Origin of the sequence: Kitasatospora paranensis (assembly GCF_039544005.1) — a bacterium.
Classification (GTDB): Bacteria; Actinomycetota; Actinomycetes; order Streptomycetales; family Streptomycetaceae; genus Kitasatospora; species Kitasatospora paranensis.
The window spans coordinates 3,747,194-3,804,864 of the sequence record NZ_BAABKV010000001.1 but is presented as its reverse complement, the minus strand read 5'-3'; the positions used below and the strand labels follow the sequence as shown (position 1 = coordinate 3,804,864).

Annotated in this window: 44 protein-coding genes, 3 tRNA genes and 9 pseudogenes (1 of these 56 cut by a window edge); 35 read left to right on the top strand and 21 right to left on the bottom strand. The window is 72.2% G+C overall.

The annotated features are described in order from the left end of the window. The 3 genes and pseudogenes from ctaD to ABEB13_RS18250 form a co-directional block, all read left to right on the top strand. A protein-coding gene (gene ctaD / locus ABEB13_RS18260; RefSeq protein WP_345706349.1) for an aa3-type cytochrome oxidase subunit I crosses the window boundary here: on the top strand, positions 1-1,659 show its 3' portion. 57 nt of this gene lie to the left of the window's left edge; 1,659 of the gene's 1,716 nt are visible here — the last part of the coding sequence; the start codon falls outside the window, past its left edge; it ends in the stop codon at positions 1,657-1,659. Positions 1,660-1,791: 132 nt separating this feature from the next. Continuing rightward, a complete protein-coding gene (locus ABEB13_RS18255; protein ID WP_345706348.1) occupies positions 1,792-2,220 on the top strand; it encodes a YciI family protein in 429 nt (142 codons plus the stop codon). Between the two features lie 183 nt (positions 2,221-2,403). Beyond that, positions 2,404-2,628 (top strand): annotated as a pseudogene (locus ABEB13_RS18250) (RNA polymerase subunit sigma-24); the annotation flags it as partial. A gap of 41 nt (positions 2,629-2,669) precedes the next feature. Here the strand turns inward: ABEB13_RS18250 and ABEB13_RS18245 are convergent. After that, the gene (locus ABEB13_RS18245) at positions 2,670-3,908 is read right to left on the bottom strand and encodes a cation:proton antiporter (protein ID WP_345706347.1); all 1,239 of its coding nucleotides are present in this window, start codon (positions 3,906-3,908) and stop codon (positions 2,670-2,672) included. 48 nt (positions 3,909-3,956) lie between these two features. Next, positions 3,957-4,442, bottom strand: coding sequence for a cation:proton antiporter regulatory subunit (locus tag ABEB13_RS18240; protein WP_345706346.1), 486 nt, complete (start codon positions 4,440-4,442; stop codon positions 3,957-3,959). A gap of 149 nt (positions 4,443-4,591) precedes the next feature. Between ABEB13_RS18240 and ABEB13_RS18235 the strand changes: the two genes are divergently transcribed. The 3 genes and pseudogenes from ABEB13_RS18235 to ABEB13_RS18225 form a co-directional block, all read left to right on the top strand. After that, positions 4,592-4,993 carry a YccF domain-containing protein gene (locus tag ABEB13_RS18235; protein ID WP_345706344.1) on the top strand — a complete coding sequence of 134 codons (402 nt, stop codon included), beginning with the start codon at positions 4,592-4,594 and terminating at the stop codon, positions 4,991-4,993. A 180-nt stretch (positions 4,994-5,173) separates the two neighbouring features. Next, a complete protein-coding gene (locus tag ABEB13_RS18230; protein ID WP_345706343.1) occupies positions 5,174-5,956 on the top strand; it encodes an alpha/beta fold hydrolase in 783 nt (260 codons plus the stop codon). A 134-nt stretch (positions 5,957-6,090) separates the two neighbouring features. After that, positions 6,091-6,576 (top strand): annotated as a pseudogene (locus tag ABEB13_RS18225) (YbaK/EbsC family protein); the annotation flags it as partial. Positions 6,577-6,612: 36 nt separating this feature from the next. Here ABEB13_RS18225 and mug read toward each other — a convergent pair. After that, positions 6,613-7,205, bottom strand: a pseudogene (gene mug / locus ABEB13_RS18220) (G/U mismatch-specific DNA glycosylase). 98 nt (positions 7,206-7,303) lie between these two features. Between mug and ABEB13_RS18215 the strand changes: the two are divergent. Further along, a complete protein-coding gene (locus ABEB13_RS18215) occupies positions 7,304-7,780 on the top strand; it encodes a hypothetical protein (RefSeq protein ID WP_100889722.1) in 477 nt (158 codons plus the stop codon). 263 nt (positions 7,781-8,043) lie between these two features. Continuing rightward, a complete protein-coding gene (locus ABEB13_RS18210) occupies positions 8,044-8,541 on the top strand; it encodes a hypothetical protein (protein WP_345706342.1) in 498 nt (165 codons plus the stop codon). Between the two features lie 81 nt (positions 8,542-8,622). Here the strand turns inward: ABEB13_RS18210 and ABEB13_RS18205 are convergent, their stop codons facing one another. After that, positions 8,623-9,111: a YajQ family cyclic di-GMP-binding protein gene (locus ABEB13_RS18205; RefSeq protein WP_345706341.1), complete on the bottom strand. Its 489-nt coding sequence runs from the start codon at positions 9,109-9,111 to the stop codon at positions 8,623-8,625. A gap of 210 nt (positions 9,112-9,321) precedes the next feature. Here ABEB13_RS18205 and ABEB13_RS18200 point away from each other — a divergent pair. Further along, positions 9,322-9,402: transfer RNA gene (locus ABEB13_RS18200), tRNA-Tyr, on the top strand. Between the two features lie 151 nt (positions 9,403-9,553). On the opposite strand, the gene ABEB13_RS18195 is transcribed toward ABEB13_RS18200, so the two are convergent. The 11 genes from ABEB13_RS18195 to ABEB13_RS18145 all read right to left on the bottom strand — a co-directional run bounded on the left by ABEB13_RS18195 (position 9,554) and on the right by ABEB13_RS18145 (position 17,240). After that, positions 9,554-10,969, bottom strand: a complete 1,416-nt coding sequence (locus ABEB13_RS18195; protein WP_345706340.1) for a tyrosine-type recombinase/integrase — start codon at positions 10,967-10,969, stop codon at positions 9,554-9,556. Then, positions 10,969-11,157: a helix-turn-helix transcriptional regulator gene (locus tag ABEB13_RS18190; RefSeq protein WP_345706339.1), complete on the bottom strand. Its 189-nt coding sequence runs from the start codon at positions 11,155-11,157 to the stop codon at positions 10,969-10,971. Before ABEB13_RS18190 ends, ABEB13_RS18195 begins: the two co-directional genes overlap by 1 nt. After that, on the bottom strand, positions 11,150-12,577 hold the full coding sequence (locus ABEB13_RS18185; RefSeq protein WP_345706338.1) for a replication initiator: 1,428 nt from the start codon (positions 12,575-12,577) through the stop codon (positions 11,150-11,152). Before ABEB13_RS18185 ends, ABEB13_RS18190 begins: the two co-directional genes overlap by 8 nt. Then, the gene (locus ABEB13_RS18180) at positions 12,574-12,768 is read right to left on the bottom strand and encodes a hypothetical protein (RefSeq protein ID WP_345706337.1); all 195 of its coding nucleotides are present in this window, start codon (positions 12,766-12,768) and stop codon (positions 12,574-12,576) included. Before ABEB13_RS18180 ends, ABEB13_RS18185 begins: the two co-directional genes overlap by 4 nt. Before the next feature lie 15 nt (positions 12,769-12,783). Then, positions 12,784-12,972, bottom strand: coding sequence for a mobile element transfer protein (locus ABEB13_RS18175; protein ID WP_345706336.1), 189 nt, complete (start codon positions 12,970-12,972; stop codon positions 12,784-12,786). 13 nt (positions 12,973-12,985) lie between these two features. Then, complete coding sequence (locus ABEB13_RS18170; protein ID WP_345706335.1) at positions 12,986-13,621, bottom strand: DUF2637 domain-containing protein; 636 nt, start codon at positions 13,619-13,621, stop codon at positions 12,986-12,988. A 74-nt stretch (positions 13,622-13,695) separates the two neighbouring features. Next, positions 13,696-15,048, bottom strand: a complete 1,353-nt coding sequence (locus tag ABEB13_RS18165) for an FtsK/SpoIIIE domain-containing protein (RefSeq protein ID WP_345706334.1) — start codon at positions 15,046-15,048, stop codon at positions 13,696-13,698. A 1-nt stretch (position 15,049) separates the two neighbouring features. Beyond that, positions 15,050-15,400, bottom strand: coding sequence for an SCO3933 family regulatory protein (locus tag ABEB13_RS18160; RefSeq protein WP_345706333.1), 351 nt, complete (start codon positions 15,398-15,400; stop codon positions 15,050-15,052). A 322-nt stretch (positions 15,401-15,722) separates the two neighbouring features. After that, complete coding sequence (locus ABEB13_RS18155) at positions 15,723-16,202, bottom strand: hypothetical protein (protein ID WP_345706332.1); 480 nt, start codon at positions 16,200-16,202, stop codon at positions 15,723-15,725. Then, the gene (locus ABEB13_RS18150) at positions 16,181-16,936 is read right to left on the bottom strand and encodes a helix-turn-helix domain-containing protein (RefSeq protein WP_345706331.1); all 756 of its coding nucleotides are present in this window, start codon (positions 16,934-16,936) and stop codon (positions 16,181-16,183) included. The genes ABEB13_RS18155 and ABEB13_RS18150 overlap by 22 nt, the downstream gene beginning before the upstream one ends. After that, positions 16,926-17,240 carry a putative quinol monooxygenase gene (locus tag ABEB13_RS18145; protein ID WP_345706330.1) on the bottom strand — a complete coding sequence of 105 codons (315 nt, stop codon included), beginning with the start codon at positions 17,238-17,240 and terminating at the stop codon, positions 16,926-16,928. Before ABEB13_RS18145 ends, ABEB13_RS18150 begins: the two co-directional genes overlap by 11 nt. 202 nt (positions 17,241-17,442) lie before the next feature. Between ABEB13_RS18145 and ABEB13_RS18140 the strand changes: the two genes are divergently transcribed. Continuing rightward, the gene (locus ABEB13_RS18140; RefSeq protein WP_345706329.1) at positions 17,443-17,772 is read left to right on the top strand and encodes an ATP-binding protein; all 330 of its coding nucleotides are present in this window, start codon (positions 17,443-17,445) and stop codon (positions 17,770-17,772) included. Between the two features lie 83 nt (positions 17,773-17,855). After that, positions 17,856-18,233: a hypothetical protein gene (locus ABEB13_RS18135; protein ID WP_345706328.1), complete on the top strand. Its 378-nt coding sequence runs from the start codon at positions 17,856-17,858 to the stop codon at positions 18,231-18,233. 573 nt (positions 18,234-18,806) lie between these two features. Here ABEB13_RS18135 and ABEB13_RS18130 read toward each other — a convergent pair. The 3 genes from ABEB13_RS18130 to ABEB13_RS18120 are packed head-to-tail and all read right to left on the bottom strand — an operon-like array spanning position 18,807 to position 24,610. Continuing rightward, positions 18,807-21,881, bottom strand: coding sequence for a type I restriction endonuclease subunit R (locus ABEB13_RS18130; protein ID WP_345706327.1), 3,075 nt, complete (start codon positions 21,879-21,881; stop codon positions 18,807-18,809). A gap of 1 nt (position 21,882) precedes the next feature. Beyond that, complete coding sequence (locus tag ABEB13_RS18125; protein WP_345706326.1) at positions 21,883-23,091, bottom strand: restriction endonuclease subunit S domain-containing protein; 1,209 nt, start codon at positions 23,089-23,091, stop codon at positions 21,883-21,885. A 7-nt stretch (positions 23,092-23,098) separates the two neighbouring features. Continuing rightward, positions 23,099-24,610: a type I restriction-modification system subunit M gene (locus tag ABEB13_RS18120; protein WP_345706325.1), complete on the bottom strand. Its 1,512-nt coding sequence runs from the start codon at positions 24,608-24,610 to the stop codon at positions 23,099-23,101. A 630-nt stretch (positions 24,611-25,240) separates the two neighbouring features. Between ABEB13_RS18120 and ABEB13_RS18115 the strand changes: the two genes are divergently transcribed. Beyond that, positions 25,241-25,726 carry a hypothetical protein gene (locus ABEB13_RS18115; RefSeq protein WP_345706324.1) on the top strand — a complete coding sequence of 162 codons (486 nt, stop codon included), beginning with the start codon at positions 25,241-25,243 and terminating at the stop codon, positions 25,724-25,726. Then, entirely contained in the window at positions 25,723-25,953 is a 231-nt protein-coding gene (locus tag ABEB13_RS18110) for a hypothetical protein (protein ID WP_345706323.1), read from the top strand. The genes ABEB13_RS18115 and ABEB13_RS18110 overlap by 4 nt, the downstream gene beginning before the upstream one ends. 48 nt (positions 25,954-26,001) lie before the next feature. On the opposite strand, the pseudogene ABEB13_RS18105 reads toward ABEB13_RS18110, so the two are convergent. Beyond that, positions 26,002-27,248: pseudogene (locus tag ABEB13_RS18105) on the bottom strand (amidohydrolase family protein). Between the two features lie 313 nt (positions 27,249-27,561). Here ABEB13_RS18105 and ABEB13_RS18100 point away from each other — a divergent pair. The 21 genes and pseudogenes from ABEB13_RS18100 to ABEB13_RS18000 all read left to right on the top strand — a co-directional run bounded on the left by ABEB13_RS18100 (position 27,562) and on the right by ABEB13_RS18000 (position 54,635). Next, a tRNA-Thr gene (locus ABEB13_RS18100) sits at positions 27,562-27,634 on the top strand. A gap of 40 nt (positions 27,635-27,674) precedes the next feature. Then, positions 27,675-27,747 (top strand) — tRNA-Met (locus tag ABEB13_RS18095). An 85-nt stretch (positions 27,748-27,832) separates the two neighbouring features. Next, positions 27,833-27,997 (top strand): 50S ribosomal protein L33, encoded by a 165-nt coding sequence (gene rpmG / locus ABEB13_RS18090; protein WP_006604855.1) that lies wholly within the window; start codon positions 27,833-27,835, stop codon positions 27,995-27,997. Positions 27,998-28,083: 86 nt separating this feature from the next. Next, positions 28,084-28,533, top strand: a pseudogene (locus ABEB13_RS18085) (FAS1-like dehydratase domain-containing protein); the annotation flags it as partial. A gap of 13 nt (positions 28,534-28,546) precedes the next feature. Next, positions 28,547-28,969, top strand: a complete 423-nt coding sequence (locus tag ABEB13_RS18080; protein WP_100892780.1) for a MaoC family dehydratase — start codon at positions 28,547-28,549, stop codon at positions 28,967-28,969. 757 nt (positions 28,970-29,726) lie between these two features. Then, entirely contained in the window at positions 29,727-29,999 is a 273-nt protein-coding gene (locus ABEB13_RS18075) for an acyl carrier protein (protein ID WP_345706322.1), read from the top strand. Next, on the top strand, positions 29,983-30,819 hold the full coding sequence (locus ABEB13_RS18070) for a thioesterase domain-containing protein (protein ID WP_345706321.1): 837 nt from the start codon (positions 29,983-29,985) through the stop codon (positions 30,817-30,819). Before ABEB13_RS18075 ends, ABEB13_RS18070 begins: the two co-directional genes overlap by 17 nt. 137 nt (positions 30,820-30,956) lie before the next feature. After that, positions 30,957-35,750 (top strand): beta-ketoacyl synthase N-terminal-like domain-containing protein, encoded by a 4,794-nt coding sequence (locus ABEB13_RS18065; RefSeq protein ID WP_345706320.1) that lies wholly within the window; start codon positions 30,957-30,959, stop codon positions 35,748-35,750. Beyond that, positions 35,720-37,567, top strand: a complete 1,848-nt coding sequence (locus ABEB13_RS18060) for an SDR family NAD(P)-dependent oxidoreductase (RefSeq protein ID WP_345706319.1) — start codon at positions 35,720-35,722, stop codon at positions 37,565-37,567. The genes ABEB13_RS18065 and ABEB13_RS18060 overlap by 31 nt, the downstream gene beginning before the upstream one ends. An 82-nt stretch (positions 37,568-37,649) precedes the next feature. Further along, positions 37,650-38,765, top strand: a pseudogene (locus ABEB13_RS18055) (beta-ketoacyl [acyl carrier protein] synthase domain-containing protein); the annotation flags it as partial. 190 nt (positions 38,766-38,955) lie between these two features. Beyond that, complete coding sequence (locus ABEB13_RS18050; protein WP_345706318.1) at positions 38,956-45,030, top strand: beta-ketoacyl synthase N-terminal-like domain-containing protein; 6,075 nt, start codon at positions 38,956-38,958, stop codon at positions 45,028-45,030. Positions 45,031-45,059: 29 nt separating this feature from the next. Beyond that, positions 45,060-45,206 (top strand): annotated as a pseudogene (locus ABEB13_RS18045) (hypothetical protein); the annotation flags it as partial. Further along, a pseudogene (locus ABEB13_RS18040) lies at positions 45,158-46,180 on the top strand (nitronate monooxygenase); the annotation flags it as partial. The pseudogenes ABEB13_RS18045 and ABEB13_RS18040, both read left to right, overlap by 49 nt. 86 nt (positions 46,181-46,266) lie before the next feature. Next, positions 46,267-46,392: pseudogene (locus ABEB13_RS18035) on the top strand (PfaD family polyunsaturated fatty acid/polyketide biosynthesis protein); the annotation flags it as partial. 81 nt (positions 46,393-46,473) lie between these two features. After that, positions 46,474-46,689 (top strand): hypothetical protein, encoded by a 216-nt coding sequence (locus tag ABEB13_RS18030; protein ID WP_345710010.1) that lies wholly within the window; start codon positions 46,474-46,476, stop codon positions 46,687-46,689. Then, positions 46,686-48,398: an acyl-CoA dehydrogenase family protein gene (locus ABEB13_RS18025; RefSeq protein ID WP_345706317.1), complete on the top strand. Its 1,713-nt coding sequence runs from the start codon at positions 46,686-46,688 to the stop codon at positions 48,396-48,398. Before ABEB13_RS18030 ends, ABEB13_RS18025 begins: the two co-directional genes overlap by 4 nt. A gap of 191 nt (positions 48,399-48,589) precedes the next feature. Then, positions 48,590-50,221: an acyl-CoA dehydrogenase family protein gene (locus ABEB13_RS18020; protein ID WP_345706316.1), complete on the top strand. Its 1,632-nt coding sequence runs from the start codon at positions 48,590-48,592 to the stop codon at positions 50,219-50,221. 32 nt (positions 50,222-50,253) lie between these two features. Next, on the top strand, positions 50,254-51,156 hold the full coding sequence (locus ABEB13_RS18015) for a 4'-phosphopantetheinyl transferase family protein (RefSeq protein WP_345706315.1): 903 nt from the start codon (positions 50,254-50,256) through the stop codon (positions 51,154-51,156). 18 nt (positions 51,157-51,174) lie between these two features. Continuing rightward, the gene (locus ABEB13_RS18010; RefSeq protein ID WP_345706314.1) at positions 51,175-52,470 is read left to right on the top strand and encodes an NAD(P)/FAD-dependent oxidoreductase; all 1,296 of its coding nucleotides are present in this window, start codon (positions 51,175-51,177) and stop codon (positions 52,468-52,470) included. A gap of 152 nt (positions 52,471-52,622) precedes the next feature. Further along, positions 52,623-53,087 (top strand): DUF3291 domain-containing protein, encoded by a 465-nt coding sequence (locus tag ABEB13_RS18005; RefSeq protein ID WP_345706313.1) that lies wholly within the window; start codon positions 52,623-52,625, stop codon positions 53,085-53,087. A 78-nt stretch (positions 53,088-53,165) separates the two neighbouring features. After that, on the top strand, positions 53,166-54,635 hold the full coding sequence (locus tag ABEB13_RS18000; protein WP_345706312.1) for an MFS transporter: 1,470 nt from the start codon (positions 53,166-53,168) through the stop codon (positions 54,633-54,635). A gap of 75 nt (positions 54,636-54,710) precedes the next feature. On the opposite strand, the gene ABEB13_RS17995 is transcribed toward ABEB13_RS18000, so the two are convergent. Then, positions 54,711-55,346, bottom strand: a complete 636-nt coding sequence (locus ABEB13_RS17995; RefSeq protein WP_345706311.1) for a MerR family transcriptional regulator — start codon at positions 55,344-55,346, stop codon at positions 54,711-54,713. A gap of 178 nt (positions 55,347-55,524) precedes the next feature. Here ABEB13_RS17995 and ABEB13_RS17990 point away from each other — a divergent pair, with 178 nt between their 5' ends. Continuing rightward, positions 55,525-56,565, top strand: a complete 1,041-nt coding sequence (locus tag ABEB13_RS17990; protein WP_345706310.1) for a UDP-N-acetylmuramate dehydrogenase — start codon at positions 55,525-55,527, stop codon at positions 56,563-56,565. 16 nt (positions 56,566-56,581) lie between these two features. Here the strand turns inward: ABEB13_RS17990 and ABEB13_RS17985 are convergent, their stop codons facing one another. Next, complete coding sequence (locus ABEB13_RS17985; RefSeq protein ID WP_345706309.1) at positions 56,582-57,610, bottom strand: adenosine deaminase; 1,029 nt, start codon at positions 57,608-57,610, stop codon at positions 56,582-56,584. Positions 57,611-57,671 lie beyond the last annotated feature (61 nt).

The following is a 57,671-nucleotide window of genomic DNA, read 5'->3' as shown; positions in this document are numbered from 1 at the left end:
CCCCGACCGGGGCTCGCCCGCCGTCCCCGCCGCGGCCGCGCCCTCGTGGTCTGGCTCACCACCACCGATCACAAGCAGATCGGCACGCTGTACATGACCACGGCGTTCGCGTTCTTCCTGGTGGGCGGCGTGATGGCGCTGGTGATGCGGGCCGAGCTGGCCCGGCCCGGCACCCAGATCGTCTCCAACGAGCAGTACAACCAGCTGTTCACCATGCACGGCACGATCATGCTGCTGATGTTCGCCACCCCGCTGTTCGCCGGGTTCACCAACTGGATCATGCCGCTGCAGATCGGCGCCCCCGACGTCGCCTTCCCCCGGCTGAACGCCCTGGCGTACTGGTTCTACCTGTTCGGGTCGCTGATCGTGATGGGCAGCTTCCTCACCCCGGACGGAGCCGCCGACTTCGGCTGGTTCGCCTACACCCCGCTCTCCGGGGAGATCCACTCGCCCGGCATCGGCGGCGACATGTGGATCATGGGTCTGGCCTTCTCCGGCTTCGGCACGATCCTCGGCGCGGTCAACTTCATCACCACCATCGTCTGCCTGCGCGCGCCCGGCATGACGATGTTCCGGATGTCGATCTTCGTCTGGAACGTCCTCTTCACCAGCATCCTGGTGCTCTTCGCCTTCCCCGTCCTGGCCGCCGCGCTGCTCGCCCTGGAGGCCGACCGCAAGTTCGGCGCCCACGTCTTCGACCCCGCCAACGGCGGAGCGATGCTGTGGCAGCACCTGTTCTGGTTCTTCGGCCACCCCGAGGTCTACATCATCGCGCTGCCGTTCTTCGGCATCGTCACCGAGATCATCCCGGTCTTCAGCCGCAAACCGATCTTCGGCTACAGCGGCCTGATCGCCGCCACCATCGCCATCACCGGCCTCTCGGTCACCGTCTGGGCGCACCACATGTTCGTCACCGGCCAGGTGCTGCTGCCGTTCTTCTCCTTCATGACCCTGCTGATCGCCGTCCCCACCGGGGTGAAGTTCTTCAACTGGATCGGCACCATGTGGCGCGGCAGCCTGAGCTTCGAGACCCCGATGCTGTGGAGCGTCGGCTTCCTGGTCACCTTCCTCTTCGGTGGCCTCACCGGCGTGCTGCTGGCCTCCCCGCCGATCGACTTCCACGTCTCCGACTCGTACTTCGTCGTCGCCCACTTCCACTACGTGGTCTTCGGCACCGTCGTCTTCGCGATGTTCGCCGGCTTCCACTTCTGGTGGCCGAAGATGACCGGCAAGATGCTCGACGAGCGCCTCGGCAAGATCTGCTTCTGGACGCTGTTCTTCGGCTTCCACACCACCTTCCTCGTCCAGCACTGGCTCGGCGCCGAGGGCATGCCCCGCCGCTACGCCGACTACCTGGCCTCGGACGGCTTCACCACCCTGAACACCGTCTCCACCATCGGCTCCTTCGTACTCGGCCTGTCCGTCCTGCCGTTCCTCTACAACGTCTGGAAGACCGCCAAGTACGGCGAGAAGGTCGAGGTCGACGACCCGTGGGGCTACGGCCGCTCGCTGGAGTGGGCGACCTCCTGCCCGCCGCCGCGGCACAACTTCGAGGGCCTGCCGCGCATCCGCTCCGAATCCCCGGCCTTCGACCTGCACCACCCCGACATCGCCGCCTACGACCGGCTGGTGAACGCGGTGGAGCCCACCGAGCGGTAGGTCGCGGGCGTCCGCCGAAAGAACGTCCTGCGGCCGTGTCGATCCGGGGCGGCCCCGTTCGACGCGTCGACAGGAGCCGGAGGGACCGGCGCCGGCCCGCACACGGCGGGCCAGAACGAGGAGACAGCCGTCATGCGCTTCATGCTGATCGTCCAGGCGAACGAGGACTCCGAGGCCGGCGTGATGCCGACCCCGGAGGCCTTCGACGCCATGAGCCGCTACAACGAGGAGCTGATCAAGGCGGGCGTGCTGCTCGCCGCCGAGGGCCTCCACCCCAGCTCCAACGGCGCCCGGCTCACCTACCGCGGCGGGCGGCCCACCGTCACCGACGGCCCGTTCACCGAGTCCAAGGAGCTCATCGCCGGGTTCTGGGTGATCGACGTCGGCTCCCGCGAGGAGGCCCTGGAGTGGGCCGGCCGCGCCCCGTTCGAGGACGGCGCCGTGCTGGAGCTCCGCAAGGTCTTCGAGGCCGCCGACTTCCCGCCGGACGTGCTCACCGCCGAGCACCTGGCCGCGCAGCAGGCCTGGCGCGACGAACGCCGCAGGCCGATCACCGGCTGACGGTCCGTCCGCTGGCCAACGGCCGCCCGCACCTGCTGTGATGGGGTGCTGTGACGGCCACCGACATCCACCGAACGATCGAGGCGGTCTGGCGGATCGAGTCGGCGCGGATCATCGCGGGCCTGGCCCGCCTGCTCCGCGGCATCGGACTCGCCGAGGAGACCGCCCGGGACGCGCTGGTTCGGACCGGAGACCGGGCTGGTGCTCGTCGACCGGCTCGCCGCGGAGCCCTCGCTCGACTCCTACCACCTGCTCCCGAGCGTCCGCGGCGACCTGCTGGCCCGGCTCGGTCGCTACCGCGAGGCGGCGGCCGAGTTCGAACGGGCGGCCGGGCTCACCCGCAACGCCCGTGAGCGCGACCTGCTGCTCGCCCGGTCGGCGGAGAGCCTGCGGGCCGCGGAGGCCTGAGCGCGAGTGTTCCCGGGCCGCCCGGGCGCAGCTCCGGGCCGTCAGGACGGGGTGTCGGCCGCCGCCCGCTCCACCGGTGCCTCCGGCCGCCCGGTGTCCGACAGCGGCGCCGGCACCGCGACGGGGTCTGCCGGCGCAGGGCGCTGCCGACGTGGGGACCAGCCGCCCGACCACAGCCGGGCGAAACGTTCCGCCACGGGCTCGGTCCAGCGGGCCGCGAGCGGCCCGACCACCACCAGGATCAGCACGTACGCGGTGGCCAGCGGGCCGAGGTCCGGCTCGATCCCGGCGGTGACGGCCAGCCCCGCGATCACGATGGAGAACTCGCCACGGGCGACCAGCGCACCGCCGGCCCGCCAGCGGCCGCGGACGGCGATCCCGGCCCGCCGGGCGGCCCAGTAGCCCGTGGCGATCTTGGTGAGGGCGGTCGCCGCGGCCAGCGCCAGGGCCGGCAGCAGCACCGGCGGAATGCTGGTCGGGTCGGTGCTCAGCCCGAAGAAGACGAAGAACACCGCGGCGAACAGGTCGCGCAGCGGGCTGAGCAGCGTGTGCGCGCCCTCCGCGGCCTCGCCGGACAGCGCGATGCCGACCAGGAAGGCGCCGACCGCCGCCGACACCTGCAGTTGCTGGGCGACCCCGGCCACCAGCAGGGTCAGGCCCAGGACGACCAGCAGCAGCTTCTCCGGGTCGTCGTGCGACACGAACCGCGAGATCAGCCGCCCGTAGCGGAGCGCGACGAACAGCACCGCCCCGGCGGTGGCCAGCGCGATCGCCAGGGTCACACTGCCCGCGAGCAGGCCGGCGCCGGCCAGCAGGGCGGTGAGGATCGGCAGGTAGACCGCCATCGCCAGGTCTTCCAGCACCAGGATGCTGAGGATGACCGGAGTCTCCCGGTTGCCGAGCCGTCCGAGGTCGCCCAGCACCTTCGCGATGACCCCGGAGGAGGAGATCCAGGTGACCCCGGCCAGCACCACCGCGGCGACCGGACCCCAGCCGAGCAGCAGCCCCATGGCCGCGCCCGGCAGCGCGTTGAACGCGAAGTCCACGGCGCCGGCCGGGTACTGGGCCTTCAGATTGGTCACCAGGTCTGCCGCGGTGTACTCCAGGCCGAGCATCAGCAGCAGCAGGACGACGCCGATCTCGGCGCCGGTCGCGACGAACTCCTCGCTGGCGCTGAGCGGCAGCAGCCCGCCGTGCCCGAACGCGAGACCGCCGAGCAGGTAGAGCGGGATCGGGGAGAAGCCGTACCGGCCGGCCAGGCGGCCGAGCAGGCCCAGCACCAGGATGACCGAGCCGAGTTCGATGAAGAGGAGGCGGTGTGCATCCGATCACTCCCGTCCCAGGATCGCGGCGGCGGCGTCGACGCCCTCCCGGGTGCCGATGACGATCAGGGTGTCGCCGCCGGCGAGCCGGAAGTCCGGGGCGGGCGAGGGCAGGGCGCCGGTGCGGCGCAGCACGGCGACGACGGAGACGCCGGTGGCGGTGCGCATCCGGGTGTCCCCGAGCAGCCGGCCGTTCCAGTACGAGCTCCCGCCGAGCGGGATCCGCTCGGCGACCAGCCCGAGGTCGGTGGTGTGCAGGACGCCTGGGCTGTGGTGAGCGGGCGTCAGTGCGTCGGTGAGGGCCTCGGACTCGGCGGCGGTCAGGTGCAGGGCGTGCGCGCAGGCGTCGGGGTCGTCCGCCCGGTAGACGTTGAGGCTGCGTGAGCCGTCGCGGTGGGCGATGACCGACAGATGGCGCTGTTCTCGCGTCGTCAGGTCGTACTGGACGCCCACACCCGGCAGGTTCGTCGTCCGGACCCGGGGGATCGGCATGTCGGTTGTCCTCTCGTCGCGCGGAAGGGCCACCTGGACATGGTAATGAATTGGTAAAGTCCGGTCGCCACCGCCTCCCGCCGGCCCGTTTCCGGCCGGGTCCGGCACGAGCGGTTGCGCGGCCGACCCCGCGTGGGAGGCTGGAGGGTATGAAGGTGATCAACCTTGTGCTCAACGTCATCTGGCTGATCTTCTGCGGGCTCTGGATGGCGATCGCGTACGCGATCGCGGGGATCATCTGCTTCGTGCTGATCATCACCATCCCGTTCGGGATCGCCGCGTTCCGGCTGGCCGGGTTCATGCTCTGGCCGTTCGGCCGGACGACGGTGGAGAAGCCCGACGCCGGGGCGGCGTCCTGCGTCGGCAATGTGATCTGGCTGGTCTTCGCCGGGTGGTGGCTGGCGCTCGCCCACATCGCGACGAGCATCCCGCTGTTCATCTCGATCATCGGGATCCCGTTCGGCTGGGCCAATCTGAAGATGGTCCCGATCTCGCTGATGCCGCTCGGTCGCGAGGTCGTCCCCTCGGACGAGGGATTCGGCGGCCACTGAGCCGCCGGCCCCGAGCCCGCCGCCCCGAGCCCGCCCGCGCCTCCGTTGCCCGCCCGATCCGGGCCCGCGTCGGCCGCGCGGGCCCGCGGCCTGTCGTGATCTGACGGACCGGCACCTTAGGCTCGTGGTCCGCGGGCGGCCGCACGGTCGCGACGGACGGCGAGACGGGGGCGACAGGCTGTGCGTACGGCAGTGGTGACACCGGAGGGCGACCGGATGCGCTGGGTGGAGTTCCCGGGGCGGGAACCGGCCCGGGTGTACGTGCACGGGCTCGGCGCCACCTCGGCGGCGTACTTCGCGGAGGCGGCCGTCCATCCGCTGCTGGCCGGGCGCCGCTCCCTGCTCGTCGACCTGCTCGGGCACGGCATCAGTGACCGGCCGACCGGCTTCGACTACACCCTGGAGTCGCACGCCGACGCCTTGGCCGAGGTCCTCACCGCCGCCGGGGTCACCGGCGCGGAGCTCGTCGCCCACAGCATGGGCGGGTCGGTGGCCGTCGTGCTGGCCGACCGCCACCCCCACCTGGTCTCCCGGCTGCTGCTGGTCGACGCCAATCTCGACCCCGTCCCCTTCCGGCCCGGCCACGCCGGAGGCAGCGGCATCGCCGCCTACGCGGAGGACGACTTCGTGGCGGGCGGCTGGCAGGAGGTCGCCGACCGGGTCGGCCCGCACTGGTGGGCCACCATGCGGCTGGCCGGCCGCGAGGCGCTGCACCGCAGCGCCGTCCAGCTGGCCCGCGGCACCGACCCCACCATGCGGCAGATCCTGCTGGGCCTCGACGTCCCGCGCACCTACCTGCTGCCGGCGGCCGGCGGCCCGCTCGCGGGGGCGGACGAGCTCGCCGCCGCCGGAGTCCGTGTGGTGGCCGTCCCGGCCTGCGGGCACAACATCATGCTGGACAACCCCGAGGGCTTCGCCCGGGCCGCCGCCGAGGCGCTCGCGGCCCCGGCCGTGTCCTCGTAGCCCCGCCCCGAGCGGCGGTGCGGGGGTAAGTCGTTGGACGGGCGACGGCCTCCGGTCGCAGGCTGGGGACCGACCGCACCGACCGCACCGACCGCACCGACCGCACCGACCGCACCGAGCCCGCGAGGAGTCCGATGAACACCGCTCCGGCCGCCGACCCGCCCGCCCCGTTCGCCGACCTGCCCGCGCGCAGCCGCCCGGTCGCCGAGGCGCTCGCCGCGGCCGGGGTGGCCCCGGACATCCGGGTCCTGCCCGACTCCGCGCGGACGGCGGCGGAGGCCGCCGCAGCCCTGGGCTGCGCGGTCGGCGCGATCGCCAACAGCCTGGTGTTCCGGTGCGACGGCGAGCCGCTGCTGGTGATGACCAGCGGGGCGCACCGGGTCGACACGGCCTTCCTCGCCGAGCGTCTCGGGGCCGTCCTGATCGACCGGGCGCCGGCCGCCACGGTGCGGTCCGCGACCGGGCAGGCGATCGGCGGGGTCGCGCCGGTCGGCCACCCCGCACCGCTGCGCACGGTGGTGGACACCTCCCTCGCCGAGCACCCCGTGATCTGGGCCGCGGCGGGCCATCCGCACACCGTCTTCCCGCTGACCTACCCCGAACTCGTCCGGCTCACCGGGGTGAGCCCGCCCCGGTCGTCCCGGACTGATCCGGCGTCAGCCCTGCGCGGGGTGCGCCGGATCGGCGTCGTCGCCCAGGGACTCCACGGCCTCGCGCAGGGCGCGGAACTCGGCGGCGATCGCGTCCAGCGTGTAGTGCGCGTTGAGTCCGCTGGGGTTGGGCAGCACCCACAGCGCGGTGGTGCCGAGCGGCTCCGGCTGCCGGCCGACCACGGCGCGCGGCTGCCCGAACGCGGCCCGGTAGGCGCCGATCCCGAGGACGGCCAGCGCGCGCGGGCGCAGCCGTGCCACCCGCTCCCGCAGCGCCGCCCCGCCCTCGCGGTACTCCTCCGCAGTGAGTTCGTCCGCCCGGGCGGTGGTCCGCGCGACGACGTTGGTGATGCCGAGGCCGAGGGAGGGCAGCAGGGCCTGCTCCGAGGATGCAGCTGCCGCGGGGTGAAGCCGGAGCGGTACAGCGCGGGCCAGAACCGGTTCCCGGGGCGGGCGAAGTGCTGCCCGGTCGCGCCCGACCACAGCCCCGGGTTGATGCCGCAGAACAGCACCCGCAGGTCGGGGCCCGCGACGTCGGGGATGGTGCCGCCGTGCGCGGCGGCCAGTTCGTCGGCGGTCGGCCGGTGGGGAGTCGTCACCGCACCAGTCTGCGGGATCCCGCCACGGCCCGGGGGCGATGGACAGTCAGTTCGATTGTTCGCCTGACCCGGGTGGAAGATCGGCGCAGAATGACGGAATGTCGTACGAACTCAACGCCCTGGTCGCCGCTGCGGAACTGCTCGACGTGGTGGCGGCCGAAGTTCCGGTCGCGCGGGTCGCTCGGCTGACACAGGGCCTGGGGCTGATCCCGGTGACGGATCACCTCCACCGCGTCCTGGACGTGCCGGGGGACCGTACCGAGCCGGGGTTCAGCCGCTTCCCTGCGAGCCTCGGCCGCAGACTGGAGGCGTGGTCCCAGGCGGGCCCGATCGGCTACGTCGAGGCGGACTTCTTCGGCGGCTCCGGGACCCAGCACGCGGCCGTCTGGCTGCACGGCCGGCTCGACCTCGGGCCGCTGCACATCGTGGAGCAGGAGCCCCGGCCGGCCGACGGCACCCCGATCTCACAGGTCCTGCGCCGACTGGGCGCCGTGGTCGAGGACGGCCGGTTCGACGAGTTCGACGCCGTCGGGCTCGGCCGCCACCGGCAGTCGGCGGACTGGCTGACCGGCTGAGCCGCCGACGGGCCGGTCCGCGGGCCGGTCCGCGAGCCGGCGGTGGTGGACGCCGTCCGGCGGCGGTGGAGCCGTCCGGACGGCCGTGCCCGGTGGGCTGACCGGGTGTCGGGTCCGACCGGGGTCGACGGTGCGTCGACTGACGGTGCGCCGGGCGGGGTGATCACCGTTCGGCCTACGACCGGTGGCCGCGTCCGTCCGGGTGTCCCAACGTGGCGTTCAGGCGAAAAGCCTGATCGTCAGTTGAGAGGAACCGCCTCACCATGCGTCCCACCTGGACGGCCACCGCGCTGACCGCAGCCCTCGGAGTCACCGCGCTCACCCTGGCGTCCGCCGCTCCTGCATCCGCCGTCGACCCCGACGTGGTGCTCCTGCATCTGTCCCGACCCGCCGCCGTCGCGGCCGCGCGTCCGGCCGCTGCTCCCGCCGTGCCGGATCCCGCGGCGCTGCCGACACTCCCCGGCGCGCCGGTCGTCCCGCCCCTGCCCGCCCTCCCGTCGATCCCGTCCCTCCCGTCCCTCCCGTCCCTCCCGTCCGTCCCCCTGCCGTCCGCCCCCAGCCTGCCGGTCGCCGGCGCACTGGACGGGGTGCTCGGTCTCCTCGACGGCGTCCTCGCGCTGGCCGCCCCGCCGTCCGGGACGCCCGATCCGGCGGCCCTCCAGCAGAAGATCGACGAACTGGTCGCCGCCGTGAAGGCGATCCTCGCGGGGCTGCCGGTCCAGGTGCCCGGCCTCCGAACGCCGACCGCCCCGGGAAGCTGAGTCCGGCCGAACGCCGTCGGGGCCCCGGACCACGAGTGGTCCGGGGCCCCGACGGCGCCGCTCCCGGGGAGCGGCGGCAGATCAGCGGTAGTTCACGAACTGGATCGCGAAGTCCAGGTCCTTGCCCTTGAGCAGCGCCTGCACGGTCTGCAGGTCGTCGCGGCTCTTGGAGGTGACCCGGAGCTCCTCGCCCTGGACCTGCGCCTTGACGCCCTTCGGGCCCTCGTCGCGGATGATCTTGGCGACCTTCTTGGCGTCGTCGGTGGAGATGCCCTCCCTGACGTCCGCGAAGATCTTGTACTCCTTGCCCGAGAGCTGGGGCTCGGCGGCGTCCAGCGCCTTCAGCGACAGGCCGCGCTTGATGAACTTGCTCTGCAGGACGTCCAGGATCGCCTTGACCCGCTCCTCGCCGTTGGCCCGCATCTCGATCTTGGTGTCCGACCGGCTGATCTCGGCGCCGACGTTCTTGAAGTCGAAGCGGGAGGCGAGCTCGCGGGAGGTCTGGTTGATCGCGTTGTCGACCTCCTGCCACTCGACCTTCGAGACGATGTCGAAACTGGAGTCGGCCATGGGTGTTGGTCTCCTTGGGTACTGGCTGCACGGTCACGTCCCGGCCGGCGGCAAGGACGCCGCCCCAGCCTATCCAGCGCCGCCGCGCCCCGCCCCCGACAGGCGCAGGGACCCGTTGTTCGCCGGGTCGGCGGCCGAGTGGCGAAGCACCCCGTCGATCAGGTATTGTTTACCGCGTCGAACAGGGCAGCGCCCCGGGAGACGGATCCTGGCTGGTTGCCCGAGCGGCCAAAGGGAGCAGACTGTAAATCTGCCGCGCAAGCTACGCAGGTTCGAACCCTGCACCAGCCACAGGATTGAAAACAGCCCCTGATCTGCGGAAACGCAGATCAGGGGCTGTTTCGTTGTGCCGGTCGCCAGAGCGATCGAGATGCGCACTATGTGTGACTTGTCTCACCTTGTCTCGCCTGAATCCCAGGTCTGACCAGCGCGTACGGACCAGTCACGGACCAGGATCCGGGCCCGGGTCCGCCGGTGGGACGGCCCGTGGGACGGCGCGGGAGCTCCGGGCGAGCCGCTGCGAGATCAGCTCGTTCGCGTAGTCCTCGGTGCCGTGCAGACACTTCGCGTAGACCCGCAGCATCACCGCGACGCTGTGCCCAGCCCTACGGGCGACCTCGGTGGGGTCGACCCCGGAGTTCAGGCCGAGCGAGATCCCGGCGTGTCGCAGGTCGTAGGGACGCCTGCCGAGCGGCGTTGCGCAGTCGGCGGGGGACAGGACCTCCGTCCGGGCTCGCTTCCAGACCACGCCGTAGCCACTCTCCTGCACCATGCCGTCCCGGGAGGTCCGGAACAACCGGCCGTCGGGAGCGACGCCGTACGCGTCGATGTGCGCCCGAAGGATCGCGACCAGCTCGGGCGGGATCGGGACAGGCCGAGTCGCCTTGGCGGCACGGTGCTTCAGGCCGCGCTTGTCGTGAGGCGTCCCGTCGTCCGTCCAGGACGAACCGACCCGGGGACGCGTCTCGTCCAGGATCAGCCGACCCCAGCCCTGCGCCGGCAGATGGCACCGCTCGATCTTCAGGTTCACCACCTCCGCCGGCCGCATCCAGGCGTAATAGATGCAGCCGAAGAAGCCCACCAGCCGGGCCCCGCGCCGCCCCTGACGCCCGACAGCGGCCATGAGGAGCGCCGCCTGCTCCGGATTCACCACGACCCCCGGATCCAGCTCGTCTTCGACCTCCGGAGGCTGCCACTGGACCAGCGGGAGCGGGTTGACCACGAGCAGCCCCTCCTCCACCGCGTAGCCGAAGATGTGGTTGACGATCCGGCGCTTGCGCAGGGTCACCGTGGCGGCCGCGGGCTTGCCGTCGAGCTTCACGGCCAGGGCGTCGAGCAGCCGGCGGACCGTCTTTGGCTCCTCGAAGGCCGAGACCAGCACGGAGTTCTTCGCCACCCAGGCGAGCGCCCGTTCGATCTCTGGCGGCGCCTCCTTCGACCACTGGTTGACGTTGAAACCCCAGCTGTAGAGCGCCCGCCGTACGACCCGCCTGTCCGGCATGCCCGCCTTGGACTTCACCAGCTCGAACGTCACCGTCGCCAAGGCGTCCGCCCAGGTGGTGCGGGTCTTGGCGGGCGCCCCGCTCCAGCGCTTCTCGACGTAGTTCCGGGCGAGCTGGTACCAGGTGACCTGCTTCTCCTTGCGGAGCTCGGAGAGAGGGAGCCCCCGGTCGACGTCGAACGGCTCACCGGCGCGGGCAGCGGTGATGAGCTCGGCCTTGCGGCCGTCCGCCTGAGTCTTGGTGAGGAACGACTCGGAGAACTCACGGCCGGCCACCGACCACCGGACCATGAACGGCTTGCGTCGGTCCGGCCGGTGCCGGTGCTCCCAGAACTGCACCTTGTAGGAGGTGGCCATCAGGCAGCGGCCTCCTCAAGACCGGCCCACCAGGCGTCCAGGTCCGCACGGCTCACCCGGATCTGACCGTTCGGCAGCCGAGTGCACCTGGGCGCCTTGCCCCGAGCCCGCATCCGGTAGAACGCGGCGCGGGACATGCCGATCTCGGTCAGGACCTCGGGCAGCTTGAGCTTCTTCGGGTCAGCCACGAGTGGGTTCTCCTTCCGTCCCGGGTGCGGGTTGTAGGGTCTCGGCGAGCCAGGCCTCTCCGCGGGTCAGACCCGTGCCGGCGAAGGCCCAGTGGGAGAGGACGAGGGTGGTCTCCTCAGTGGTCGGTGCGTCCGTGCCGTGGAGGTCTCCGAGGACCTGGGCCCGGCGCCAGGCGGCGCGGGCGTCGCGGAGGGAACCGAGCGTGGTTGAGTACCGCCGCGTCTTGGTGGAGAAGTGACCGCGGAAGCCGAGCATGTGGGCCCAGGCCCGGAGCCGGAGGTCGGCCAGGTCGGTACGGCTGCCGAGGGCCCAGCACGTGCGGATCATGCGGCGGGCGTGCTCGGGGATGTCGAGTCCTGCCAGGGATCGGGCCAGACCCGTGCCCTGGCAGGTGTTGCAACGGGTGCTGAGACCGGCGGGGGCGGGGGTGCGCCCGCGTCCCGCGCACGGCTTGCAGCACAGGGAGCTGTCGAGCGTGCCCGTGGCCGTCTCGGCCCCCTTGGTCGCGTACTTGGCGATGTAGGCGGCGACGGCGCGTTCGCTCAGCTCGGAGCCACCGGCGAACTCAGCGGTCCGGATCGGGCGAATGTCGAGCTGGGTGCCGAAGGCGAAGCGGTACTCCCGGCCGTCGATCAGCGGGCCGGGGATGTCGGCCCGGTGGGCGGCAGCCCGGATGGCGTCCGAGAGGAGCTGGGCGGAGGCCCAGCGCGGCGGCTGGTCCGATCCGCCCCCGGGTCCGTCGAGTCGGATGACGGCGTGGAAGTGGACCAGGCCCCGGCGCTGGTACTCGGCGACCTTGGCGAAGGACACCCGGGCGTGCTGCCGGAAGGCCCGCTGCGTCAGTCCGGCCCGTGTGGCGATCTCGCGGCGCAGGTGGATGGAGAACCGGCGCCAGAGCGCCCCGGAGTGGGCGTTCCAGAGGACCGCGCCCCGGTAGTCGTAGCTGTCGGGGGCGAGCGGGGTGCCGAGCTCGGGCGCGTCCTGGTCGTGGAACTTGCCGCACCGACAGGGGCGGACTTGACCCGACGCGCCGGTCGGCCGGTTGTGGACGGGCCCGAACGACGGCGCGGTGAAGGTGGCGAACACCCGGGGGTGCGTGGCCACCTCGTCAGGGGTGCCCTTGCCGCCACGGAGCCCGGCGGTGATCAGGTGGTAGGTGTCGCGGCGGTAGGTCTCGGCACAGGCCGTACAGCGAGTGGCCCGGCGGTTGTTGCAGCGGACCAGGAGCTGCCCGGCGGGCAGGTCGATCGAGGCCAGTCGGCGCAGGATCTCGCCGCTTGCGCTGCTGACCTCGGTGCTGTGCCCGTCGAGGCGGATCGGGTGGACGCAGCCGCCGAGGCCCTGGAGCTGACGGGAGAGGGCGGGCAGGGTGCCGAGGCGGGCCAGGGTGGCCAGCTCGGCGACCGGGGGCAGGGTCACTTACCGCCTCCGTTCACGATCCGGACGCCGGTCTGGGTGCCGGACTCCACTGCGGGGGCGAGGACGGTGTGGGCGAGGTAGAAGCCGAACAGGGCGATGGCGACGGCGACCCAGAGACGGATGCCGAGGAACTTGATCGCGGTCCAGGCGATGATGCCGAGGACGACGACCAGGGGGAGGCTGACGGTCATGGCCGGGCGGTCCTTTCAGCGGGCGGGGCAGCGGTGGGTACGGGCGGCGAGCTCGGCGGCGGCACGCGAGTCGTAGTCGGCGGAGAAGCCGCAGCGCGGGGCGGTGCAGGCGGCGGCGTGCTTCTCGCGGCCACGGCCGTCGTAGAAGGTGCCGACCTGTACGGGGCCGATGCGGATCGTGTTGCGGAAGCGACGGTTGAACATCGGGGACCTCCTGTCAGAGCTGGGCGGCGATGGCTTCTGCCAGCGGTGCGGGGATGCCGAGCCGGGCCCGCAACGCCGCCGCGTCGATGGGCGTGCCGGTCTGGCTGCGGTGCTGATCGGCGACCTTCCGGGCGTGGTCGACCAGGGCGGCCGGGACGGCGACCGGGGCCGGCGGCGGCGCGAGGATCGGCGCCGGGGCGGGTAGGGGAAGCGGAGGCGGCCCGTAGACGGAAGGCACGTCCTCGTCGCTCGGCACGGGTTCTGTGGCGGGCTCGCGGAGTGTTGCGACCCCCGAGTGGGCGAGGAGGGTGCCGCCGAGGAAGGCGACGGCCGGCCATCCGGCGACGAGGATGCGCAACCAGGCCGGGACGGCCGCCAGGTCGAGGAGTCCGGCAGTGGCGATGTTGGCACCGAGGGATGCGGCGAGAGCAGTGGCGAACCAGCACCAGGCGGAGGCCCGGTTCGCCCCTGAGCGCATCCGGCGCCAGGCGGCGACCAACAGGAGGTCGACCGAGACCGGGTAGGCCCAGGCCTTCCAGCCGTGCTGGCCGGCCGCTCCGGCGATGTCGTGCAGGTGGGCGAAGGAGAGCGCCGCGGCGATCACGGCTTGAACCAACACGGCGTCCACGCGCCGTAACTGGGCACGCAAAGGAACGCCTCCTTTCGGGCGTGACGGAGTAGGGACTCGGCGCGGGACGGCGCGCCACCGGAGTGGGGGAGAGGTCAGGCCGCGCTCAGGCCGGCCGGGTCGGCACCCTCGACGGAGGGGCGGAAGCGGTCGAGCTCCGGCAGGAACGGGACCAGGTGAGCGTTCGCGGCGCACACGGCGGCGGCCTGAGCGAGCGGGAGGTGGGGAGTGCGGATGCGGGACCAGCCGCCCGAGGTGTCCCCGACGACCGCTTGGCCGGGCCGTTCGGCGGCGATGGCGCATGCCGCGAGGACTGCCTCCGGGGAGATGTCCCCGAGAGCCATCTTGGCCGAGGCCTCGTCGTTGACCCGGTGGCAAACGCGGCCGGTGAGCTGGGCGCGGAGCATGGTGGCACCCTTGCCGAGTTCGGCGCCGAAGCGCTGTCCGCACACCTCCAGGTGGATACCGGCTGCCCGGCCGAGCTGGGCGAGTCGGATGAGATGGGTGACCATCTCGTCCCGGCGGTCCTCGTCCTTGCGGGTGGCGACAAGGAAGAGTTCTGCCACCTCGTCCACGAGGACGACGATCGGGACGGGCCGTTCGGCCTCGGGGAGACCCCAGATGTCGGAGGTCATGTCCTCGGCCGGGACACCGGGGGATATCCCCTGGTGGGCGCGGATCTGGTCGTAGCGGCTCTCCATCAGTTCGACCAGGGCGGGCAGCAGGTCGGCCGCCTGTTCCTGGTCGGTGGCCAGCGCGGAGAGCCGGGTGGCGAACGGAGCGAACTCCACGCCGCGTTTGCAGTCGATGCCGACCAGGGCGACCGGTTGCGGGGCGAGCCCGGTGACCAGGTGCCGGAGGAACATCGACTTGCCGGAGAGGGTCGCGCCGAGCGTGAGTTGGTGCGGGATGGTGCGGTAGTCCCGGACGAAGGCGGTCGCGTCCTCGCGGAGAGCCACCGGCACCTTGAGAAGGCCGTCGGTGACCGTCCGAGGCATCCGGACGCGCCGCAGGACGTCGAAGCCCACCAACCGGAGGTCGACGACACCGGGCCTGACCTCGGTCACGTAGACCGCGTGCACGCCCCAGGCATGCCGAAGACGCTCCGCCGAGGCGGCGACGTCCGCCGGCTCCTGTCCCGGTGCGAGACGCAGCCGAAGCCGCATCCCGGTCGGGGTCGGCCGGATGAGCCCCCGGCGGGGCGGCACGGGCCTTACTTCCCTGCGCGTCGTCGCCCGCACTGCCAGGACCCGCAGCCGGGACGGCGCCACGGTGAGCCCGCACGAGTCCATGACCGCGCCGTACGAGCCCAGCAGGCGGGCCGTCGTGCCGGCCAGGCCGAAGGTGCACCAATAGGCGCTGGGGTGACGTGCCTTGAGGTAGACGGCACCGCCGCCGACCGCCAGGGCCGGACCGCCGAGCTCCAGCAGAGTCAGCAGGTCCGACACGTCACACCCCCAGCGAGGAGGGGAACACGGCGGGCGTGACGGCGGCGGCGCGATAGGCGATGCCGTGCCGGGGCTGACCGTTGAACACCTGCTCCCACGGGCGGGCGACCAGGCCCACCAGGGCGACCGGACCACCGAGGGCCAGGCCCTCTCCCACGCCGGACTGCGGAACGGTGACCTTGATCAGCGAGGACTCGCCGTCCTCGATGTGGACGACACCGACCGTCATCAGGACTTCGCCGGTCGCGGCGTCGGTGGCCAGCTCTCCCGTCCGGCGATCGCGGATCTTCTTCTCGGGGGCCTCGGTCAGCAGGATCGTCGCGCCCGAGGTCTCGACACGGATGGAACGCATGAGTTGTTCTCCCTTGCGCACCGCAAATGGGTGCAGTCAGTGACAAATGACTACGCAACGGGAGGTTGACCGCATATGGACTCGGCGCGATACGCTCGGAGGAGCGTTGTGCCAACGACGCCCCGAGCCTGAGTGGGCTGCCTCCCGCTCAGGCCACAGCTTTCGTGTGACCCTTTGCCGCTGACGCGCCGGGGCAGGTCTGCCTTCCTGCCACGGCGCGTTCGCATGTCCGCACACGGACCCCGCCGAAGGCGGGGAGGCATGCCGACAGCAACGAGAGTAACCCGTACTCCAAGTACTGTCTAGTACTTTTGGTACCAGCTCACATTTCCAGTACGCCCAACTCTCTGGCCAGCCCGCGGAGCTGATCGGACGTCGGTTGGCTCATGGTCAGCAGATCCGTGACGAGCTGCTTCACCATCGGCATGGCGCGGAACATCTCCGGCGACAGGTCACGCGCCGTCAGGAGCCGGGCCACGGCGTCGTCCGTCTGCCGGCGCTGTGTGTAGGCCCTGGCCACGTCGATGTGGAACCTGGTCTGGCGCTCCGTGGACAGCACCGACGGATCGATGGAGTTCACAGCCCGCAGGGCAATGCCGGCGTCCCCTAGATCGACCGCGACGGCGACCTCGTGCAGGCCCACGTTGGTGGGCCCGAACTCGGTGTTGTAGTCGTTGCGCCCGTCGCCCACCGCAGCCGCCATCTCGCGGGCCTCGCGCAGGTACTCGTACGCCGACTCGGCCTGATTCGCGCGTGCGGCAGCGACCGCCCGTTGCAGGGTCAGCGCCCCGCGCATGGCCACGGCTTCCACCTGGCCCGTGGCTGCGAGGGGTGGAGCGCGTCGGCGGCGCTGCCCGAGGCGCGTGCCGCCTGCTCGTAGTGCCGGGCACCGAGGAAGACGATCGAGAGGCGGAACTCGCCGGCCGCCATGAGCAGGGGATCGCCCGCCCGCTCCGCTGCGACCACGGAGCGGTCAATGGCAATCCAGGCCGCCTCGGGCTCGCCCATGTTGGACAGGGCGGCACTGCAGGCGTGGTACATCCGCGCGAGCAGCCGGAACAGATTGGCGCGCTGGTCCTCCGGGACCGAGCGGGCGGCCGACTCCAGCGACGGCACCAGCTCTTCGAGGAGTTCGGCGAGATCCGCGTAGCCGCCGGCGTGCGCGAGCGACCACGCCCGCTCGACCTCGGCCCGGAGTGCGTCCACGTCGGGTGCGCTGTGAGGGCCGAGGATCGCCTTGAGCGAGTGCGCCGCACTGAGAACCAGCCGGAGCCGACTCGCACCGGGAGCCTCCCCCTCCGCCGCCGCGGCCACGATCGGGGCCTCGGCCGCCAGCTCGGCGACGGGGATCTCCAGGACCTCCGCGACCTTCTCCAGGACGGTCATCCGGTCGATACGCCGTACGCCGCGCTCCACCTGGGACACCCAGGCTTCCGAGCGGCCGAGGAGCTGGGCGAACTCCTTCTGTGAGAGCCCGCGGCGCTTTCGGTGGAAGGCGATCTTCTTGCCCAGCGCCTTGGCGTACTCAGTGCTCAACGTCCACACCCTTGGCGGACACGAAGTCGAGCCAGTCGACCTCGATGGAGGAGAGGTACTGGTCGCGCTCGGCGAGGAAGACCTTCACGTAGTCCTTCGACTCGTGCTCGTCGAAGGCGGCGCGGTCGCGGTAGAGCTCGTAGAAGATCCGCTCCAGCGGCCGGCCGTCAACGCGGTGGACGGCGTAGACCACCGTGCCCGGCTCGTTCACCCGGATCAGTTCGCCCGTCCGCGCAACCAGGTCGTCGAACGCGGACGCCGCCGACTCGTCCTTGCAGGTGAAGCGCACCATCAGTCCGAACATGCTTCTTCCTCCCTTGTTGCGAACTTGAGCAGCAGCACTCGTCGCCGCACCAGCTAACCGTACGAAAAGTGCGATCCCGCACTCGAAGTACACGCATCTTGAGTACGGTGCTAGTACTAAATGCACTGCCCGTGGGCGTCCGGCAACAGAGGATCGGTCACCCAGGGCAGAACGGAGCAGGTCAACGCCGCAGAGGAGCGCCATGACCACTCACCGACGCATCTTCGCCGGCCACCCCCAGGAGCTCAGTGCAGTACGGGGTTGGGTCCGGCAGCTTCTCAACGACCACCCTCGGGCCGACGAGGCCGAACTGATCGTCAGCGAGCTCAGTACCAACGCCCTTCAGCACACCGAGAGCGGCCACCAGGCGGGCCGCTTCGAAGTCGCTCTGACCGTGGCGGCGCGAGCGGTGGCGATCACGGTCACGGACAGCGGAACGAGGGGAGCATCCCGAGCGTGCAGCACTCCGGAGCCGACAGCACCCACGGCCGCGGGCTGGAGATCGTCAGCGCTCTTGCCGATCGCTTCGTGATCTCTGGCGACCATCGTGGGCGAGCCGTCACGGCCGAGCTGTCACTCCCGCGGCAGCGGCCGGCAGCGTGGGACGGCTCCGCGATGGCTCAGCCCGGATACCGCTGCGAGCACCACGTGTGGAGCACGGCCGGCGCCACGGGCCCGCATCTGGTGAACACCCTCAGCACGGCGAGCGCCGACGCGGCGATCCGGTGGCTCCGGCGGTCCATCACCACGCTCCTTCTCGCCTTTGATGTCGGGGATCAGGCGAGGCTGGGCCAGTGGGTCGAGACCGACCACGCGAAGGCCTTCGACGACCTCCGCCGAGGATTGCCCTGCACCGTTGCCACGCTCCAGGGGGACCGCCAGTGGAGCGCCGGACCGGTCCTCTTCCTGCCGTTACTCCCACCGACGGGCAAGCCGGTCATCGCCTACCAGCCGACATGTTCAAGGACTCGGCGCCGCAATGAGGTTGAGTAACAACCTTCTCTACGGGTTCAAGGCTCGCTTCGCTCGCGGCGCTGGCCGCCGCTCGCCTCCGCTCCTGTCTTCGCCCCGCGACGGCGACGGCCGGCCGCGCCACAGGGTGGATGGAAGGACTGACCCGACGGGCAGGCAGTGACGGTCAGAGCCATGGGGCTCCGCCCCAAACCCCGGCCCTCCTCGGAGGGGACCAGGGGCATGCGCACGGGTTCAGCTTCGTCGTGGTGATCGTGGTCGGGTCGCGGGTGGCCCCCTCCTCGACCGGTCACCCAAGGGCGTACCCGGAACCCCCAGGGGCCGCCAAGGCCGAGCGCAAGCGTCACAAGGTGAGCCTTGGCGGCCCCTGGAGAACCCGGGTGCGGCGAAGCTGCCCGATCGAGGAGGGAACCCACCCGCTCAGTCAGGGGAATATCCGCGGGTTGCCGCGGCTGGTCCAATCGCTTCGGGGCGCGCCCGCGCATATCTCTCCTCCAGCAGCCGGGAGAGGCTTAGCCGCTCTCGGCACGTTACTGGGCCGTCTGACCCTGGGAAGCGCCAGGCTGCGCAAGCAGGCATTTGGTCACTGTGGATTTAATAGTTCTCCCGGACGTAATCATACGTCTTGTCGAACAAGTCGCCTTTGATTGGGAGGCCGTACTCCTTCAACGCAGCTCGGAGCTCGCGGCGAACACGCTTGTCGCCAGCATCGCTTTCTATCCACCCGGTGTAGGCGACCTCTGCGACGATCGAATCGATCCTGTCGACGATGTCGGGGACGATCTTATGTAGCCCTGGCGGCGTGTTTTGCTCGACAATCTGTGTCAGCGCACCACGCTTCGGGTCTGCCAGTCTCTCCAGCATCTCCTCGTCGCCAGCCTCCGCGGCCCGGTCGGCGGCGACCACATCTTGAGCGATCCTCAGCGCCTGCTCCAAGAACGCCAGCGAGTCCTCAACGTTCTCGATTGCCTTGGTGCGGAGCCTCTCGATCCGCTCCGCAAGCGACTGGTACACCGGGCTCTCGGACTCCACGAGACGCCGCTTCAAGCGTGTCTCGATTGAATCGAGCACCTCTTGATAAACGTCGCCGGGCTCGTTCTCCGGTGACTCGGTGTCTGGGAGCTTCAGTTGCTCGGCGATCCTTTTGACCAGTTCCAGGCCGGCGGCGTCGAGGGTGACGGTCTTCGACGGCATCGACCGCACGCGAACGTCGGTCATGTGCCCATGGATCAGCTCGATCGTCTTCGCGCCGAGACGGTCCCACAGGAACGCCTTCGACACGTCCTTGGGCCGGATCGACTCGTACACCTTCGCCAACCAGTGGTACTGCTGCCGGAACGGTGCGAGCATCGGGTGGGGGTCCAGGAACTCCCACACCGTTTGAAGAGCCACGTATGTCTCGATGAACTGGGTCCGCTGCGGGCTGCCCTCGACGATTCGCTCGTGTGCTTCGGCGAGCCCCTCGAACGACGAGTCGGCTGTGTTGATGGCGTCGAACAACGCCACAAGGCGCGTCAGATCGGAGACGAACTTTCCGGCCAGCTGGGCGGAATCTGTGACGTTGAGCTCCGCACCTTCCTCCGTCTTGGCCTTTGGGCCGACTATCGCCTCTCCGATGGCCTTCGCGAGGCCGATGTAGTCGACGACGCGTCCGTAGTCCTTGCGCTGCCCTGTGATGGGGTTCTTCCACGGCCGGTTTGGCCGGGTGATTGTCTGGAACAGGTTCGCGCCCTTGGCTGGCTTGTCGAGGTACAGAACACCCTCGATGGGCGCGTTGAAGCCAGTCATCCACTTCGCTGTCACTACGACGAACGATATGGGGTCGTCGACCTTCTTGAACCGCCGCTTGAGTGCTTCCTCCTGTTCCGGGGTGAGCAGGTACTTCTTTAGCTCCTTCGGGGTGTCCTTGGCGTCGGCGACATGCATCACGACGCCCACTTCGCGTGCCCGGCCGTCCGGCATCACCGCGCCCCGGCGTTCCAGCTCGGCCTGGATCGCGTGCGCATAGGCGACCACGAGTTTTTGGTTGAACGCTACCACCTGGGCCTTCTGTCCCAGCGGTGCGACATAGGTCAGGTAGTGCTCAACGATGTCCGCGCACACGGCGGCGACCCGCTTGGGGTTGGAAAGGACGGTCTCGATGTGCGAGGCCTTACCGGATAGGAAGACTTTCTCGTCCTCGTCGAGGTCCTCATTGGCGGCGAACTGGTCGAAGGCCTCATCAAGGTCACCCTTGTCTAGGTCGAATCCGACGGAACGTCCTTCCACGATCACCGGCTTAGTGAATCCATCCGCGATCGACTGCTCGGGCGTGTACCGGGACATCACAAAGTCGGGATCGTCAGGATCTCCGAACAGCTGGAAAGTGGATCGGTCCTTGTCCTCGATCGCCGTGCCGGTCGCACCGAAGAACTTCGCGTTCGGGACCGCTGCGCGCCAGGCCTTCCCGAACTTGCCCTCCTGGGATCGGTGGGCCTCGTCCACCAGGACAACGATGTTCGCCCGGTCATTAACATGGCCAGCTTCGGCGAACTTGTGCACCGTCGTGATGATCACGCCGGGGTCGTCTCGGCGCAGCAGCTTGTGCAGCTCGCGCCTGTTGCCAGGCACCGACATGCGAGGCATGCCGGCAGTCTCGAACATCTCTGCAGTCTGTCTCACCAAGTCTTTTCGGTCGGCGATCACGATCACGGTCGGTGCGCCGCCGTACATGTCGATCACCGCGTCGTCGCGCAGCAACCGGGCGGCGGCGAAGGCCATCAGTTCGGTCTTGCCTGACCCTTGGTGGTGCCAGATCAGGCCACCGGGACCGTCCGCCAGCACCTTCGCATGGATCGCCAGCGCCGCCTCGAACTGCGGGTAACGAGGCAGGAACTTCACATCAGCCTCGGAGGCGTCCCGAGCGTGCCGATACATCACCAGGTCCTTCAGGATCGTCAGGATCGTCTCCGGCCTCAGCAACAGCCGTGCAGCGCGCTGAACGCGCGCAGGGCCGGTCAGCTTCTTCGGGTCGTCCTCGGTGGACCCCCAAGGTGCCCAGATGTCTGAATCGGGATCCGGGTAGGCACGGATCGGGGCCATCCGGAACTCGAGGCCCTCGGTCGCGACGTTGAAGACGCTGGTAGCAAAGAAGTTGGGGTACTCCTCTTCGTACGTTCCGTAGATGTCCTTCGCGGCGTTCACCCACGATACCTGGTGCTTCACCGGTGTTTTCGTCTCGGCGACGACGAGCGGGAATCCATTAACATAGTAGACGACGTCGAATCTGCGGGGCTTCATGGCGCCGGTGATCGTAACCTCATCGGCGACGGTGAACCGGTTGTTGTCCAGGTAGTCGAAGTCGACGAGGCGGCGCGGCACGTGCTTGCCCTGGATGGTCGTAAACGAATGGTCGCCCCGCAGCATCACAGTCAGCAGCTCGTTGGCAGCCACCAGGCCATTGTGGGCGTCCAAGATGGCCTGGTTGATCTCGTGCAGAATCAGTTCGGTTGATTCTGGGTCGTCGATTAGCTCCGGATTCAGCGCGAGCAGCGCCTCTCTCGCCCAGGTCTCGACGACGACATCGTTATTGTCGCGCGGCAGCTCGTCGCCCGGGATGTGCTCCCACCCGGCTTCCTCGGCCCACTCCAGCAGGGAGCGCTGGATAGTGGACGACTCTGTCCATGTCATGTCAGGGCACCCTTTCCAGGAGATCATCGTACGACTCTGGGATCTCGGTCTCCTGGTTCAGAAGAGAGGTCAGGAGTGTAGAGCGAAAGGCGCGGAGGTTGGCAGCTTCATTCTCAACGCTGTGTACGCAGTCGAGTATGCCGTCCAAAGTTCTTGCGATCTCCTCCTGTGTCTCGCGGCAGGGAAGGTCAACTCCACGAGCCAGATATGCCTTGGTCTGGAGATTCCGAATGTTGGTACTCGCCGTCTGGAAGTCGAAACCGTCGCCTCGGCGATGGCCTGCCCAGAGGGTCCAGAAGAGATACCGAGGGGAAACCTTCGATGGATCGGCACGTAGCAACTGGAGGAAGTTGGCTCCGATAGTGGGGCGATACAGATCTCCGGTGGAGATCTGTACCACACGCCCCACCGACCGGGTCGGGGTGCCTCCTGATTTTTCAATGAGGATGTCCTGCGCCTTCAGTTCCCTGCTCCGGAACTGACTAGCCGACACCGACCGGCGTGCTTCTGCTTCGCCGCTCAGGCGACACCAGTTGGTGAACTCGGTCGACCGGTAGACGTCAACGTCCATCTCGTCAACCCCTGCCTCGGAGCCCCAGACCCCACCGATGTTGCGGAGGAGAAGAGAGTCAATCGGAACCTTGCCTCCGTCGGCGGGGAGTGAGGCGAGTTCGATAGCGGCGCAAGACAGCGCCACTCGCGCACGTTCGACCTCCTCCGTTATGGCCGACACCAGGCCATCGACTCCTCTCATGAGGTCCACGATGCGGTTCTGCTCGGATACTGATGGGAGGGGTATCCGAATCGTCAGGAAGTCGGCAGGCTTGACTCTTTCGCGCCGACCGCCCATCCCTGTCGACAGGTTCTGCAAGTCGTCCCAAAGGCCCTTCGTCGTGGTGAGGAGCCTGAAGTAGTTCGGCAATAGCCGCGGTCCACAGGTAAAGGTTGGGAACTCCTGAGATGCATAAACCTGGGCAAGGTTGCTGGGTGCAACGGTGATGGCACCCTCGAAGGCCTTCAGGCGGCTGTACACGATCTGATTCGGCCCGATCAGATTAAGGGTCTGGTATGACGTCTCTGAGCCCGGCAGTGGATCCCGGTACAGAAGGCCGCGGCCCCGATTCAGTACACCGACAATGTCGTAGACCTGCATCGGGTCTACCTTGACCGCAGTCACATCCAACGACAGGACGCTGCCCAGTGTCGTCACCGCCCACTCACCCATTGGGCACCTCGAACATGCTCAGGTCGATCCCGGCTGCACCTAGCCGCTCAAACATGACACCCTCGGTGTCGATGCGGTGCTGGCGGGCGTCGGCGTACGCCACGAGCGCAGTGCCCAGATCGGCGGTCTCTTCTGCAGCGACCCTGATGTAGCGGCTGATATTGAGGTCGAAGCCGTTCTCTTTGATCTCGTCGAACGGCACCAAGCGGACCGCGCCGCCTTCCCCGTCAGGGTCCTCACCAGTCCGGTATGCATCGATGAGCGCGTTGACGTCTCGCCCCGACATCCGGTTCTGATTCCTGTCCTTCACGAACCGGGCGGACCCGTCGACGAACAGGATGTGATCCTTGCGGTCGGCTGGCTTCTTATCGCGGAAGATCAGCAGGCAGGCCGGGATCGTCGTCGAGTAGAACAGGTTCGGCGGCAGCCCAATGACGGCCTCGAGCTGGTCCTTCTCAATCAGGCACCGCCGGATCCGGGCCTCAGCGCCACCTCTAAAGAGGACGCCGTGCGGCATGACGACGCCGACTCGGCCGCTGCCGGAGTTCATCGACGAGATCATGTGTTGGATGAAGGCGTAGTCGCCATTCTTCGCCGGTGGCACACCGCAGAGGGCCCGCGGGTCGGCCGGCCAGCGGTCCGCGCCCCAGTTCGTCAGAGAGAACGGCGGATTCGCGATGACCACGTCGAAGGTCCGGACAGCGCCGCTGTTGTCCTTGAACGCGGGCGTGCGCAGAGTATCGCCACGCTTGATGTCGAAGTCCTCGATCTCGTGCAGAAAGAGGTTCATCCGTGCGATCGAGGAGGTTGTCAGGTTGATCTCCTGGCCGTACAACCGGAGCGACCGGTGGTCCTTGCCCGCCTCGCGGAGCTGGTTGATCGTCGCGACCAGCATGCCGCCTGAGCCGCACGTTGGGTCGTAGACGGCCTCGCCGGGTTCGGGCTGCAGGACGCCGACGAGCAGGTTGACGACGGATCGCGGGGTAAAGAACTCCCCTGCCTTCTTCCCGGACTCGTCCGCAAAATCCTTCAACAGGTACTCGTACCCTGCCCCGAGCAGGTCGTGGGAGACAGTCGTCGGGTCCAGAGACAGCTCGTTGAACGCCTTAATCAGAGCTAGCAGTGCCGACTCCGGCAGGCGTTCTTGGTTGCCCCACGAGGCGTCGCCGAACACGCCAGCGAGGGAGCGCGGGTTGGCCTTCTCGATGCGCTGGAACGCCCTCGCGATCTCCGCGCCAAGGTTCTTAACCTTCCCAGTGACCTCGGACCACAGGGTGCCCTCGGGCATCTCGAACCGGTGGTAGTCCGCCTCGACCTCGTCATCCAGGTCATCGCCGAGCTCATCGATCGCCGCGTCGTGCTCGTAGACCCACGTGTCCGAGATCCACTTCCAGAAGAGCATCGGGAAGACGTAGGTCTTGAAGTCGGTCGGATCCACCGGACCGCGCAGCGCGTTCGCTGCGGCTTTGAGTCGGGACTCGAGTTCTTGCTGAGTGATCGCCACAGGTACGCGCTTCTTTCCATCGGGTGGTCTCGTTCATAGCGGAGCCCTCGGACATTCTCGCAGCGGGGCGACACGCTCGGGGACGAACGGGACAACACAGTCCGGGCGCAGGGTTGCTCGTCGTCAGTCGGTGCCAGGTGGCACCATCGCCGACTGCAGTCAGTGGTACCCCTCGATCCCCGAGGCCGAGCAAGAAGGATGCCGCAGCCGAGCAGGGGGATCCCGCTCCCGGCAAGATCCGGACCAGTCACGGACCAAGGCCGCGATCCGGAACCGGCAGAGTCCTGACAACGCAGGTCACAAGACATGTTCGGGCTAATCGTTGGGCGGTCTGTAAATCTGCCGCGCAAGCTACGCAGGTTCGAACCCTGCACCAGCCACAGGATACGAAGAGGGGCCCTGATCAGCGGAGACGCTGGCCAGGGCCTCTCTTTCTTGCTTCCTGCGGCGATCCTGCCCGGGTGGGCCGGGACGCTACATCCACGGGAGGCCCGGACTCCTGGGCCCTCGATCGGGTTGCCCCGTCGATCGACGATGCTGCGAAGGGGCGAGGCCGGGGTCGATCCGTCGGTCGAGTCTCCGCGTCCCAGGGCTACAGCACGGTGAAGTCGCTTCCTATGCTGTGTCGTTGTGAACGCTTGGGATCGCGAGTGGCAGCGGGCCGCCGGGCTGGAGGGCCTCTCGCTGACGCGGCAGCAGCCGGGCGCGGCGGCCGGGCGGCCACCCGTGCCCGTGTCGGTGGCCCGCCGCCGGATGCGTCGCGTCGTGTGGTCCCTCGCAGCCGCGTGGGTCCTGATCGTTCTCCTGGACATCGTTCTGATGCGCACCTCTGTCCTGCGGGGCAACCACACCGGCATCGCCACGTTCACCGGCGGCCTCTTCGGGTGCCTGCTGCTCGGGATCCACCAGGGCTGGGCCGGACGCCCGGAGGTCACGAACGCCGACGGGCGCCTGCTCATCTCCGCGCTGACCCTGACCGGCCGCCGCACCGTCGAACTCGATCAGCTCCGCCGAGTGCGCCGCTTCAGTACGATCTCGCGCGGCGGGGGTACGTCGACGAGTTCCGTCTCCGTGATCGCCACGGGATCGGGTTGTCCGTCGAGAACCTCCCCGTGACCAGGGCCGCGCTTCGTGGGGCCCTCCAGGCCGATGGCGTCGACCGGTCCGACCCGGTGGCGATCACCCGCCACGCCCGCTCCGGCCTCGCGCTCTATCCCAGGTCCGGCGTCCCGGAGGCGCTGCACCGCCTCTGGGGCCTCTCCATGATGATGGGCGCCGTCTGGATCCCGGCGGTGGCCGGCTTCGCCACGGCCTGCCGCCTCACCGGCAGGCATGTCCTCTGAGCGGGGCCGACCCGGGGTGGGCGGTGGCCCGTCGCCAGGGAGCCCGGGTCAGGTCGGCCCGCTCTGGCGGGGGAGGGCCAGGGCGACGGTGTCCGCGAACTCGCGGACCGCACTCGTCCGGCTGACCACCCGGCCGCTGTGGACCACCAGCCGGCTGTGCCCGCCCGCGAGCGCGCCGGTCAGGCTGTCGCCGCGGACGGCCAGCAGCTCGGCGGGGAATCCCGCGTCCACCCGGACGGGCGGCAGGCCGAGCAGGGTCCGCGCCTGGTTGGAGACCGCGTCATAGGCGGCCTCCGGGCTCAGTGCGCCGCCGGCCGCCAGCAGGAAGGCGGCCTCCAGCGGGTCGGCCCGGCCGGCGGGGAGGAGGGGTCGCGCAGCGCCCCGCTGCCGGCCGTCAGCGGCACCTGGGCCCGGACGAGTTCCCGGACGGTGGCGGGCGGCAGGCCCACGGCGGGGCCCTCCAGGCCGGAACAGCCGCCGTTCTGCGGCAGGCAGACCACCCGGACGCCGGCGGCGGCCAGCGCGGCGGAGCCTCCCGGCGGCAGCGCACTGCACGGCCCGAGAGCCACCCGGGGCCGCAGTGGGGCCAGCACCCCGGCCAGCCGGGCCAGTTGGGCCGGGTCGACGGCTGAGCAGTGCAGGTCGACCGGGCAGTCGGCCTCGCGTGCCGCCTCCAGCAGCACCTGGGCGTACCCCACCGGATCCGGGTCCAGCTCGGGGCAGCCGCCGGCGGCGGTGGCGCCGAGCTTCAGTGCCTCTCTCAGCTGGGCCCGGCCGTCCGCGCCGGCCAGCCCGGTGAGCAGCCGCGGCATCGCGACCGCCTGGAGTTCGGCGAGCCCGCGCACCGCCTGGCGCGCCGCCAGCACCGCCTCCAGACGGGTGAGACCGTGCGCGTCGCCGATCCTGACGTGGGTGCGCTGGGCGGTGGCGCCGTAGCCGAGCGAGGTGAGGGTGGCCTCGGTCACCCTCCGGACGAGGTCCGCACCGCTCTCCGGCGGCGGTGCGGGCAGTGCGGAGGTCAGCGCGCAGTCGTAGTGGCCGTGCGCCTCGGCCGGGGCCGGCAGCAGCAGGTAGCCGCTCAGGTCGATCCGCGCGCCGTGGGTGACGGTCGGAGCCCCGGGCAGTGCCTGGATCGGCCCCAGGCTCCCGGTGCTCCCCACGGCCTGGATGCGGTCGCCGCTGATCCTGACGTCGACCACCCGCCCGTCGGTGAGCCGGGCGCCGGCCAGCAGCAGGACGGGGCCGTGCTCCAGGGGATTGCCGGACGGGGGCCGGAGTGCGGCCCGCCGGCGGATGGGTCGTCCGCGGTCATCGGCACGCTCCTCCCTGTCTGGTGGACCCCTGCCTGCGGTCCCCGGCCCGGCGTCCGGCAGCCCGCCCGGTGGTGAGCCGGTCGGCCGCAGGATCGCCGCTGGTCGAGCCTAGGGTGCGGGCGGGCGGTGGGCCCGGAGGCGGGCTGAAGCCGTGTCGGCCGGGCCGCCCGGGATGCGCGCCGCGTCGAACGGCCGTACGTCCAGGAAGCATCCGTGCGCCCCGCCGACCTGGGGACTTGCCCGCCGGATACGGATTTCACCTCTGGCCGGGAACCGTGTAATCTCTTCCTCGTTCGCCCCTATAGCTCAGTCGGTAGAGCGTCTCCATGGTAAGGAGAAGGTCTGCGGTTCGATTCCGCATGGGGGCTCTGGTGAAAGTCCTCCGCCCCGGCGGATGTCGATCATCAAAGCGGTGTAGCTCAGTTGGTAGAGCAAGCGGCTCATAATCGCTGTGTCACCGGTTCAAGTCCGGTCACCGCTACCCCGCGTAGTCGATCGGGGGTCTCGAACTCCCGATCGGCTACACTTGTCTGTGTTCTTATTCGTTGTCCCAGGAAGGCACTCCCGTGGCTGCCACTGACGTCCGCCCGAAGATCACGCTGGCCTGCGTGGAGTGCAAGGAGCGGAACTACATCACCAAGAAGAACCGGCGTAACGACCCGGACCGTCTTGAGATGAAGAAGCACTGCCCGCGTTGCAACTCTCACACGGCGCACCGCGAGACCCGCTGACTTTGCCTCGACTCCAGGCCGCTCCCCCTCCGGGGCGCGGCCTGGAGTCATTTCTGCATCCTGACGGTTGATCAGAGGAGTTGCCCATGCCGCTCGACCCCTCCTTCATCGGGCGGACGTACCCGCCCACTGCGCCCTACGAGGTCGGCCGGGAGAAGATCCGCGAGTTCGCGGCCGCCGTCGGTGACATCAATCCGGCGTACACCGACCCGGAGGCCGCCAAGGCGCTCGGGCACCCGGACGTGATCGCGCCGCCGACCTTCCCGTTCGTGCTGACGTACGCGGCCGCCGCACAGGTCGTCACCGACCCGGAGCTGGGCCTGGACTACAGCCGGGTGGTGCACGGAGACCAGAAGTTCGCCTACAGCCGCCCGGTCGGGGCCGGCGACCGGCTGACCGTCACGGTGACCATCGACTCCATCAAGTCGCTGGCCGGCAACGACGTGCTGTCCGTACGGGGCGAGGTCGAGGACGAGAGCGGCGAGCACGTGGTGACGTCGGTCATGACGCTGGTCGCGCGGGCGGCCGACGAGGCGGGGAGTGACACCGATGGCGATCAGCTTCGACGAGGTCGAGGTCGGCACCGAGCTGCCGGCGCAGTCCTTCCCCGTGACGCGCGCCACGCTGGTGCAGTACGCGGGCGCCTCCGGCGACTTCAACCCGATCCACTGGAACGAGAAGTTCGCCCTGGAGGTGGGCCTGCCGGACGTCATCGCGCACGGCATGTTCACCATGGCCGAGGCCATCCGGGTCGTCACCGACTGGGTCGGCGACCCGGCCGCGGTGGTCGAGTACGGCGTGCGCTTCACCCGGCCCGTCCCGGTGCCGAACGACGGTGTCGGCGCGGTGGTCGAGGTGTCGGCGAAGGTGGCCGCCCTGCTGGACGGCCGCCGGGTGCGGGTCGACCTTCTGGCCACCAACGGCGGCCAGAAGGTGCTCGGCATGTCGCGCGCCGTGGTGCAGCTGGCCTGAGCGACGAGCTTCGAAGGGCGGGTCCGCCGGATGGCGGGCCCGCCCTTTCGTGTGCCTGCCGCAGGTGACGGAGGGTCTGCGGGGGCGGGTGGTGCTGCGCTGGTGCGTGGACACGCCGGCCTTCGTTCCGTGGTCGCGCAGGAGTGGGGAGAGCGCGTCCGGGGGCGGCCCCCGGGTGCTCTGACGTGACCATAGCCAAACGCCGGACCGTGCGGCAAGACGCAGTTGAAGGCTGAACCATACGGCGGCCGGCGCCCCGGCGGCCCTGAGCGGCGCGCAGGCCAACGGCGGTAAGGCGCGTACGTATTCGAATCAGCAGCCGCCGGTATTCGCGCATTACCGGTGCGTTCCCCGGTTTCCCGGATATTCCGTCCGGTCGGTACATTTCTCCGGCATTGCGGGCGCGTTTATTTGTGCGGAGTTGGTTGCACGGCTGATTAGCACTCGCGTACGGTCCTGATTCGGGAGGTGCGGGTCGTCCGCCACCGATCCCGCCGTCGTCATTATCCCTCCGTCGCGACCGAGACATCGCCTGCCGGTGTTCCAGCAGGTCAGAGCCATCTGCTGCCGGTCGTCGGCATCCCGCTCCCTCGCACACCCGGCCGGATCGGCCGCCCTGCCGCACTGCGGCGCGGCGCCATTCGGCGCCCTCGCCCCGTCGGCGCGGCTTTGCCGCTGCTTTGCCGACGGCTGCCCGGAAAAATGTTCTGCCAGGACGAATGTCAATGCACCGTGGGAAGGACCGACTGTGCCTGTCGTGACCGCAGCTGAGGCCCAGCAGTGGCTGATCGAGAAGATCGCCCACCGGCTCGGAGTGCCGGCCGAGGACGTGCCGCCGGACCAGTACTTCGACGAGCTCGACCTCGACTCGACCGAAGCCCTCATCCTCGCCGGCGAGATGGAGAACTGGCTCGGCTTCGAGCTCGGGACGACCACCCTCTGGTACCACCCCAGCATCAAGGACCTCGCCGAGTACATCGCCGAGGAGTCCGCCACCCGGGCAGGGGATCCGCATGCGGCCTCGGCGTGACGTCGGCCCGGCGCTCGTCCACCACCTGGCCCGGCCCGCCGCCGGCCGGGGCACCGTCCACCTGGTCCACCCCGGGGCGCTCGCGGCCGGCGTCCACCGCGCCCTGGCCGACGCGCTGCCGGACGGCGTCGGCCTGACCGTCCTCGACCTCTCGGGCCTGCCCGAGTACGGGGAGGCCGCCCTCACCGGCGGCCGCGCCGCCACCACCGTCGAGGCGCTGGCCGAGCGCCTCGCCGACGAGCACGCCAGGCTGCACGACGGCGGCCCGTACACCCTGGCCGGCTGGTCGTTCGGCGGCGTGGTCGCCCAGGCGATGGCGGAGCTCCAGCCGCCCCGCCTCCGGCCGCACCGGCTGGTCCTGCTCGACAGCATCGCGCCCACGGCGGAGTACCAGCAGCCCGACGACGCCCTCGAACCATCGCTGCTGCTCGGCTGGTTCGCGATGTACCTCGGCGCCAAGCGGGGCCGGCCGGTCGAGGTCGACGCCGGCCGCCTCGCCGGCCGCGGGGTGACGGACGGCCTGCGCCTCGTCCTCGCCGCCGCCGCCGCGAGCGGGGCCCTGCCCGCCGACACCTCGCCGCCGGGCCTGCGCAAGCTCTACGACACCTACGTGGACGGCCTGCTGCGCAACAACCGGCTGACCGCGCCCTACACCCCCGGCCCACCGGCCTGCCGCTGGTGCTCGTCACGGCCGACCGCAGCCTCGTCCCCGGCGACCCCACCCTCGGCTGGGGACCGCTCGCGCCGCACGGCCTGGAACTCCACCGCAGCCCCGGCGACCACTACACGATGCTCAGCCGGCCGGACGCCGCCGCCGTGATCGCCGGCCTGGTCCGTCCCGCCGGGGTGCCGCACCCGGCCCACGCAACGAAGGTCTGACGCAGGCCCGACATGACGGGCCCCGGCTGCCCGAACCAGGCCCGGGACCCGGCCCTCCGACACCGAGAGAGCCCTGCCGTGAACACCTCGAAGCCCACCAGCCCCATGACCGACGCGGAGATCGGCCACCGTCTTGCGGACGAACCCGTCGCCATCGTCGGCCTCTCCGCGCTCTTCCCCAAGTCCCGTGACCTGCGGGAGTTCTGGGGCAATGTGATGGCCGCCGCCGACTGCATCGAGGACGTGCCGAGCACCCACTGGGACGTCACGGAACACTACGACCCGGACCCGTCCGCACCCGATAAGACCTACGCCAGACGCGGCGGCTTCATCCCGCCGGTGGCGTTCAACCCGATGGAGTTCGGCCTCCCGCCCACCACGCTGGAGGTCACCGACGTCCTCCAGCTGCTCAGCCTGGTCGTCGCCCGCGACGTGCTCCGCAACTCCGGTGCCGACCGGGACTGGTACCGGCCCGACCGCACCGGCGTCATCCTCGGCATCACCGGCGCCAACCAGCTCACCCAGCCGCTCTCCGCCCGCCTGCAGACCCCCGTGCTCAAGGAGGTCGTGCGCAGCTGCGGCCTCAGCGACCGTGACGCCGAGGAGATCGCCGAGAAGTTCAAGCTCGCCTTCGCCCCCTGGGAGGAGAACTCCTTCCCCGGCATGCTCGGCAACGTCGTGGCCGGCCGCATCGCCAACCGGCTCGACCTCGGCGGCACCAACATGACGATCGACGCGGCCTGCGCCAGCTCGCTCGCCGCCACCAAGGCCGCCGTGAGCGAACTCCTCGAACACCGCGCCGACACCATGATCGCCGGTGGCTGCGACGCCGAGAACACGATCTTCATGTACCTCTGCTTCAGCAAGACCCCGGCCTTCTCCAAGGTCGGCCGCATCCGCCCGTTCGACAAGGACGCCGACGGCACCCTCATCGGCGAGGGCATCGGCATGTTCGCCCTGCGCCGCCTCGCCGACGCCGAACGCGACGGCAACGACGTCTACGCCGTGATCCGCGGCATCGGCTCCTCCAGCGACGGCCGCTTCAAGTCCATCTACGCCCCGCGCAAGGAGGGCCAGATGGTCGCCCTGCGCCGCGCGTACGAGGACGCCCGCTGCACCCCCGACAGCGTCGAGCTCTTCGAGGCGCACGGCACCGGCACGGCCGTCGGCGACGCCACCGAACTCTCCGCGCTCGCCGCCGTCGTCGCCGAGACCACCGGCGAGCGGCAGTACGCCGCCGTCGGCAGCGTGAAATCCCAGATCGGGCACACCAAGGCGGCGGCCGGCGCCGCCGGCATGATCAAGCTGGCGCTCGCCCTGCACCACAAGGTGCTGCCGCCCACCATCAACGTCGACGAGCCCAACCCCGCCATCGACTTCGCCACCGGCCCGTTCTACGTCAACACCGAGAGCCGTCCCTGGATCAAGGACCCGCGCCGCGCCGAACGCCGCGCCGCGATCTCCTCCTTCGGCTTCGGCGGCACCAACTTCCACTTCGTCCTGGAGGAGCACGGCGACGGCGACGACCTCCAGGTGATGTTCCCCGTCGCCAGGGTGCACCTGTGGCACGCCCCCGCCCCGGCCGCCCTCGCCGCCCTGCTTGCCGACGGCGCCCCCGCCTCGGCCGGGCCGGCCCCCGCCGGACACGCCCGGCTCGCCCTCGCCGCCCGCGACGACGCCGAACTCGCCGAACTGCGCACCCTCGCCGCCCAGGAGCTCCGTGGCACGCCGGACGCCGCCGAGTGGGCCCACCCCCGCGGCCTCTGGTACCGCCGAGAGGCCGCCGACCTCGGCAAGCTCGGCGCCCTCTACGCCGGACAGGGCAGCCAGTACGTCAACCCCGGCCACCGGGCCGTGCTCGCGCTGCCCCCGCTGCGCGCCGCCTTCGACCGGGCCAACCGGGAGTTCGGCGGCACCGAGCCGCTCTCCCGGATCGCCTTCCCGGCCCCCGCGTTCTCGGCGGCGGGCCGGCAGGCGCAGGAGGAGTCGCTGCGCCGCACCGAGTACGCGCAGCCCGCGATCGGCGCCCTCGCCGCGGGCCAGCACCGGTACCTGACCGAGCTCGGCTTCGCCGCCGACGGCCACCTCGGCCACAGCTTCGGCGAGTTGACCGCCCTCTGGGCCGCGGGGGCGCTCACCGACGACGCGTACTTCGCGCTCGCCCGGGCCCGCGGCGCGGCCATGGCACCGCCCGCCGACCCCGGCTTCGACGCCGGCGCGATGGCCGCCGTCACGGGCGACCGGAGTGTCGTCGCCGCCCTCCTCGCCCAGCACCCGGAGCTGGTGGTCTGCAACCGCAACGCCGCCGACCAGACCGTGCTCGGCGGCCCCACCGACGCCGTCGAGCGGCTGGTCGCCGCGGCGGCCGACGCCGGGGTGCGGGCCGGCCGGCTGCCCGTCTCCGCGGCCTTCCACACGCCGTTCGTCGCCCACGCCGTCGAGGCATTCCGCCGCGCCGTCGACACGGTGGAGGTCGGCCCGCCCGCCCGGCCCGTCTTCGCCAACACCCCCAGTGGCACGTACGGCGCCGATCCGGCCGCCAACGCCGCCCTGCTCGCCGAACAGCTCGTCAACCCGGTGCACTTCGCCGACCGGGTCGAGGAGATGTACGCGGCCGGCTTCCGGACGTTCGTCGAATTCGGACCCAAGGGCGTCCTCACCCAGCTCGTCGGGCGCATTCTCGGCGACCGCCCGCACCACGCGGTGCGCCTCGACGGCGGACCGGGCGCCGACGCCGACCTCACCCTCAAGCGCGCCGTCGCCCGGCTCGCCGTCCTCGGCGTCCCCCTGGCGGTCGCCGACCGCTACGTCGCGCCCGTCGCGCCGACCGAACCGGGCAAGGGCATGACCGTCATGCTCAACGGCATCAACCACGTCCCGGAGGCCCGGAAGGCCGCCTACCGGGAGGCGCTGGAACACGGCTACCGGGTGCCCGCGGCCACGGCCACGGCCGCGCCCGTGATCGTGCCGCCCGCCCGCCCCGCAGCCCAGCCCGCCGCCGCCGTCATGCCCGTGGCGGTGCCCGCGTCCGTGCCCGCGCCCGTGTCCGCGGTGCCCGTCGTCGCGGTGACCGCCGCCCCGCCCTCGGGGCCCGTCGTTCAGGAGAACGAACCCGTGGACCACGACCCCGCCGCCGGTGCCGCTGCCGACCGGCTGCCCGAACTCATCGCCGACCACCTCGCGCTGCACGACGACTACCTCAACGGCCAGCTGCAGAGCGCCCAGCGGCTCACCGGCCTGCTGGAGAACGCCGCGGATCAGGGCCGTGTCGACGAGGTCCTCGCCGGCGTCACCGCGGTGAAGGAGCACGGCCTGGCGATCGGCCGGACCCACCTGCGGGCCAACGAGATCCTGCGCGACCTCGCCGCACTGGAACTGGGCGGCGGCACCGCCGGCACGGCACCGGCAGCGGTCGCCGCTGCGCCCGCAACCGCGGCGGTGCCGGCGCCCCTGCCGGTGCCCGCGCCCGTACCGGCACCCGTAGCTGCGCCCGTACCGATTGCCGAGGCGGCGCCGCTGCCGGCGCTGCCGACCGCCCCGCCCGTACCGGCCCCGGCTCCGGCTGCCGCTCCTGCGTCTGTTCCGGCTGGGCCGGTTGCCGGTGGTGCGGTGGTGAGTGGGGAGGCGGTTGCTGCTGCGTTGTTGGCGGTGGTGGCGCAGAAGACGGGGTATCCGGCGGAGATGCTCGAGTTGGGCATGGATGTCGAGGCGGATCTGGGGATCGATTCGATCAAGCGGGTCGAGATCCTGGGTGTGCTGTCGGAGCAGTTCCCCAGTGATGTGCCGGTGGGGCCCGAGCAGTTGGGTGAGCTGCGCACGCTCGGGCAGATCGTCGACTTCATGGTGGGGGTGGCCGGCCCGGCCCCGGCTCCGGCTGCCGCTCCTGCGTCTGTTCCGGCTGGGCCGGTTGCCGGTGGTGCGGTGGTGAGTGGGGAGGCGGTTGCTGCTGCGTTGTTGGCGGTGGTGGCGCAGAAGACGGGGTATCCGGCGGAGATGCTCGAGTTGGGCATGGATGTCGAGGCGGATCTGGGGATCGATTCGATCAAGCGGGTCGAGATCCTGGGTGTGCTGTCGGAGCAGTTCCCCAGTGATGTGCCGGTGGGGCCGGAGCAGTTGGGTGAGCTGCGCACGCTCGGGCAGATCGTCGACTTCATGACGGGAACGGGCGGAGGCGCTGGCACGGCCGTCGCGCCGGCCGCCCCCGCCGCGGCTGTCGCCACCCCCGTCGCCGCGCCGCGGACCGAGCCGGCGCCGCGTACGGAGCCCGCGCCGACGGTCGGCGCGATCGGCCGGGCCCAGGCGGCACTCGCCGAACTCCCGCTGCCCGACGTGCTGGTGGACGCCTACCCGGCCGGGTCCGGCGCCCTGCTGGTGGACGACGGCGGCGCACTGGTGCCGCTGGTCGCCGGGCGCCTGGTGGCGCGCGGCTGGCAGGTGCGGGTGCTGCGGCTGCCGTCCGTCAGCCGTACCGTCGAGGGCACCGAGGACTTCGCGCTCACCGGCTGGGGCGTGACCGAACTGGCCGAACGCGCCGAGCAGATCCTCGACCGGCCGCTCGCGCTGGCCGTCACCTTCGCGACCCGGGCCGACACCGACTGGGCGGACGGGGTGCGCCGGCTCGGGCACGCGCTGCTCGTCGCCAAGCACCTGGTGGAGCCGCTGACCCGGGCCGCCGCGGCCGGACGGGCCGGTTTCGTCACCGTCACCCGGCTGGACGGCGCCTTCGGTCTGACCGGGGTGGCCGAGGAGCTGGTGCCCTCCGGCGGCTACGGCGGTCTCGTGAAGACCCTGGCCGTGGAGGCCCCGAACTCTTCTGCCGGGCCGTCGACCTGGCGCCCACGGTGGCCGACCGGGCCGCCGCCGACCTGCTGATCACGGAGATCCACGACGCCGTCCCGGAGCCCGTCCAGGTGGGCCTCGACGGCAGGCGCCGGGTCGCGCTGACCCTGGGCGACGTGCCGACCGGTCCTGCGGCCGCCACCGACCGGGCGGTGCCCGAACTCGGTTCCGACGACCTGCTGGTGGTCACCGGCGGCGGGCGCGGCATCACGGCCCGTTGCGTGACCGACCTGGCCGCTGCGCACCGTCCGGGCCTGCTGCTGCTCGGCCGGACGGCGCTCGGCGAGGAGCCGGCCTGGGCGGCCGGGGTGAGCGGCGCGGCGGAGCTCAAGGCCGCGGCGGTCGCGCACCTGAAGGCGGCGGGCGAGAAGCCCACCCCGAAGCGGGTGGAGCAGCTCTACCAGGGTGTCGTCGGCGAGCGGGAGGTCCGGGACACGCTGGCGCGGCTGCAGGCCGCCGGCTCCCGGGCCGAGTACCTGGCCGTCGACATCACGGATGCCGCGGCGACGGCCGCCGCGCTCGCGCCGTACGCGGGCCGGGTCACCGGTCTGGTGCACGGGGCCGGAGTGCTGGCCGACCAGCTGATCGCGGGCAAGCGGGCGTCGGAGGTCGAGCGGGTGTTCGCCCCGAAGCTGGGCGGTCTGCGGGCGGTCGTGGAGGCGCTGTCTCCGGAGCAGCTGCGGCACGTGGTGCTGTTCTCCTCGGTGGCCGGGTTCTTCGGCAACCAGGGGCAGTCGGACTACGCGATGGCCAACGAGGTGCTGAACGCCTGGGCGAGCTCGTTCAAGCGCCGGCACCCGCAGGCCCGGGTCACCTCGCTCAACTGGGGCGCCTGGGACAGCGGGATGGTGTCGCCGCAGATCAAGGCGGTGTTCCAGGAGCGCGGGATCACGCTGATCCCGGTGGAGACCGGAGCGGCGCTGTTCACCGGCCAGTTCGCGGCCGGGCGCGGCCACGACACGGTGACCGTGCTCGGGCCGACGACGCCGCTGTCGGTGCGCACGCCGTCCGTGCCGCAGGCCGTCTCGGTGCTGGAGCGTGAGGTGGCGCCGCTGGCCGGCGAGCCGATCGTCGCCGACCACGTGATCGGCGGGGTCCCGGTGCTGCCGGCCGCGCTGGCGCTCGGCTGGGCGGTCGGCGCGGTGGAGCGCCTCAGCGGTGGGACCGTCCGCCAGGTGCGGGACTTCGCCGTGCACAAGGGGCTGCTCTTCGACGACGCCCGGCCCGAGCGGCTGCAGTTGGCGGCCACCCCGGCCGGCGACCGGGCCACCACCGAGGTGGTGATCCGCTCGGTCGCCGCGGACGGTGCCGTCCGCCCGCACTACGCGGCGACCGTCGTGCTCGGCGCCGATCCGGCGTCGGAGCTGAACCACCCCGTCCTGGCGGGCCTGCCCGCCGCGGGCGGCGGCCGCGACGCGAGCGGCCTCTACGCCGACGGCACGCTCTTCCACGGCGCCGCGCTGCAGGGGGTGCGACGCGTCCTCGCCGAGGACGAGAGCCGGTTCGTCCTGGAGTGCGCGCTCACCGAACCGCCCACCGCCGCGGGCGCGTACGAGGGTCGGCTCTACCGGCCCGGCACCACCGACCTGCTGCTGCAGGCGGGCCTGGTGTGGATGCGGCTCTTCCGCTCGACCGCGAGCCTGCCGCTGTCCGTCGCCCGGGCCGAGCTGCATCGGGCGCCGGAGAGCGGCGAGACCTTCCTCGCCGTGGTCGAACCCGCCTCGGTGAACGGGACGTCGGCCGGCCTCACCGTCACCGCGGTGGGCCGCGGCGGGCGGGTCCTCGCCCGGCTGAGCGGCGTCAGCCTCGTCTCCACGCCGCAGCTCGCCGCCAAGTTCGTCAGCGGCTGACGCACCCGACCCGGCAGGTCCGGCCGGCCGTCACCGTACGGCCGGCCGGGCCGCCCCGCAGACCGGAGGGACCACAGCTTCCATGAGCACGTACGCCGTCGTCGGCCTTTCCTGCCTGTTCCCGGGCGCCGAGACCCCGGAGCAGTTCTGGCACAACCTCAGCACCGCCACGGACAGCCGCACCGAGGGCGGACCGGAGGTCTTCGGACCGCCCGCGGACCCGCGCGACCTCGACCCGGAGCACCGCATCACCTGCACCCGCGGCGGATTCGTCCGCGACTTCGCCTTCGACCCGACCGGCTACCGGCTCGCCCCGGAGCGCCTCGCCGGGCTCGACCGGGTCTTCCACTGGTCGCTGCACGTGGCCCGGGAGGCGCTGCGCAGCTCCGGGCACCTCGACCGGCCCGAGCTGCTCGCCCGGACCGGGCTGGTGCTGGGCAACTACTCCTTCCCGACGCCCGGTTCGGCCGACCTCAGCCTGCCGCTCATCGAGCAGGCCGTCGTGGACGGGCTGCGCCGCGGCGGCGTGCCGGTGCCGCCGCGGCGGCCCGGGCCCGTCCGGGACGCGGCGGACGCCCACGTCAGCGGCGCGCCCGCGCGGATCGTCGGCGCCGCCCTCGGCCTCGGCGGTCCCCGGTACGCGCTGGACGCCGCCTGCTCCTCGGCGCTGTACGCGCTGAAGCTCGCCTGCGACCACCTCGCCACCGGCCAGGCCGACCTGGTGCTCGCCGGCGGGGTGTGCGCCCCCGACCCGACCCTCATCCACCTCTGCTTCTCCGACCTGCACGCCTACCCGGAGAACGGCTTCAGCCAGCCCTTCGACGCGCGGTCGGCGGGCATCCTCACCGGCCAGGGCGCCGGCATGCTGGCCGTCCGCCGGCTCGCCGACGCGCAGCGCGACGGCGACCGCATCCACGCCGTCATCGAGGGCATCGGCCTCTCCAACGACGGCGGCGGCCGCCACCTGCTGGTGCCCAACGAGGCGGGCCAGCACCGCGCGTACCGGCTCGCCTACGACGCGGCGGGCGTCTCGCCCGCCGACGTGGACTACCTGGAGTGCCACGCCACCGGCACCCCGATCGGCGACAGCACCGAGGCCGGCTCGGTCGCGGGCTTCTTCGGCCCGTACGGCGAACTGCCGCTGCTCGGCTCGGTGAAGGGCAACATCGGCCACCTGCTGACCGTCGCCGGGCTGAGCAGCATGCTCAAGGTGGTGCTGGCGATGGAGCACGGCCACCTGCCGCCGACCATCGGCGTCGACGAACCCGTCCCCGGACCGCAGGGCGCCGCGGCGGCCGCGCTCGTCCGCACCGGCCGGGCCTGGCCGGCCCCCGGGAGCCCGCCGGGCCGCCGTCTCGGCGTTCGGCTTCGGCGGCACCAACGCCCACGTGGTGCTCTCCGACGCCGTACCGGCGGGCGACGGCGGGCCGGGCGACCCGGACCCCGGCGGCCCGGGCGGCGGCCCGCGCACGGAGCTGCCCGTGCTCGACATCGTCGGCCTGGGTGCGCACTTCGGCACGTTCGACTCCGTCACCGCGTACGAGCGGGCCCTGCACGACGGCCTGGACGCCTTCCGTCCGCTGCCGGAACGCCGCTGGCGCGGCCTGGAGGAGACCGCCGACGGCGCGCTCGCCGAGGCCGGGATCACCGGCGACGCGCGGCCGGTCGGCGCGTTCGTCGACACCGCCGGGCTCGACCCCGTCGACCAGCGCATCCCGCCCGCCGACCTGCGCAACTACAACCTGCAGCACGCCCTGATGTCGAAGGTCGCCGACGAGGCCCTCACCGACGCCGGCTACCGCCGCGAGCCCGCCCCCGGGCAGGGCGCACCCGAGCCGCGCCGGGTCGGCGTGGTCGTCGCCATGGAGATCGAACCCTCCGCGCACCTCCACCTCGCCCGCCACCGGATCGGCGGGTACCTGCGCGAACTCCTCGCCGACGCCTCGCTGACGGACGAGCAGCGCACCCGGCTATCCGCGCTCGCCCGCGACGGCGTGCACGAGCCGATCGTCGCCAACGAGGTGCTCAGCTACATCGGCAACATCATGGCCAGCCGCATCTCCTCGCTCTGGAACCTCACCGGGCCGTCCTTCACCGTCTCCGCCGAGGGCGCCGGCACCGCCCAGGCCCTGGAGACCGCCCGGCTGCTGCTGCTCGACGACACCGTCGAAGCCGTCCTGGTCGGCGCCGTCGACCTGGCCGGCTCGCCCGAGCAGGTGCTGCGCCGGTTCGCCGCCGACGGCGCCCCCGCGGCCGGCCCCGGCCTCGCCTTCGGCGACGGCACCGAGGGCTGGAGGATCGGCGAGGGCGCCGGAGCCGTCGTCCTGACCAGGCCCGGCGAGGGCACCCGCCCCGCCTACGCGCGCCTCGACGCCGTCGCCGTACGGCACGCCGACGCGGTCGGCGGCGACTTGCCCGAGGCCGACCCCGCCACGCTCACCGCCGCCGCCGTGCAGGCGCACGCCGACGCCGGGATCACCGCCTCCGACATCGGCTACCTGGAGGCGCACGCCGCCGGCAGCGCCGCGCAGGACACCGCCGAGCTCACCGCCCTCGCCGCCCTCCACCCCGCAGGCACCCCCGGCCCGGCGCTCGGCAGCGCCAAGGCCCAGATCGGCGACGCCCAGGGCGCCGCGGCGATGGCCGGGCTGCTGCGCGCCGTCCTCGCCGTCCACCACGGCTACCAGCCGGGCGTGCCCGGCTGGCAGCGCCCCGCCCCCGCGCACGCGGAGCGGCTCGCCGCCACCGGCTGCCACCTGCCCGACACGTCCCGGCCGTGGCTGCGCACCGAGCGCAGCGGCCGGCGGTACGCGGCGGTGTCGTTCCTCGGCGGGGGAGGTGCGCACGGCCTGCTGGTGGTCTCCGCCGCACACACCGCCGGCGCCCGGCAGGAACGCGACTGGCAGCGGGCCGGCGGACCCGCCCTGCTCGCCCTCGGCGCGCCCGGTCCGGCGGCCCTGCTCGCCGCGATCGAGCGCCACCGCGGCCTGCTCGCCGACGGCGCCGACCCGTACGCGCTGGCCCGGGACGCCGCCGCGGTGCTGCCCACCGGCCTGCCGCGGGTGGTGCTGGTGGGCCGGGACGCCGGCGAACTCGGCCGCCAGCTCGCGCTCGCCGCGCAGGACGTGCCCGCCGCCTGGGAGCGCGGCGAGGACTGGGCGACCCCGGCGGGCAGCTGCTTCACCCCCGCGCCGCTCGGCCCCGACGCCAAGGTGGCGCTGGTCTACCCGGGCGCCGTCACCTCCTACCCCGGTCTGGGCCGCGACCTGTTCCGGGCCTTCCCCGGCCTGCTGGAGCGCTTCGAGAGCGAGGTGGAGCAGCCGGACACGACGTTCCGCACGGCCCGGCTCCACCCGCGCACCCAGTCCACTCCCGGCCGCCGCGAGCTCATGGCGCTGGAGGCCGAACTCGCCGACGACCTGCCGTTCATGCTCGCCACCGGCACCACCTTCGCGATCCTCCACACCGACCTGGTGCGCGACCTGCTGGGCGTGCCCGTGCACGGCGCGTTCGGCTACAGCCTGGGCGAGTCCAGCATGCTGTTCGCCACCGGCGGCTGGCAGCGCACCGCCCGCCGCGACGACCGGATCAGCGCCACACCGCTCTTCCGGCACCGGCTGAACGGCGCCCGCACCAGCGTCCGCGAGCTGTGGGACCTCCCGGCGGACACCCCCGACTCCGCGGTCTGGGCCGGCCACGTGCTGCTCGCCGACGCGGACACCGTGCGGGCCGCGCTCACCCGCTACGGCCGGGTGTTCCTCACCCACGTGAACACGCCCGGCGAGCTCGTCGTCGCCGGCGACCCCGCCCAGTGCCGCGCCCTCATCGAGGAGTTGGGCTGCCCGGCGGCCCGCTCACCGGTCAACGGCGTGATGCACTGCCCGGTCGTCGACGGCGACCTCGCCGGCCTCGCCGAACTCAACGACCACCCGACCGGCTCGCCCGGCGGCCTGGAACTGCTCAGCGCGTACGACTACGGGCCGGTGCGCACCGCCGACCGGGCCGAGATCGCCGGACGGATCGCCCACACGCTGCGCTCCACCATCGACTTCCCGCGGCTCGTCCGGGAGGCCTACGACCGCGGCTTCCGCTGCTTCGTCGAGGTCGGGCCCGGTGCCACCTGCACGCGCTGGGTGCGCGAGACGCTCGGCGACGCCGCGCACGTCGCGGTGTCGGTGGACCGCCGCGGCGTGCCCGCGGCCCGGTCCCTGGCGCAGCTCGTCGCCCGGCTCGTCGCGCACGGCATACCGCTCGACCTGGCGGGGTTGCTCGGCCCCGCGCCGGCCGTCCCGGCCCGGCGCCGGATGCTGTTCCCGGTCGGTGGCGGGCCCTCCGTCCCCGGCCGGATCGCGGCCGGTACCGCGGAACTCCTCGCGGCCGCGGCCTCCCTGGCCTCCCCGGCTGCCCCGCGGCCCGCCGTGCCGGTGGCCGTCCGGCCCGTGGCGCAGGCCGAGCCGGTGCTCACCGCCGTCGCGGCCGCCGCCCCGGCCCGTGGCTCCGGCAGCGGTGGGCCCGCGGGCGGGCGTCCGCTGCCGGTCGCCCCGTCCGGCCCGGCCGCCCCACCCGGACCCGCCGCCCCCTTCGCCCCGGAGGACCAGATGCCCGCCGACCCGACCCTCGCCGACCCGGAGGTCATCGCCTTCGACGGCGAGCCGATTTCCTTCCTCCCGTGGAGCGAACCGGCTGCCCCCGAGACCCCGCTCCGGGCTCCTGCCCCGCTTACGAAGGCCGCCCGCACGGCCGGGCCGCCCGCCGCGGCGCCCGCCGGCGACGGCTACGGGGCGCACGACCTGGTGCGCGAACTGCGCGAGCAGCTGATGGCCACCCACTCCGTGGTGATGGAGACCCAGCGCGTCCTGCAGGACAGCACGCTCGCCCGGACGGAGGCCCTGCTGGCGGCCCCGCCCGCCGCACCGCTGCCCGGGGTCCCGCTGCCGTCGCAACCGCTGGTCGTCGAGGCCGCGCCGCGGCCCGCGCCGGCGCCCGCACTCCCCGCCGCGCCGGCCCCCGCCCCCGCGCTGCCGCCCGCCCCGTCCGCCGCCCCGGCACTGCCGCCCGCCGGGCAGTCCGGCGTCGTCTGGGACGAGGCCGACCTGCTCGCGTTCGCCACCGGCCGGCTCGCCGACGTCTTCGGCCCCGCCTTCGCCGAGATCGACGGCTACCCGAAGCGGGTGCGGCTGCCCGCGCCGCCGTACCACTTCGTCACCCGGGTCACCGAGCTGCGGGCCGAGACCGGTGTCTACCAGCCGTCGTTCATCCGCACCGAGTACGACGTGCCCGAGGACGCCTGGTACACCGTCGACGGCGGGGTGCCGCCGGCGGTCGCCATCGAGGCGGGCCAGTGCGACCTGCTGCTGATCAGCTACCTCGGCATCGACTTCCGCAACAAGGGCGAGCGGGTCTACCGGCTGCTCGATTCCACCCTGGTCTTCCACGGCGACCTGCCGCGGGCCGGCCAGACCCTGCGCTACGACATCTCCATCAACCGGTTCGTCACCCAGGGCGACACCACGCTCTTCTTCTTCAGTTACCTCTGCTACGCCGACGGCGAGCTCATCCTCGAACTCAAGGACGCCTCCGCGGGGTTCTTCAGCCAGGCCGAGCTGGACACCCCGCTCGGCGTCGTCATCACCGCGAAGGAGCGCGCCGCTCGCGAGGCCCTCACCAGGACCTGGTTCAAGCCGCTCGCCCGGACGGAGAGGAACCACCTCACCGCCGCCGACCTCGAACTCCTCGCCCAGGGCCGCCCCGGCGAGGTCTTCGGCCCCGAGCACGCCCAGGACGAGGGGCTGAACCCGGCGCTGCGCCTGCCGGACGCCCGGCTGCGCATGATCGACGAGCTGCGGATCGACCGCACCGGCGGCCCCCGCGGGCTCGGCGCCCTCACCGCCACCAAGCGGCTCCAGCCCGACGCCTGGTACTTCGCGTGCCACTTCCCGGACGACCCGGTGCTGGCCGGATCCATGGTCGCCGAGGGCGCCGTGCAGGCGCTGCAGACGTACCTGCTGCACCAGGGCATGCACTTGGTGCTGCCCGACGCGCGCTTCCAGACCATCGTCGGCCTGCAGACCGAAGTCCAGGTGCGCGGCCAGATCACCCCGCAGCACACGGAGATCCGGTACGAGATCGAGGTACGGGAACTGACGCTGCTCCCGCGGCCCTCGGTGATCGCCGACGTGCTGGTGCACCTCGGCGACAAGCCGGTCATCCGGATGCGCAACTTCGGCATCCAGATCCGCGAGAAGGAGGGCACCCCGTACCGCCCGGAGGCGGGCGGCGTGCCGGCCTTCCTCGGCCGGCGCAACCGCTCCGGCGAGCCCGCGATGATCAACGAGCTGCACCTGGCGCACGCCGCCAAGGGCGACCTGGGCACCGCGATGGGCCCCGAGTTCGACGTCTACCACGACCACCGGGCGCCCTACATCCCCAACGGGGACTTCCAGTTCGTCGACCGCATCATGTCGCTCAAGGGCACCCGCGGCGACCTCGGCCCCGGCTCCGAGATGGTCACCGAGTACGACTCCCCGGCCGACGCCTGGTACTACGCGCAGAACGCGTACCCGCACATGCCCAACTGCGTCCACATGGAGACCTCGCTGCAGGCCGCGATCCTGCTCGGCTACTACCTGGGGGCCACGCTCAAGCAGCCCGACACCGAGTACGCCATCCGCAACCTCGACGGGCACGCCACCCTGGTCAAGGACCTGGACCTGCGCGGCAGGACCGTCCGCCACCACTCCAGGCTGCTGATGACCAGCGCCGTGCACGGCGCCGTGCTGCAGAAGTTCAGCTACGAACTCTCCGCCGACGGCGAGGTGTTCTACACCGGTGAGTCGCTGTTCGGGTACTTCAGCGAGGCCGCGCTGGCCAACCAGGCCGGCTTGGACGCCGGCCGGTACGTCGCGCCCTGGATCGAGCAGGAGCAGCCCGCCGCCGATCGCGTCCGCCGTATCGAACTCCCCGCCGACGCGTCGGTGTTCAGCGATCCGACCGGCGGCATGCTGCACCTGCCGGGCGGCCACTTCCACCTCGTCGACCGGGTCGACCTGGTCGCCGACGGCGGCCGGCACGGCCTCGGCTACCTGCACGGCCACCGCGAGGTGCGCCCCGACGAGTGGTACTTCGACTGCCACTTCCACCGCGACCCGGTGATGCCCGGCTCGCTCGGCGTCGAGGCCGTCCTGCAGGCCCTGCGGCTGTACGTGCTGGAGCAGGGCCTCGCCGACGGCCTGGAGCGCCCGCACTTCGCGCCCGCCACCGACGTCGGGATGGCCTGGAAGTACCGCGGCCAGATCCTGCGCCACGACGAGGAGCTCCGCTTCGACGTGCACGTGCGCGAAGTCAGCCGCGAGGACGGCCGGGTCGTCGTGATCGCCGACGCCGACCTGTGGAAGCCGGGCCTGCGGATCTACGAGCTGACCGGCGTGGCCGTCGAGGTCCGTTCGCAGCCGGCCACCGCCTGACCCGCCCGCCCGAAGAGACGGAACCCACCATGAACGACCACCGGACACCACTGCTCTGGCAGGGCGAGCAGTACCCCAGCACCGACCCGGCCGGGATCTACCAGGCCCTGGCCGACCTGGAACGCCCCTGCTTCGTCGTCCGTACCCCGCTGGGGATCGGCGCGGCCGCCGGCGGCCGCGCCGTGCCCTCCGGCGGCCGCGAGCAGGGCCTGCCCCTGCTGGCGGCCGCCGCCCCCTGGCGCCGCAGCGCCTCGGCTCGGCCGCGTTCCTCGCGGCGCACGGCGTCGCCCAGCCCTACCTCGCCGGGGCGATGGCGGGCGGCATCGCCTCCGCGGACATGGTCATCGCCCTCGCCCGCGAGGGCTACCTCGGCTCGTTCGGCGCGGCCGGGCTGCTGCCGAAGAGCATCGAGAAGGCGCTCGCCCGGTTCGCCGCGGAGATCCCCGCCCGGCCGTTCGCCGTCAACCTCATCCACAGCCCCAGTGAGGAGCGGCTGGAGCGCGAGGCCGTCGACCTGTTCCTGCGGCACGGAGTGCGCTGCGTGGAGGCGTCCGCCTTCATGGCCCTGAGCCCGCACATCGTCCGCTACCGCCTCGCCGGCCTGCGGCAGGGCCCGGACGGCCAGGTCGTCGCCGAGCACCGGGTGATCGCCAAGATCTCCCGCCCCGAGACCGCCGAGCGGTTCATGCGCCCCGCGCCGGCCGCCACCGTCAGCGCCCTGCTGGCACAGGGCCTGATCACACCGCTCCAGGCCGACCTCGCCAAGTACGTGCCGATGGCCGACGACATCACCGTCGAGGCCGACTCCGGCGGCCACACCGACCGCAGGCCGCTGCCCGCGCTGCTGCCCGGCATCCTGCGGCTGCGCGACACCGTGCAGCGCGAGCACCGCTACCCGGCGGCGATCCGGGTCGGGGCCGCGGGCGGCCTCGGCACCCCGCTCGCCGTCGCCGCCGCGTTCGCCATGGGCGCCGCGTACGTCGTCACCGGGTCGGTCAACCAGTCGTGCGTGGAGTCCGGGGCGTCCCGGGCGACGAAGGCGATGCTCGCCGAGGCCGGCATCGCCGACTGCGAAATGGCCCCGGCCGCCGACATGTTCGAGCTCGGCGTCGAGCTCCAGGTGCTCAAGAAGGGCACCCTCTTCCCGATGCGCGCCAAGAAGCTCTACGAGCTCTACCAGGCCCACGACGGCCTGGAGGCGCTGCCCGAGGGGAGCGGGCCCGGTTGGAGGCGCAGGTGTTCCGGCGGCCGCTGGCCGACGTGTGGCAGGAGTGCGTCCGCTACTTCGAGCGCCGCGACCCCGACCAGCTCGCCCGCGCGGCCGGCAACCCCAAACGGCGGATGGCGCTGGTCTTCCGCTGGTACCTGGGGATGTCCTCGCGCTGGTCGACGGTCGGCGACCCCGACCGCACCCTCGACTACCAGATCTGGTGCGGCCCGGCGATGGGCAGCTTCAACGACTGGGTGACCGCCAGCTACCTCAAGGCGCCCGGCAGCCGCCGGGTCGCCGACGTCGCCCACCACCTGATGCGCGGCGCCGCCTTCCACACCCGGATCGCCCAGCTGCGCACCGCGGGCGTGCACGTGCCCGCCGCCGCGGCCGACTACCGCCCGGTACCGCTGGAGTCCTCCGCCGGAATCCTGGAGGGTGCCGGATGACCGGCGCCCTGGACCTGCTGGCCGCCCCCGCCGAGCAGTTGGAACGACGGCTCGGCCCGGCCGGCGACCCCGCCAACCCGTACGGCTTCGCTGCCGCCGCCCGCCGCGACGACGCCGGCGCCCACCCCGACGAGCTGGCCGCGGCGCTGCGCGCGGCCGGCTTCCACCTCGACTACCTGCCGGCCGAACTGGGCGGCACCTTCGGCTCGTTCGACCGCAGCCTGCTGCTGGTGCGGGCCGCCGCCCGCCGCGACCTCAACGCCATGCCCGCCACCATGTTCTCGATCACCGCCGCCACCTGCGTCCGGCTGCACGGCTCCCCGGCGCAGCAGGCGCAGGTCGCCGCCCTGCTGCAGGCCGGGGACGCGGTCGCGTTCGCGCTGTCGGAGGCCGAGCACGGCAGCGATCTGCTGGCCAACACCACCCGCCTGCTGCCCGACCCGGCCGGCCCCGGGTACCGGCTGACCGGCGAGAAGTGGATGGTCGGGCTCGGGCAGCGCTGCGCCGCCGCGTACGTCGTCGCCCGCACCGGGGAGCGCGGCCCGGGCGCCTTCACCGCCGTGCTGCTCGACCTCCCCGGCGCCGGGCCCGGCCTCGACCGCGGCGCACCCGTGCCGGCCGGCGGCATGCGCGGCATCGACTTCGCCCACCTGCGCTTCGACGGCCTGCCGGTCGCCGAGGAGCAGATCGTCGGGAGGCCCGGCGAGGCGCTGGAGATCGCGGTCAAGGCCCAGCAGGTGGTGCGGCTGATGTCCACCGCGGGCAGCCTCGGCTGCGCCGACACCGCGCTGCGGCTCACCCTCGGCTTCGCCGCCGGACGCCGCACCGGCCGCGCCGTCCTCCTCGACACCCCGTACCAGCGGCGGGAGCTGGCGGTGGCCTCCGCCGCGCTGCTGGCCGCCGACGCGGTGGCGCTGGCCGCCGCCCGCGGCATCCACGCGGCACCCGAGCAGTTCAGCGTCTGGGGCTGCGCGGCGAAGCACGTGGTCGCGGAGGCCGTGGAGGACGCCATCGCCCGCTGCGGCGCGACCCTGGCCACCCGGTCGGTGCTGCGCGCCGAGGGCCCGGGCGGCGGCCTCTTCCAGAAGCTCCAGCGCGACGCGGCCCTGGTGCGGGTGGTGGACACCAGCACGCTGGCCAACCTGCGCTCGTTCAGCGCCCAACTGCCCGCCCTGGCCAAGGCGGCAGCCGGTGAGGACGACGACCGGGGCCGTACGGTGTTCGCGCTCGACGCGCCGCTGCCGCCGTACGATCCGGCCCGGCTCGACCTCAACGCCCGCGGACGCGACCTGGCGACCGGCACCCTCGGTGCGGTCGCGGGCCCGGCCGTCGCGGCCCTCGGCGAGGCCGGCGCCCCCGCGGTGGCGGCCCTCGCCGATCGTCTGCACGCCGCCCTGCGCGCCCTGCCGGCCGAGGTGGCGGCGGCCCGGCCCGGCATCGAACTCGTCGACCTGGCCGAACGGTTCGCCTGGCTCCAGGCCGCCGCCTGCTGCCTCCAGCTGTGGTGGCACAGCCGCCACCTGCCGCTGTACGGGCAGAAGCCGGGCTCCGCCGGATGGCTCGGCGCGTGCCTGGGCTACCTGCTCGCCCGGGCCGACGGCCGGCCGCCGCGCCGCGACGCCGACCTGCTCGCCCCGGCACTCGACACCGTGCTCGACCTCACCGCGGCGGGCCGGATGTACGCGGCCGCACCCGCGGCACTGGCCTGACCGACCCTGCCCTCACGTAACCGGAGGAGACCGGTGCCGAAGTCAGAACTCGACCGACTCGCAGCTGAGTTGGAGAATCACCTCGGAGACCCGCACGACCCGGCGAGCCGGATGCCGTTCGAGCGGATCCTCGACCACGACGAGCGCGAGGAGTACCCGTACGCCTTCGTCAACCTGCTGCAGCGCTGGGGGTGCACGAGTACAACATCCCCGAGGCACAGGGCGGGCGGGCCGGCGACGTCGAGACCGGATTCAACCTGCTGCGCCTCATCGCCCGCCGCGACCCGACCACCGCCACCGCCCTGATCATCACCAGCCTGGCGTTCCTGCCCGCCTGGATCGCCGGCACCGACGAGCAGAAGCAGTACCTCGTCGACGCCATGAAGCAGGGCAGCCGCTACGCGTGGGGCCTGTCCGAGCGCAACCACGGCAGCGACGTGCTCAGCAACGAGATGCGGGCCGAGCGCGTCGACGGCGGCTACCTGCTGACCGGTGAGAAGTGGCTGATCGGCAACGCCCGGGTCGCCGACGGCCTCACCGTCTTCGCCCGCACCAAGGAGGCGGGCGGGCCCGCCGGGTACTCCATCCTCCTGCTGGAGAAGCGCCGCACCCCGGCGGGCGCCGTCGAGGAACTGCCCGACGAGCGGCTGCACGGCCTGCGCGCCCTCGACATGAGCGGCATCCGGGTCGACGGCGTGTTCGTGCCCGAGTCGGCCCGGCTCGGCGCCGAGGGCGCTGGGCTGGAGATCGCCCTGCAGACCTCCCAGGTCGCCCGGACCCTCATCGGCTCCATCGCGCTCTCCGCCGTCGACACCGCCCTGCGGGTCACCCTCGACTTCACCGAGCACCGGGTGATCTTCGGCCGGGCGGTCAGCGACATCCCGTACTCCCGCAGGCAGCTGGCCGAGTGCTTCGCCGACCTGATGGTCGCCGACGCGGTCAGCCTCGGCGCGGTGCGCAGCCTCCAGCTCGTGCCGGAGCAGGCCAGCGTCTGGTCGTCGGTGGCCAAGTACCTCGTGCCGACGATGCTGGAACGCACCATGTCCCAGCTCAACATCGTGCTGGGCGCCCGTTTCTACCTCCGCGGGCTGCCGCACCACGGCATCCACCAGAAGATGCTCCGCGACCTCCTGGTGGCCAACTTCGCGGACGGCAACACCGTCGTCAACCTCAAGAACCTCGCCCTCCAGCTGGACGCCCTGCTCGCCGCCGCCGACGAGCCGGCCGCCGCCGCGGCCGCCGGGGCCGACGCGCACGTCCGGACGCTGTACGGCCTCGATGCCCCCCTGCCGCTCTACCGCCCCTGGGACCAGGAGCTCTACAGCCGCGGCAAGGACGACGCCCTGCTCGCCGCCCCCGCCTCGCTGGCCGCCCTCCGGGCCCTCGCCGAGGCCGCCAAGGGCGACGAACGCGACCGGCTGACCCGGGCCGCGGACGTCGCCGGCGAACTCCTCGCCCGCACGGCCGACCTGCGCGGGCGCTGCGTCCGGCTGCGCGCCGCACTCGGCCGCGACTACGGGCAGTCCGCCGAACTCTTCGACCTCGCCAAGGAGTACTGCCTGCTGCACGCCGTCGCCGCCTGCGTGCACACCCACGTCCACTCGGCGCAGGTGCTGGAGGACCCGCTCCCCAGCGGCGCGCTGCTGCTGCTCCAGCTGGAGCGGCTGCGCCGGCACTGGTACCCGCACGAGGCCGTCACCGACGCCGCCGTCGTCGACGAGGTGATGGGCGTCCTGCGCCACCTGTACCGGGTGAACCGGCTGTTCTCGCACCGGCAGTTCCGGCTGGCCGAGCGCCGCGCCCCCGGACCGGCCGACGGATGACCCCGCGACCGCGCACCGCAAGGAGCTCTCCGATGACCCGACAGCACCGCGCCCGCGCGCTCTGCCCGTCCTGCGGGGCGACCGGATCGCGGGACCGGCTCGACCCCGACCTCAAGGTCTGCCCGCCCTGCCGGGAACGGCTGCGCTGGGAGATGTCCGAGTGGCTCAAACACCTGGTCGGCATGGGTGTACTGGGCACGGCCCCGGCCCCCGCGGCCGACGGGGGCGCGATGTCCGCGCGTGACGGCCACCTCTGGCTGCTGCCCGAGCCCGCCGCCGAGGCGTTCGCGACCCGGCACGGCGGGGCCGGCCTGCTCGGCCCCGAGGAGCGGGCGCACCTGGACCGGCTGCGCGGCGCCGCCGCCCGGCGGCGCTTCCTGGGCGGCCGGGTGCTCGCCCGGTACGCGCTCAGCGCCCGCTCGGGCCGGCCGCTCGACACCTGGCGGGTACGGGCCGGCGCCGACGGCCGTCCGGAGCCCGAACCGGCCGTCGCGGGCCTGCGCTTCAACCTCTCGCACACCGACGGCATGATCGCCTGTCTGGTGGCGGCGGGCGGCACCTGCGGGGTGGACGTCGAGCGCGCCGAGGCCGGCCCGGACGCCGTCCGCCACCTGCCGAGGCACTTCGCACCGCCCGAGCGGGCCGCGCTGGCCCTCCTGCCGGAGGGCGAACTGCCGGCCCGGGTCTCCGCCTACTGGGTGCTGAAGGAGGCCTACCTGAAGGCGGTCGGCACCGGGCTGCGCCGCCGGCTCGCGGGCTTCTCCTTCAGCCCGCCCGCCGCCCCGCCCATCCGGCTGACCGACCCGCTCCGGCCGGAGGCCGAGAACGCCGACTGGCACTTCGAACTGCTCAGCCCCGCCCCCGGGTTCGTCCTCGCCGCCGCGGTGCAGGGCGGCCGCGGCGGCCGGATCCACCGCACCCTGATCACCCCCTAGCCTGCGAAGGAATCCCGCATGTCTGCTCCCACCAAGCCCCGGGTCGCGGTCGTCGGCGCCGGAGTGGCCGGCCTGTCCGCCGCGTACCGGCTGCGCGAGGTCGCCGAGATCACCCTCTTCGACCAGGAGCCGCGCCCGGGCGGTCACGCGCACACGATCGAGGTCGAGGACGCCGGCCGGCTGCTCGGCATCGACACCGCGTTCGTGGTCTTCAACCGGCCGAGCTATCCGAACCTCAGCCGGTTCTTCGCCGAACTGGGCGTGGCCACCCGGCGCCACGAGGGCGGCTTCAACTTCTTCGACCTCGACCGCGGGCTGCAGTACGGCACCGCGGAGATGGCCCTGCCCGAGGAGGAGGTGCTGGCCCGCTACCCGGCCGAGTTCCACACCATCTGGCGCGAGGCCCACCGCTTCCACCGGGAGGGCCGCAAGGACTTCCTGCGCAAGCGCACCGACCTGCCGCTGGGGGAGTACCTCGACCGCGGCGGCTACAGCGCCGAGTTCCGGCACGGCTACGTCATCCTGCTCTGCACGGCGGTCTGGTCGGTACCGGCCGAGCTGATCTGGGAGATGCCGGCGACCACCGTCATCGCGTTCTTCATGGCGCACGACGAGGGCGGGCTCGGCGGGCAGCGCGTCGACTGGCGGACGGTGGAGGGCGGTTCGATCAGCTACGTGCGGCGGGTGGTGGCGGCGGTCGACCCCAAGCTACGGCTGGGCGAGCCCGTGCGGTCGGTCACCGAGCAGCCCGACGGAGTCACCGTGACGACGGCCGCGGGTGCGGAGCGCTTCGACCACGCGGTGGTCGCCGTGCACGGCGACCAGGCGCGCGAACTCCTCACCGAGCCGAGCGCGTTGCAGCGCGAGACGCTCGGCCGCATCCGCTACAACTCGTCGGTCGCCGTCCTGCACACCGACCCGTCGGTGATGCCGGCCGACCGCTCCCGCTGGGACAACTGGAACTACGGCAAGGTCGCGGTCGACGGCGAGAGCCGCCCGTACGTCGCCTACTACATGAACCGGCTGCACGGATTCACCTCCGAGCGCGACTACTTCGTCACCCTCGACTACCCGCTGCCGGTGCGCGAGGAGGCGGTGATCCGCGAACTGCACTACGACCACCCGGTGATCGACCTGGACCTGCGGACGCTGCAGAAGACGATCTACCGCGTGAACGAGGGCGCCCGGATCAAGCTGGCCGGCTCCTACTTCCACTCCAAGCAGCTGCACTACGACCAGATCGGCTCGCACGAGGCCGGCTTCTCCTCCGGGCTGGAGGCCGCGGAGCAACTGCTGCGCGAACTCGGCCGCTGAGCGGGCGCCGCCGCCGGCCCGCTCGCCGGTCACGAAAAAACTGGCATCGGACATCTCCACTCTCTATAGTGGATAGTGCAAGGTGCCATTATCGGTGCCGACGAACCGCCCTGCCGCGGTTCGCCGGACCGGCGACCGAGGAAGGCTCCCCCATGCCCACGCTCCCCTGGATCACCCCCAGCGCCCCTCGGCCGCAGACCCGCGCCCTGGTGATGGCCTCCCGCCTGGAGGTCCGCTCCCTCTCCGACGTGCCGCGCTTCTTCTGGAAGTCGCTCGCCGCCTGGAAGCAGGTGCGCACCGCACCCGGCGCCCTCGGCGCCTCCCTCATCGCCCAGCCGCTGAAGCGCACCTTCTGGACGCTCTCCGCCTGGGAGACCCGCGAGGCCCTCTACACCTACGCCAAGACCGAGCCGCACTACTCGATCATGACCTCGCTGCGCCCGACCATGCGCGACTCCACCTTCACCTTCTGGGAGGTGCCGGTGGAGGAGCTCCCGATCCGCTGGCCCGACGCGCAGCGCCGACTGGCCGAGCAGCAGCGGGCCGACGCCGCGGCTGCCGCGGCCGGGGGCACGCTCGCCGAGGGCTCCGCCGCCGAGGGCGCGGTCGAGGGCTGAGGCCGCGGGCCCGGGTCCGCCGTTCCGTTTCCGGCCCTGCGGGGCCCCGTCGCACCACGCCCGAAGGAGACAGGTCTCATGTCCTCGACAGAAATGACGGGGTCCCGCCCCGCACCGGCCGACCCCGGCCCGACCGTCCCGCTCTGGCTCTCCATCGTCGCGTGCAGCGTGCCGATGTTCATGGTGGCGCTCGACAACCTCGTCGTCTCCACCGCCCTGCACACCCTCGCCGTCGACCTCAAGGCCGACACCCAGGACCTCCAGTGGTTCGTCAACGCCTACGTCCTCAGCTTCTCCTGCCTCCTGCTCATCGGCGCCGCCCTCGGTGACCGCTTCGGCCGCCGCAGGGTCTTCACCCTCGGCATCGCGCTCTTCACCCTCTCCTCGATCGCCTGCGGCCTCGCCGACACCAGCGCCCAGCTCATCGCCGCCCGCACCGTGCAGGGCTTCGGCGCCGCGGCTGTCATGCCGCTCTCCCTCACCCTGCTCTCCCAGGCCGTCCCCGAGCGCCTGCGCAGCCTCGCGCTCGGCCTCTGGGGCGCCGTCAGCGGCCTCGCCATCGCCCTCGGCCCGGTCGTCGGCGGCGCCGTCGTCGACGGCCTCGCCTGGCAGTGGATCTTCTGGATCAACGTGCCCGTCGGCCTGCTCGCCGTCCCGCTCGTCCTCAAGGTGCTCCGCGAGAGCCGCGGCGAACGGGCCGCCCTCGACATCCTCGGCATGCTGCTCGCCTCCGCCGGCCTGCTCGCCCTCGTCTGGGGCATCGTCAACGGCGCCGAGGACGGCTGGACCTCCGCCCGCATTGTCGGCGCCTTCACCGCAGGCGCCGCGCTGCTGCTCGTCTTCGTCCTCTGGGAGCGCCGGGTCGAGCACCCGCTGCTCCCGCTCGGCTTCTACCGGATCCGGGCCTTCACCCTCACCAACATCGTCTCCGCCTCCATGTACTTCGGCGTCTTCGGGTCGATCTTCTTCCTCTCCCAGTATCTGCAGATCGCCCCGCACCGGACCCCGCTGCAGGCCGGCGTGCTCACGCTCGCCTGGACGCTCATGCCGATGTTCATCGCCCCGGTCGCCGGGGCGCTCACCGACCGGGTCGGCGGCGGCCGGCTGATGGCCCTGGGCCTCTTCCTCCAGGCCGGCGGCCTCGCCTGGATCAACCTCGCGGCCACCGACAACACCCCCTACTCCCGGCTGGTCGGCGCGATGCTGCTGGCCGGCGCGGGCATGGGCTTCGCGATCGCCCCCACCGCGGCGGTCGTCCTCGGCGCCGTCGGGCCGGAGCACCGCGGCAAGGCCTCGGGCGCCAACACCACCGTGCGGGAGATCGGCGGAGCCCTCGGCATCGCCGTCCTGAGCAGCGTCTTCCTGGAGCACGGCAGCCCGGACTCCGCGCAGCACTTCGTCGACGGCCTGCACCCGGCGGTCTGGGTCGGCGTCGGCGTCGTCCTCTTCGGCGGCCTCTGCGCGCTCTTCATCCCCCGCCCCGCCCGGCCGGCCGCCGAGGCCCCGGCCGAGGTGCCGGCCGGCGAACCCGCCCCGGTCGTCGCCTGACCGGCGGCCGGTACGCGGTGAGGGCCCCCGGAGCACTCCGGGGCCCTCACCGCGTACCGGCCGTGGTGCGTCCGGTCAGCCGCGGGCCGCCTCGAACGCCCGGTGCGAGGCGTCCGCCTGGGCGAGCCGGCGCATCGCGCCGATCAGCGCGTCGCCGAGGACGGTGCCCAGCACCGCCCCCTCCACCTTGGCGTCCAGGCCCTCCCGGCGGCCGATCATCGCGAGCTCGGCCGTCGAGAGCCGCTCGGCGGCGACGGCGTAGTCGTCGAAGAGGTCGAGCAGGTCGTCCTGCCGCAGGTCGCGGAAGGTCACCACGAGCTGGGCGAGGGCGTGCCGGGCCGGGTTGTCGGGCTTCACCGCCCAGCCGTGCCGCACCACCAGGGCGTCGACCAGCTCCTCGGCCCGCGCCCAGTCCTCCGGATCGGCCGCGACCGGGGCCGGGGTGACGGCGGCCTGGGCGATGCCGAGCACCTGGTGGAGGCTGTTGCCCGGCTCGTCCACGGCGTTGAGCACGTCGCGGGTGGCCGCCACCGAGAGCTTGCCGACCTCGACCATCGCGCGGACGAGCTTCAGCCGGTGCACGTGCGCCTCGCCGTACTGCGCCTGGTTCGGGCTGGTCAGCTCACCGCCGGGCAGCAGCCCCTCCCGGAGGTAGTACTTGATGGTCGGCACCGGCACCCCGGTCCGCCGGCTCAGCTCTCCGATGCGCATCGCGTCCCGTCTCCCGCCTGTTCCGACCGGCTGTCCCGAGCGGCTGTCCCCACCGGCTGTCCCATGGGCCGCGCCCGGGCTGCGGACCAATATGGATAGCATACGTCTCCAAAACGCCGGGGGTGCCCGGAGCGAGCAGCCGTCCGGGCCGCCCGGCCGCCCGTATACCGTGGTGGGCGTGCAGGTACTCGACAACGCCCCGCTCGCCCCGCTCACCACGCTCCGGCTCGGCGGCCCCGCCCGCCGCCTGGTGACCGCCCACACCGACGACGAGGTCGTCGCCGCCGTCCGCGCCGCCGACGCGGCGGGCGAGCCGCTGCTCGTCCTCGGCGGTGGCTCCAACCTGGTGATCTCCGACGCCGGCTTCGACGGCACGGTGCTGCGCATCGCGACCCGCGGCTTCGCCCTGGACGGCGCCGACCTGGAGCTGGCCGCCGGCGAGGTGTGGGCCGAGGCGGTGGCCCGCACCGTGGTCGAGGGCCTGGCCGGGATCGAGTTCCTCGCCGGGATCCCCGGCTCGGCCGGCGCCACCCCCGTGCAGAACGTCGGCGCCTACGGTCAGGAGGTCTCCGAGACCGTCACCGAGGTCGTCGCCTACGACCGGGTGGCGGGGGAGACGGTGACCCTCGCCAACGCGGACTGCTCCTTCTCCTACCGGCACAGCCGCTTCAAGGCGGACCCGGAACGCTACGTCGTGCTGCGGGTGCGCTTCGGCCTCACCGACGCCGCCGGCCAGTCCTCACCGGTCAAGTACGCCGAGGTCGCCAAGGGCCTGGGCGTCGGGATCGGCGACCGGGTCGACCTGACCAAGGCGTACGAGAAGGTGCTCGCGCTGCGCGCGGGCAAGGGCATGGTGCTGGACGCCGCGGACCACGACACCTGGTCGGCCGGCTCCTTCTTCACCAACCCGGTGCTCACCGCCGAGCAGTACGCCGCCTTCGCCGCACGGCTCGGCGAGCTCACCGCCCCCGCCTACCCGGCGCCGGACGGCTGCACCAAGACTTCGGCCGCCTGGCTGATCGACCGGGCGGGCTTCACCAAGGGGTACGGCGGCGGCGCGGCCACCCTGTCCACCAAGCACACGCTGGCCCTCACCAACCGGGGTGCGGCCACCACCGAGGACCTGCTGGCGCTGGCCCGCGAGGTCCGCGACGGGGTGCGCGCCGCGTTCGGCGTGGAGCTGGTGAACGAGCCGGTGATGGTGGGCGTGGCGCTCTAGGGCTGCCGGCCCGGCGTCAGGCGGTCAGCCAGGCGTCGATGTCGGCCAGCAGTTCCTTCTGCACCGCCTCCGGCGCCTGCGACCCGCGCACCGACTGCCGGGCGAGTTCGGCCAGCTCGGCGTCGGAGAAGCCGTGCACCTCGCGGGCCAGCAGGTACTGGGCGGCCAGTCGGGAGCCGAACAGCAGCGGGTCGTCGGCGCCGAGGGCCAGCGGGACGCCGGCGTCGAAGAGCCGCCGCAGCGGCACGTCCTCGGGCCGCTCGTAGACCCCGAGGGAGACGTTGGAGGACGGGCAGACCTCGCAGGTGACCTGGCGGTCGGCGAGGCGCTGCAGCAGCCGGTCGTCCTCGGCGGCGCGCACCCCGTGCCCGATCCGCCCTGCCCCCAGGTCGTCCAGGCAGTCGCGGACGGAGTCGGGGCCGGCCAGCTCGCCGCCGTGCGGGGCCGCCAGCAGCTCGCCCTTGCGGGCGATCTCGAAGGCCCGGTCGAAGTCCCGGGCGAGGCCGCGGCGCTCGTCGTTGGAGAGGCCGAAGCCGATCACGCCCCGGTCGGTGTAGCGGACGGCGAGCCGGGCCAGTGTCCGGGCGTCCATCGGCGACTTCATCCGGTTCGCGGCGACCACCACCCTCATGCCGACCCCGGTGGCCTCGGAGGCCTCCCGCACCGCGTCGAGGATGAGCTCCAGCGCCGGGATCAGCCCGCCCAGCCGGGGCGCGTACGAGGTCGGGTCGACCTGGATCTCCAGCCAGCGGGAGCCGTCGCGCACCTCGTCCTCGGCGGTCTCCCGGACGAGTCGCCGGATGTCCTGCTCGTCGCGGAGCACCGAGCGCGCGGTGTCGTAGAGCCGCTGGAAGCGGAACCAGCCGCGCTCGTCGGTGGCGCGCAGGTGCGGCGGTTCGCCCGAGCTCAGCGCCTCCGGGAGCCGGACGCCGTGCCGGTCCGCCAGCTCCAGCAGGGTGGCGGGCCGCATCGACCCGGTGAAGTGCAGGTGGAGGTGGGCCTTGGGGAGGTCGACGACGCTGCGCGGAGCTGAAAGGCGTTCCATCCGCCGATCCTGCCGCATCCGGAGGCCCGACGGAAACCGCCCCCTGGACATCCCTCGAAAG

Coding starts and splice junctions, on each gene's coding strand:
- ABEB13_RS18010 (WP_345706314.1), top strand. CDS start 51,175: ATGTCTGCTCCCACCAAGCCCCGGGTCGCGGTCGTCGGCGCCGGAGTG.
- ABEB13_RS18215 (WP_100889722.1), top strand. CDS start 7,304: ATGTCGTACGAACTCAACGCCCTGGTCGCCGCTGCGGAACTGCTCGAC.
- ABEB13_RS18005 (WP_345706313.1), top strand. CDS start 52,623: ATGCCCACGCTCCCCTGGATCACCCCCAGCGCCCCTCGGCCGCAGACC.
- ABEB13_RS18030 (WP_345710010.1), top strand. CDS start 46,474: ATGGGCAGCTTCAACGACTGGGTGACCGCCAGCTACCTCAAGGCGCCC.
- ABEB13_RS18195 (WP_345706340.1), bottom strand. CDS start 10,969: ATGGCCACCTCCTACAAGGTGCAGTTCTGGGAGCACCGGCACCGGCCG.
- ABEB13_RS18160 (WP_345706333.1), bottom strand. CDS start 15,400: ATGCGTTCCATCCGTGTCGAGACCTCGGGCGCGACGATCCTGCTGACC.
- ABEB13_RS18135 (WP_345706328.1), top strand. CDS start 17,856: ATGGCTCAGCCCGGATACCGCTGCGAGCACCACGTGTGGAGCACGGCC.
- ABEB13_RS18015 (WP_345706315.1), top strand. CDS start 50,254: ATGACCCGACAGCACCGCGCCCGCGCGCTCTGCCCGTCCTGCGGGGCG.
- ABEB13_RS18000 (WP_345706312.1), top strand. CDS start 53,166: ATGTCCTCGACAGAAATGACGGGGTCCCGCCCCGCACCGGCCGACCCC.
- ABEB13_RS18145 (WP_345706330.1), bottom strand. CDS start 17,240: ATGTTCGGACTGATGGTGCGCTTCACCTGCAAGGACGAGTCGGCGGCG.
- ABEB13_RS18255 (WP_345706348.1), top strand. CDS start 1,792: ATGCGCTTCATGCTGATCGTCCAGGCGAACGAGGACTCCGAGGCCGGC.
- ABEB13_RS18235 (WP_345706344.1), top strand. CDS start 4,592: ATGAAGGTGATCAACCTTGTGCTCAACGTCATCTGGCTGATCTTCTGC.
- ABEB13_RS18080 (WP_100892780.1), top strand. CDS start 28,547: ATGGCGATCAGCTTCGACGAGGTCGAGGTCGGCACCGAGCTGCCGGCG.
- ABEB13_RS18180 (WP_345706337.1), bottom strand. CDS start 12,768: ATGACCGTCAGCCTCCCCCTGGTCGTCGTCCTCGGCATCATCGCCTGG.
- ABEB13_RS18175 (WP_345706336.1), bottom strand. CDS start 12,972: ATGTTCAACCGTCGCTTCCGCAACACGATCCGCATCGGCCCCGTACAG.
- ABEB13_RS18070 (WP_345706321.1), top strand. CDS start 29,983: ATGCGGCCTCGGCGTGACGTCGGCCCGGCGCTCGTCCACCACCTGGCC.
- ABEB13_RS18205 (WP_345706341.1), bottom strand. CDS start 9,111: ATGGCCGACTCCAGTTTCGACATCGTCTCGAAGGTCGAGTGGCAGGAG.
- ABEB13_RS18130 (WP_345706327.1), bottom strand. CDS start 21,881: ATGACATGGACAGAGTCGTCCACTATCCAGCGCTCCCTGCTGGAGTGG.
- ABEB13_RS17995 (WP_345706311.1), bottom strand. CDS start 55,346: ATGCGCATCGGAGAGCTGAGCCGGCGGACCGGGGTGCCGGTGCCGACC.
- ABEB13_RS18025 (WP_345706317.1), top strand. CDS start 46,686: ATGACCGGCGCCCTGGACCTGCTGGCCGCCCCCGCCGAGCAGTTGGAA.
- ABEB13_RS17985 (WP_345706309.1), bottom strand. CDS start 57,610: ATGGAACGCCTTTCAGCTCCGCGCAGCGTCGTCGACCTCCCCAAGGCC.
- ABEB13_RS18210 (WP_345706342.1), top strand. CDS start 8,044: ATGCGTCCCACCTGGACGGCCACCGCGCTGACCGCAGCCCTCGGAGTC.
- ABEB13_RS18240 (WP_345706346.1), bottom strand. CDS start 4,442: ATGCCGATCCCCCGGGTCCGGACGACGAACCTGCCGGGTGTGGGCGTC.
- ABEB13_RS18140 (WP_345706329.1), top strand. CDS start 17,443: ATGACCACTCACCGACGCATCTTCGCCGGCCACCCCCAGGAGCTCAGT.